This window comes from Alteromonas sp. AMM-1 (genome assembly GCF_047290655.1).
Taxonomy (GTDB): domain Bacteria; phylum Pseudomonadota; class Gammaproteobacteria; order Enterobacterales; family Alteromonadaceae; genus Alteromonas; species Alteromonas mangrovi.
Genome location: NZ_JBLBUE010000001.1, coordinates 57,672 through 115,342, shown reverse-complemented (window position 1 = coordinate 115,342; position 57,671 = coordinate 57,672). Strand labels below are relative to the sequence as shown.

45 protein-coding genes (2 of these 45 cut by a window edge) are annotated in these 57,671 nt (G+C 49.7%); 24 read left to right on the top strand and 21 right to left on the bottom strand.

All coding sequences use genetic code 11. From position 1 onward, the window contains the following. Positions 1–908, bottom strand: the beginning of a protein-coding gene (locus ACLR2L_RS00465) for a DUF3427 domain-containing protein (protein WP_413364723.1). It extends 2,233 nt beyond the left edge of the window; the window shows 908 of its 3,141 coding nt (coding positions 1–908); the start codon lies at positions 906–908; its stop codon lies off the left edge, out of view. 163 nt (positions 909–1,071) lie between these two features. Between ACLR2L_RS00465 and ACLR2L_RS00460 the strand changes: the two genes are divergently transcribed. From ACLR2L_RS00460 to ACLR2L_RS00445, 4 genes are all read left to right on the top strand, one after another. After that, the gene (locus ACLR2L_RS00460) at positions 1,072–2,766 is read left to right on the top strand and encodes a methyltransferase domain-containing protein (RefSeq protein WP_413364721.1); all 1,695 of its coding nucleotides are present in this window, start codon (positions 1,072–1,074) and stop codon (positions 2,764–2,766) included. A 192-nt stretch (positions 2,767–2,958) separates the two neighbouring features. Beyond that, positions 2,959–3,243, top strand: coding sequence for a transcriptional regulator (locus ACLR2L_RS00455; RefSeq protein ID WP_370243237.1), 285 nt, complete (start codon positions 2,959–2,961; stop codon positions 3,241–3,243). Beyond that, positions 3,240–4,508, top strand: coding sequence for a HipA domain-containing protein (locus ACLR2L_RS00450; RefSeq protein ID WP_155013290.1), 1,269 nt, complete (start codon positions 3,240–3,242; stop codon positions 4,506–4,508). The genes ACLR2L_RS00455 and ACLR2L_RS00450 overlap by 4 nt, the downstream gene beginning before the upstream one ends. A gap of 89 nt (positions 4,509–4,597) precedes the next feature. Further along, positions 4,598–5,026: a DUF3010 family protein gene (locus ACLR2L_RS00445; RefSeq protein ID WP_413364718.1), complete on the top strand. Its 429-nt coding sequence runs from the start codon at positions 4,598–4,600 to the stop codon at positions 5,024–5,026. 13 nt (positions 5,027–5,039) lie between these two features. Here ACLR2L_RS00445 and ACLR2L_RS00440 read toward each other — a convergent pair whose 3' ends face one another. Continuing rightward, a complete protein-coding gene (locus tag ACLR2L_RS00440; protein WP_413364716.1) occupies positions 5,040–6,353 on the bottom strand; it encodes a type II toxin-antitoxin system HipA family toxin in 1,314 nt (437 codons plus the stop codon). After that, positions 6,353–6,619, bottom strand: coding sequence for a helix-turn-helix domain-containing protein (locus ACLR2L_RS00435; RefSeq protein WP_413364713.1), 267 nt, complete (start codon positions 6,617–6,619; stop codon positions 6,353–6,355). The genes ACLR2L_RS00440 and ACLR2L_RS00435 overlap by 1 nt, the downstream gene beginning before the upstream one ends. A gap of 263 nt (positions 6,620–6,882) precedes the next feature. Between ACLR2L_RS00435 and ACLR2L_RS00430 the strand changes: the two genes are divergently transcribed. Both ACLR2L_RS00430 and ACLR2L_RS00425 read left to right on the top strand, forming a co-directional pair. Beyond that, positions 6,883–9,357 (top strand): glycoside hydrolase family 9 protein, encoded by a 2,475-nt coding sequence (locus ACLR2L_RS00430; RefSeq protein WP_413364711.1) that lies wholly within the window; start codon positions 6,883–6,885, stop codon positions 9,355–9,357. A 142-nt stretch (positions 9,358–9,499) separates the two neighbouring features. Next, positions 9,500–10,582, top strand: a complete 1,083-nt coding sequence (locus ACLR2L_RS00425; RefSeq protein ID WP_413364708.1) for a GDSL-type esterase/lipase family protein — start codon at positions 9,500–9,502, stop codon at positions 10,580–10,582. Here ACLR2L_RS00425 and ACLR2L_RS00420 read toward each other — a convergent pair. Next, positions 10,566–11,294: a CPBP family intramembrane glutamic endopeptidase gene (locus ACLR2L_RS00420; protein ID WP_413364706.1), complete on the bottom strand. Its 729-nt coding sequence runs from the start codon at positions 11,292–11,294 to the stop codon at positions 10,566–10,568. The genes ACLR2L_RS00425 and ACLR2L_RS00420 overlap by 17 nt on opposite strands. Positions 11,295–11,557: 263 nt before the next feature. Here ACLR2L_RS00420 and ACLR2L_RS00415 point away from each other — a divergent pair, with 263 nt between their 5' ends. From ACLR2L_RS00415 to ACLR2L_RS00400, 4 genes are all read left to right on the top strand, one after another. Continuing rightward, a complete protein-coding gene (locus ACLR2L_RS00415) occupies positions 11,558–12,085 on the top strand; it encodes a cupin domain-containing protein (protein ID WP_413364704.1) in 528 nt (175 codons plus the stop codon). 63 nt (positions 12,086–12,148) lie between these two features. Beyond that, positions 12,149–13,054: an AraC family transcriptional regulator gene (locus tag ACLR2L_RS00410; protein WP_140960758.1), complete on the top strand. Its 906-nt coding sequence runs from the start codon at positions 12,149–12,151 to the stop codon at positions 13,052–13,054. 114 nt (positions 13,055–13,168) lie between these two features. After that, a complete protein-coding gene (locus ACLR2L_RS00405) occupies positions 13,169–14,392 on the top strand; it encodes an MFS transporter (RefSeq protein WP_413364702.1) in 1,224 nt (407 codons plus the stop codon). A gap of 220 nt (positions 14,393–14,612) precedes the next feature. Next, positions 14,613–17,042 (top strand): PAS domain S-box protein, encoded by a 2,430-nt coding sequence (locus tag ACLR2L_RS00400; RefSeq protein ID WP_413364700.1) that lies wholly within the window; start codon positions 14,613–14,615, stop codon positions 17,040–17,042. 10 nt (positions 17,043–17,052) lie between these two features. On the opposite strand, the gene ACLR2L_RS00395 is transcribed toward ACLR2L_RS00400, so the two are convergent. Then, entirely contained in the window at positions 17,053–18,552 is a 1,500-nt protein-coding gene (locus ACLR2L_RS00395) for a tryptophan halogenase family protein (RefSeq protein WP_413364698.1), read from the bottom strand. A 106-nt stretch (positions 18,553–18,658) separates the two neighbouring features. Then, positions 18,659–21,538, bottom strand: a complete 2,880-nt coding sequence (locus tag ACLR2L_RS00390) for a TonB-dependent receptor (protein ID WP_413364696.1) — start codon at positions 21,536–21,538, stop codon at positions 18,659–18,661. A gap of 668 nt (positions 21,539–22,206) precedes the next feature. Between ACLR2L_RS00390 and ACLR2L_RS00385 the strand changes: the two genes are divergently transcribed. Beyond that, entirely contained in the window at positions 22,207–23,541 is a 1,335-nt protein-coding gene (locus tag ACLR2L_RS00385) for an MFS transporter (protein WP_413364694.1), read from the top strand. Here ACLR2L_RS00385 and ACLR2L_RS00380 read toward each other — a convergent pair. Continuing rightward, the gene (locus tag ACLR2L_RS00380) at positions 23,538–24,548 is read right to left on the bottom strand and encodes a LacI family DNA-binding transcriptional regulator (RefSeq protein WP_413364692.1); all 1,011 of its coding nucleotides are present in this window, start codon (positions 24,546–24,548) and stop codon (positions 23,538–23,540) included. The two genes, ACLR2L_RS00385 and ACLR2L_RS00380, sit on opposite strands and share 4 nt — an antisense overlap. Positions 24,549–24,874: 326 nt before the next feature. On the opposite strand from ACLR2L_RS00380, the gene ACLR2L_RS00375 reads away from it, so the two are divergent. After that, positions 24,875–27,310 (top strand): glycoside hydrolase family 2 TIM barrel-domain containing protein, encoded by a 2,436-nt coding sequence (locus ACLR2L_RS00375; protein ID WP_413364690.1) that lies wholly within the window; start codon positions 24,875–24,877, stop codon positions 27,308–27,310. Positions 27,311–27,389: 79 nt separating this feature from the next. Here the strand turns inward: ACLR2L_RS00375 and ACLR2L_RS00370 are convergent, their stop codons facing one another. After that, on the bottom strand, positions 27,390–27,809 hold the full coding sequence (locus ACLR2L_RS00370; protein WP_413364688.1) for a Dabb family protein: 420 nt from the start codon (positions 27,807–27,809) through the stop codon (positions 27,390–27,392). Between the two features lie 252 nt (positions 27,810–28,061). Here ACLR2L_RS00370 and ACLR2L_RS00365 point away from each other — a divergent pair, with 252 nt between their 5' ends. The 3 genes from ACLR2L_RS00365 to ACLR2L_RS00355 are packed head-to-tail and all read left to right on the top strand — an operon-like array spanning position 28,062 to position 31,317. Then, positions 28,062–28,655 carry a gluconate 2-dehydrogenase subunit 3 family protein gene (locus ACLR2L_RS00365; protein WP_413364686.1) on the top strand — a complete coding sequence of 198 codons (594 nt, stop codon included), beginning with the start codon at positions 28,062–28,064 and terminating at the stop codon, positions 28,653–28,655. A gap of 26 nt (positions 28,656–28,681) precedes the next feature. After that, entirely contained in the window at positions 28,682–30,409 is a 1,728-nt protein-coding gene (locus ACLR2L_RS00360; protein WP_413364684.1) for a GMC oxidoreductase, read from the top strand. Beyond that, positions 30,409–31,317 (top strand): sugar phosphate isomerase/epimerase family protein, encoded by a 909-nt coding sequence (locus ACLR2L_RS00355; RefSeq protein ID WP_413364682.1) that lies wholly within the window; start codon positions 30,409–30,411, stop codon positions 31,315–31,317. The genes ACLR2L_RS00360 and ACLR2L_RS00355 overlap by 1 nt, the downstream gene beginning before the upstream one ends. A 37-nt stretch (positions 31,318–31,354) precedes the next feature. On the opposite strand, the gene ACLR2L_RS00350 is transcribed toward ACLR2L_RS00355, so the two are convergent. Next, positions 31,355–31,867, bottom strand: a complete 513-nt coding sequence (locus tag ACLR2L_RS00350; protein ID WP_181405223.1) for an NUDIX hydrolase — start codon at positions 31,865–31,867, stop codon at positions 31,355–31,357. 13 nt (positions 31,868–31,880) lie between these two features. Beyond that, the gene (locus ACLR2L_RS00345) at positions 31,881–32,879 is read right to left on the bottom strand and encodes a LacI family DNA-binding transcriptional regulator (RefSeq protein WP_413364679.1); all 999 of its coding nucleotides are present in this window, start codon (positions 32,877–32,879) and stop codon (positions 31,881–31,883) included. A 280-nt stretch (positions 32,880–33,159) separates the two neighbouring features. Here ACLR2L_RS00345 and ACLR2L_RS00340 point away from each other — a divergent pair, with 280 nt between their 5' ends. The 7 genes from ACLR2L_RS00340 (at position 33,160) to ACLR2L_RS00310 (ending at position 42,548) form a co-directional block, all read left to right on the top strand. Next, positions 33,160–35,781, top strand: a complete 2,622-nt coding sequence (locus ACLR2L_RS00340; protein WP_413364677.1) for a TonB-dependent receptor plug domain-containing protein — start codon at positions 33,160–33,162, stop codon at positions 35,779–35,781. 73 nt (positions 35,782–35,854) lie between these two features. After that, positions 35,855–39,202, top strand: a complete 3,348-nt coding sequence (locus ACLR2L_RS00335) for a glycosyl hydrolase (RefSeq protein WP_413364675.1) — start codon at positions 35,855–35,857, stop codon at positions 39,200–39,202. Positions 39,203–39,275: 73 nt separating this feature from the next. Continuing rightward, on the top strand, positions 39,276–39,938 hold the full coding sequence (locus tag ACLR2L_RS00330; protein WP_413364672.1) for a glutathione S-transferase family protein: 663 nt from the start codon (positions 39,276–39,278) through the stop codon (positions 39,936–39,938). A 67-nt stretch (positions 39,939–40,005) separates the two neighbouring features. After that, positions 40,006–40,137, top strand: coding sequence for a hypothetical protein (locus ACLR2L_RS00325; RefSeq protein WP_413364670.1), 132 nt, complete (start codon positions 40,006–40,008; stop codon positions 40,135–40,137). Positions 40,138–40,259: 122 nt separating this feature from the next. Further along, on the top strand, positions 40,260–40,931 hold the full coding sequence (locus tag ACLR2L_RS00320) for a hypothetical protein (RefSeq protein WP_413364668.1): 672 nt from the start codon (positions 40,260–40,262) through the stop codon (positions 40,929–40,931). 106 nt (positions 40,932–41,037) lie between these two features. Beyond that, positions 41,038–42,078, top strand: a complete 1,041-nt coding sequence (locus ACLR2L_RS00315) for an FUSC family protein (RefSeq protein WP_413364666.1) — start codon at positions 41,038–41,040, stop codon at positions 42,076–42,078. Between the two features lie 200 nt (positions 42,079–42,278). Next, positions 42,279–42,548: a type II toxin-antitoxin system Phd/YefM family antitoxin gene (locus ACLR2L_RS00310; protein ID WP_413364664.1), complete on the top strand. Its 270-nt coding sequence runs from the start codon at positions 42,279–42,281 to the stop codon at positions 42,546–42,548. Between the two features lie 726 nt (positions 42,549–43,274). Here the strand turns inward: ACLR2L_RS00310 and ACLR2L_RS00305 are convergent. The 10 genes from ACLR2L_RS00305 to ACLR2L_RS00260 all read right to left on the bottom strand — a co-directional run bounded on the left by ACLR2L_RS00305 (position 43,275) and on the right by ACLR2L_RS00260 (position 55,073). Then, complete coding sequence (locus ACLR2L_RS00305) at positions 43,275–44,756, bottom strand: bifunctional GNAT family N-acetyltransferase/carbon-nitrogen hydrolase family protein (protein ID WP_219993922.1); 1,482 nt, start codon at positions 44,754–44,756, stop codon at positions 43,275–43,277. A gap of 241 nt (positions 44,757–44,997) precedes the next feature. After that, positions 44,998–47,238 (bottom strand): Orn/Lys/Arg decarboxylase N-terminal domain-containing protein, encoded by a 2,241-nt coding sequence (locus tag ACLR2L_RS00300; RefSeq protein ID WP_413364662.1) that lies wholly within the window; start codon positions 47,236–47,238, stop codon positions 44,998–45,000. Between the two features lie 332 nt (positions 47,239–47,570). Then, positions 47,571–48,047, bottom strand: a complete 477-nt coding sequence (locus tag ACLR2L_RS00295) for a hypothetical protein (RefSeq protein WP_413364660.1) — start codon at positions 48,045–48,047, stop codon at positions 47,571–47,573. A gap of 120 nt (positions 48,048–48,167) precedes the next feature. Further along, positions 48,168–49,064, bottom strand: coding sequence for an alpha/beta hydrolase (locus tag ACLR2L_RS00290; RefSeq protein ID WP_413364658.1), 897 nt, complete (start codon positions 49,062–49,064; stop codon positions 48,168–48,170). Positions 49,065–49,068: 4 nt separating this feature from the next. Beyond that, positions 49,069–49,893 (bottom strand): fumarylacetoacetate hydrolase family protein, encoded by an 825-nt coding sequence (locus ACLR2L_RS00285; RefSeq protein ID WP_413364656.1) that lies wholly within the window; start codon positions 49,891–49,893, stop codon positions 49,069–49,071. A 24-nt stretch (positions 49,894–49,917) separates the two neighbouring features. Beyond that, positions 49,918–50,820 carry a VOC family protein gene (locus tag ACLR2L_RS00280; protein WP_413364654.1) on the bottom strand — a complete coding sequence of 301 codons (903 nt, stop codon included), beginning with the start codon at positions 50,818–50,820 and terminating at the stop codon, positions 49,918–49,920. A gap of 2 nt (positions 50,821–50,822) precedes the next feature. Then, positions 50,823–51,248, bottom strand: a complete 426-nt coding sequence (locus tag ACLR2L_RS00275; protein ID WP_140960806.1) for a GlcG/HbpS family heme-binding protein — start codon at positions 51,246–51,248, stop codon at positions 50,823–50,825. Next, positions 51,245–52,825, bottom strand: a complete 1,581-nt coding sequence (locus ACLR2L_RS00270; protein ID WP_140960809.1) for a bifunctional 3-(3-hydroxy-phenyl)propionate/3-hydroxycinnamic acid hydroxylase — start codon at positions 52,823–52,825, stop codon at positions 51,245–51,247. The genes ACLR2L_RS00275 and ACLR2L_RS00270 overlap by 4 nt, the downstream gene beginning before the upstream one ends. 11 nt (positions 52,826–52,836) lie before the next feature. Further along, entirely contained in the window at positions 52,837–54,078 is a 1,242-nt protein-coding gene (locus ACLR2L_RS00265) for an amidohydrolase family protein (protein WP_140960811.1), read from the bottom strand. A 95-nt stretch (positions 54,079–54,173) separates the two neighbouring features. Beyond that, the gene (locus ACLR2L_RS00260; protein ID WP_413364651.1) at positions 54,174–55,073 is read right to left on the bottom strand and encodes a LysR family transcriptional regulator; all 900 of its coding nucleotides are present in this window, start codon (positions 55,071–55,073) and stop codon (positions 54,174–54,176) included. A gap of 123 nt (positions 55,074–55,196) precedes the next feature. On the opposite strand from ACLR2L_RS00260, the gene ACLR2L_RS00255 reads away from it, so the two are divergent. Continuing rightward, positions 55,197–56,513, top strand: a complete 1,317-nt coding sequence (locus ACLR2L_RS00255; RefSeq protein ID WP_413364649.1) for a family 1 glycosylhydrolase — start codon at positions 55,197–55,199, stop codon at positions 56,511–56,513. Between the two features lie 58 nt (positions 56,514–56,571). On the opposite strand, the gene ACLR2L_RS00250 is transcribed toward ACLR2L_RS00255, so the two are convergent. Then, positions 56,572–57,285, bottom strand: a complete 714-nt coding sequence (locus ACLR2L_RS00250; RefSeq protein ID WP_413364647.1) for a hypothetical protein — start codon at positions 57,283–57,285, stop codon at positions 56,572–56,574. Between the two features lie 105 nt (positions 57,286–57,390). On the opposite strand from ACLR2L_RS00250, the gene ACLR2L_RS00245 reads away from it, so the two are divergent. Further along, positions 57,391–57,671 carry the start of a hypothetical protein gene (locus tag ACLR2L_RS00245; RefSeq protein WP_413364645.1) on the top strand. It continues 424 nt past the right edge of the window, so the window shows 281 of its 705 coding nt (coding positions 1–281); it begins with the start codon at positions 57,391–57,393; the stop codon falls past the right edge of the window.

The window sequence follows — 57,671 nt, the reverse complement described above, 5'->3', positions numbered from 1 at the left end:
TGAGTTAGAGCGCTTTTAAGTTTTTCTCTGCTTTGTTCATCGCCATTAAAAAACTCGAAATCACTTGATGCCCAGTAAGTCTCGAATGTGCTTAATGACTTCTCGATAATATGGGGGATTTCTTGTGACGTTATTTTTAAGTTCCACTCCAATCCGTTGGTCAATGCTGAGTGCGATAGGTTAGAAGAACCAATATAACCTGTATGGTATCCGGTGTTGCGAATAAATAGATAGCTTTTGGCATGAAGCCGTTCACGCTCTGTGTTGTAGCTCAGTTTCACTTCTGTATTAGGTAAATCTGCCAGAAACTCAACTGCCTTAGCGTCAGTTGCGCCCATATATGAAGTAGTGATGATCTTAAGTTCGCGCCCACTTGAGGTAAATTCCTCAAGCTCTTTTCTAAATATGCGTATGCCTGCCCATTTGATGAATGATACTAACCAATAGATCTTGTCGGCAGATAAGATTTCACGTTTAAGTTCAGACTCAAGAGATAGACCGGCATTACTGCCGCAGAATAATTCACTTTGAGTAAGACCTGTAAGCGGAAATATTTCTTTTATATAGTTTTTTAGATCTGCGGAGACTGGGTTTTCCAATTCATATAAGGCAGTTAGAATTTTGCCCTGACTATTCAGAAGATTATCGTCGATAAAATCACTTTCTTGCAGTTGCTCTTTTAACCATAGAAGCAGCTGATTAGCTAATGCGATCTGTTGTTGGAGTCTATGATCGCCCGAAGGGATAGAGCCGATGGCATATTCGAGAATGTGAGTGAGAAAACGGGATAGCCAAATAGAAGCTTCGCTGCTATCTAGTACACGCTCTCCAACATAAAACCTTTCCCTGTCTAATCTTTGCTCGATAAGTTGAGTGATCAGTTGCTCGTAAATTCCGACTTGTTGCATAAATTCCTTTTATCTTGCTAGGTCGAGCCAGAAAATAAACACTACAAAAACTGACGTTTTCGATCAAACGTCCTTTGCATTTTAAACTCATTGTTTTTATTGTGTTGAATGTAGTGAAATTTATCCGGATTGTTTTGCTCAAACTAGCAAGGAAGCAGGCCCTTTGTCCGAAAACATCAAATACTATTCAACTCATGCCGAAAAACTCACTAATCAATATAACAGCGTAGAGTTTGAAAAAGTACATCGCGATTGGTTATCGGAAATTCCCGAAAAAGGATTTGTGCTGGATATTGGCGCTGGTTCGGGGCGCGATGCGCGTTTTCTTGCTGCCAAAGGGTTAAGTGTTGTTGCGGTTGAACCGGCCGATGGCATTCGTGAACGCGCCCAGCAATATGTGGTTGATCAGCCAATACATTGGCTGAACGACAAACTGCCAGAGCTTAATCAGGTGTTCAGCCTGCAAACCAAGTTTGATCTGATCTTGCTTAGTGCAGTCTGGATGCATATTGCGCCTTCTGAACGGGAGCGGTGTATCCGTAAACTTAGCACCCTGTTAAAGGCAAACGGGAAAATGGTTATTTCGTTGCGTCATGGTGCTAGCCACGATGAGCGAACCATGTATCCTGTTTCGGCAGACGAGCTGTCTGGTTTTGCACGTAAATTCGGCCTTTCATTTCGGCTGCTCAGTGAACAAGCCAATGCAGACGAATTGGGGCGTGATGATGTTTACTGGCAAACGGTAATACTTGCCCTACCGGATGATGGTTCGGGTGCATTTCCACTGCTTAGAAATATCATCGTAAACGACAGTAAATCTTCTACGTACAAAGTGGGCTTGTTGCGCGCCTTGTTGAGAATTGCGGAAGGTCATCCCGGGGCGGTTCTTGAACGCACAAAGGAACACGTAGTGTTGCCAGTTGGCCTAGTTTCGCTTTACTGGATTAAGCTATTTAAGCCCTTGGTCGATCACTTTCAAATTCCGCAAAGTAGCAATAAAACGAAAGGGTTGGGTTTTGTGAAAGAGGGCGGTTGGCAAGCACTTCGCTCTTTTGCTGCCAACGATTTTTATATCGGTGCTATGTATCACAATAACGATATTGCCAGCGCGGTTTATCAGACCCTGAAAGACGTTACGGTTACAATCAGGGATATGCCAGTGCGTTATATTACGCTTCCCGGCACTAAAGATGGCGTTTTTCATGTTGAGAGTAAACGCACCACTAAACCTACTGGCAGTGTAATTATTGATGCCGACTTTCTGGAGTCATTTGGACGCTTTTATATTCCGGTAAATATATGGGATTCGTTGGCCAGATTCAGTGTTTGGATTGAACCCTCACTGGTAAATGAATGGGCAGCATTGATGCGAACCTACACGGTGAGTAATGCGATGCCATTTTCTCAATCTGATCTGCTTAAAGCATTAACTTGGGAAGATCCGCGCAGAACAACAGCGCGAGTGAGAAACCGGGTTAATACTTTGCTTGAGAATGAAAGTGTCAGCTGTTGCTGGTCGGGGAAAAAGCTGGTGGCAGAGGGCTATGCTATCGATCATGCCATGCCATTTTCCCGCTGGCCGAATAATGACTTATGGAACTTGCTGCCAACCAAAACACTGCTAAACACCAAAAAATCAGATAAGTTGCCCAGTTCTGCCCGACTGCAACAGAACCGGCACATCATAACAGCCTGGTGGCAACAGGGCTGGGTTGATAGTGCGGATGAGTTTTTCATTCAGGCTAATCTTGCTCTGCCTAATCTACCTGCCAGTAACAGAAGCTTTTCTGATGTATTTGAAGCAATGTCCATTCAGCGGGACAGGCTAAAAGATTTTCAGCAGCTCGAAGAATGGTAATAAATATTTCAAAGTTAGCGTTTAGTTAACCTGAACATACATTATCCAGAAGTAAAATAACCGCGATCGCATAAATTTTGGATTATTTAGTCAGATGAATGTCAATTTAACCGCGAACGCATAAATAAGATTGAAATATCCTATCTGCTATCATAAAGTAACCGCGAACGCATAAATTTATTGGGTGCAAACGTGATATTTTCAATCAACAACACCAAGCAACTAGGTAAAGCTGCACAATTAACAAGAAAAGTGCAGGGGTTGGACCAATTTGCTGCGGCCTCGATGTCTGAGAATGGCATTACTTTTCTCAGTGAATTTGAAAACGGTAAACAAACTGTTGAACTTGGTCGTGTCCTTCGTGTGCTCTCAACGTTGGGTATAAAAGTCACCATTGATATACCAGTTGATGAAGCGTCGCTTACCCCCAAGCAACAGCAGCAATTAGCTAAAATAATAGATGAGGCCAACCTGTGAAGCGCGCTCTGGACGTGTACATTGATAAAACGCAGGTAGGTAAGTTAACCGATGAAAATAATATCTGGGCATTTGAATACACTACCGGCTGGCTGACAAGTCAGCATCGTCATCCGCTCTCTCCGCATATCACTTTAGAAGCAGGGAAGCAGATCGACGGCAGTTCATTTCGTCCCGTGCAGTGGTTCTTTGATAACTTACTGCCTGAAGAAAAAGCGCGGGAATTGTTGGCAAGACACGTAAAGGTGCCTGTTGAAGATGCGTTTCAGTTGCTTAAGGAAGCTGGTGCAGAATCCGCAGGCGCTATTACATTAATGCCTGAGGGCGAGGAAGTAGCGCCAGGCACTGTGCATAAGTTAACTTATGAGGAAGTCAATCAGCGCATACTTAACCTGCCGCAGGTACCACTTAATCGTGCTGAGCGAAAAAGAATGTCGGTGGCTGGTGCGCAGCACAAAATGCTGGTGATTTACCGACATGGTGAGCTGCTGGAGCCTTCAGGATTCTTTCCGTCTACTCATATACTCAAACCTCAACATTCTTCTCCGGAGGTTTACTACCATACTGTTAGAAACGAATGGTTTGTAATGACGTTGGCCGGTTTATGTGGGCTGGAAGTACCTCCAGTTGATATACGCTATCTTCCTGAGCCTGTATACCTTATAGAGCGATTTGATCGCGCAGGTGAGTATCCACACCAACATCGTCGCCATGTATTGGATGGCTGCCAATTACTGAATTTGGGTCCGCATATGAAATATCCCAACAGTAATGCCGGGAGTTTGAACAAGTTGGCTGAGCTCACGCGAATGAAGGCTCGAACCAAAATAGATATATTTCGATGGGCACTGTTTAATGCGCTGGTAGGTAACGGAGACGCTCACCTTAAAAATCTATCATTCTTTATCAACAAAGAGGATGTGGTAATGACGCCGCACTATGACTTATTGTCTACCGCGATTTATGAAGCGCCACATAAACATATGGACCATCAATTGTCTCAACAAATGGGTGACGCACAATATCTTGGCCAACTTACCGTACCAAACATCCTGGCTTTTGCCGAAGAATTGCAATTGCCAACTAAGTTAGCAAAACGTGAGCTGGACCGTCTTATTGGCAAAATTGAACAGGAAGCAATTCCTTTGATGCAACAGGTGCAAGATGCGCCAGCACACCCAGGCAAGGGCGGTGAAATTAGAATGATTAAAGAGATATATTACAACTGCATTAAAGAAATGGTGACCAGACTAACTAAAGCTTAAGGTAAAGCGATGGTGACCACAAAAACCAACCCGCAACCCCGCTAAATCCTATATACTCCAAGCTGTTTTTTAAAAGGTGGAGCTTTGCAATGCGTGTATGTGGTGTAGAACTGGCGGGGAATGATGCCAACATTGCCTTACTGAATTTGGAAAATGACCTGATTCAGCTTCCTGATTGCCGTACCCGTAAACTGAGCTTGCAAAAAGCCGCTACCGCCCATGAACTTAAATATTTCCAGAAGTCTTTCGCGCAGCTGGTGCAGGACTACAAAATAGAAACCATCGTTATTCGCCAGCGCCCTATGAAGGGCAAGTTTGCGGGTGGTGCTATTGGTTTTAAATTAGAAGCTGCGCTGGAGTTGCTAAACGGGGTGCAGGTTATTGTAATGCCGCCTACCGACATCAAAACGGCATTAAAAGACAGCCGTATGTACATCGAATTTAGCGAAACGGGTTTAAAAGGTTTCCAGAAATCAGCCTTTGAAACGGCATTTGCTTATGTGAGTCAACACCTGTAATAGCCAGGCGCTGCTATGCTTTCAGAAAGGTCGTGATTTTGCGCAAGCAGGTGAGTGTGCGTTCGGTAATGATCTCTCCCTCCGCCACGTCAAAAAGCGTATTTGCCTGCTTGAGGGTGGCATGTAGCGCTATTTCTAACTGGTTGTCTAAAGAGGTTAGAATGGCGATTGTTTGCTCTTCATCTATGCCTTGCTTTTTACCGTGCTCCAGCCAGTGTCGCGGCATAATGTCATGCCATTTGTAGTGCGTATTCTTGCTGTGAACTTTCATGGCCATCTTTATCTTTTTCGCCTGAATGTTACCCGCACCCAAATAAGGATAAGCGCTTAACACATCGTAGAAGGGCGCGAGTCGATAACCATCCTGATTGAGCGCTATGCTAACGTTCTTTGCATGCCCATCAATTGCCGCAAGTAACCAGAATACAATTTGCGCCCGCAAAAATTCGAGCCTGTCTTCATAGGCGTTTCGCGAGCCAGACAGCAACGCCATAATTTGCGCGGAACCCGGGCCACCGTTTTCTTCGTACTTTGAACCACTTATTTTCCCTAATGCCTGACACATGTCTTCCTGGGGAAGTCGGAAAATGGCGTCTTCCTCAACCCGGCGATCAAAGCGCTCCACTATTAGCACTTTCTGATCTTCAAATTGCGCAATGTCACAATGTGCTGTGTTTAAACCTAAGTTTTTCATTAGCGTTTGGCAAAACCACTCGTTGTCTACGCTCGAGGACAGGTCTATTCCTAAGCTTTCGTGACGAAGAATGGGTGGTTTGAATATATGCGTGGTTGGCGTTGCGCCCTGTGGACGGTACCAGTTGCCTTCCCACAGGGTGAGCGCGGTTTTTTCCTGGGCGCCAGCCAGAGAAATTCTGAAATCATCGTCTGAGTTCATCCCTAACATGTTTTCGATGCGGGTCTCTCTGATAATTTGTGCGATTTCGCCCTCACACAATGGTGTAAGTGAGAGCGCTGGCATGTCTCCTGTGGCAGGCGCTTGTGTGAATGTAAGCGCTCCAACGCAGTCTTTTCCCACCTTGGCGAGTAAGTCGAAGGGGTTGGTACTCTCTGCGCCCAAGCGGTCTTTTATATGCTCTCGGATGGCGGTTGTATCGGGCAGTAAATTGTCAAAATAAGCATGCACAGCATCCCCGGTTATCTCGGCTCTTTGCATAGGTAAGCTAAGAGATATAGCACGGCTGCCGTCTACCGCTAACCAATCAGGGGAGTATGTAAAACTCATGCGCCCCTTTTTTAAACGTAACTCGCCTACCGGAAATCCGTTCATGGAGCAGTAGAGTGTGCGGGTATGTGATTTTCGTCCCATTAGAATCTCAGTGATTTCCTGGCGAGGGGCGCGGCCGTTGCAGACACTTCATTATTGGGCTGATTACCGATATTGAATTCTAAGTCTAATGCCGCGCAGAGTTTGATGAGCATCTCGACAGAGACTTTTTCAGGCTTTGTTTCACAATTAGAAATATCCCTTTGATAAACGCCGATACGTTTAGCTAAGTTAGCTTGCGTCCAGCCTTTGGACTTTCTGCTGTCTTTGATAACGGCACTTAGATCTGTCGGGGTGTTAATCTTCACATCAATCTCTTATACACTTTATTGTATAAATTGAGTTTATACCGAAATCTGTATAAAGCAATTTTATTCAAAAATACGTATAAAATTAAAATATACTAAATATAGAATAAAACAGATTTATGCGTTGCTTGCAGCACATCAAAACGGTTGTCTCGCCTGAAATAACATCTCACCCAAAACAACAACCCCATAATTTAATATCATAATTTCTTTCGCAACTTGAGTTGATAACCTTCTGTTAACAAAACTACGGGAGTGTTTGTGTGATCAAGTCTGTTCTCTATTCTGCGATTGCCAGTGCGCTGGTAGCTGCGCCCCTTATTACCTCTGCTGCTGTGCCAGCACTTAACGATAAAGCCTATTTTTCTCAGCCTAGCCTCGACATTGTGGTGTTCAGCAACTGGTACAACGGGTTATTCGGCGATTCTAAAATCAGTGGGGTAGAGCTTATTCACTTTGGTGAGCGCATTGCTACCAACGGCGATGTGCGTTTGAGCGCTACGCCTGAGCAGTGGGATCCTATCCCTACTTTTGTAGAGCGCAAGGTTAACAGTAACACCCATACTATTAGCGCTACGTTGTCGTATCCGGAGCACGACTTTACTTACACTATAAGCGCCACCCCCATTGAAAATGGCGTGGAAATTACCCTGTCGTCGCCGCGTGCAGTGCCTGCTGAGCTGGTGGGTAAAGCGGGCTTTAATATGGAGCTTCTGCCGGCTAATTACATGGAAACCAGTTTTTTGGCCGATGGCAAACCCGGCACGTTTCCGCTGTATCCTACCGGGGTAAAAGAAGTGATTGGCCAACATGAACCGGTGCCACTCGCTTCCGCTAAGCAACTGGTGCTGGCCCCTGAAAGTGATACCAAGCGGGTTTCCATTGAATCGTCGGTGCCGCTAACGCTTTACGACGGCAGAGCAAAAGCACAGAACGGCTGGTACGTGGTGCGCGGCGTGTTACCAGCCAATAAACAAGGCGAGTTGCTCACCTGGCGCATTACCGCCAGTACTAACGATGCCTGGTTGCGCAATCCTATGATTGCCCATTCGCAGGTAGGGTATTTACCCGGTCAAACCAAACGCGCAGTGATTGAATTAGACAAACGCGCGCCGGTAAATGGTGTGGCAGAGCTGCTAAAAGTGAATGCCGATGGCACCAAAACGGTGGTGAAAAAGCAGTCGCCCGGGAAGGTGGAAAACTACACCCGTTACCAGTACGCCACGTTTGATTTTACCGATGTCACTGAGCCGGGTTTATACCAGTTGCGGTACAAGGGCACTACTACCGCGTCGTTCCCCATTGCTGAGCATGTGCTGGATGCCGCCTGGCACCCTACGTTGGATCACTATTTCCCGGTACAAATGGATCACGTGTTAATTAACGAGGCGTATCGCGTGTGGCACGGTGCTTCGCACCTGGATGACGCCCTGCAAGCGCCGGTGAATCACGAACATTTCGACCTCTACGCTCAGGGCCCCACCACCGATACCCAGTACAAACCCGGCGAACATATTCCCGGATTAAACGTGGGCGGCTGGTACGACGCGGGTGACTACGATATTCGTACCCAAACCCAGTACCGCACGGTGCGCTTTTTAGTGCAGGCGTTTGAGGAATTTGGCATCAGCCGCGACACCACGCTGGTGGATTACGACCGCAAATATGTAGATATTCACGTGCCCGATGGCAAACCTGATCTGCTGCAACAAATCGAGCATGGCACACTGGCATTGCTGGCGCAGTTCAAGGCGGTTGGGCATGCCATTCCGGGCATTATTGTGCCGGATATCAGCCAATACACCCACTTGGGTGATGGCTTAACCATGACCGACAACCTGATTTATAACGCGTCGATGGCAGATACCGAGTCCAACGGCATTGAAAGCGGTGTATTCGACGACCGCTGGGCGTTTACCTCTAAATCCACACCGCTTAACTACGGTTCAATGGCAGCGTTGGCGGCAGCCAGTCGTACGCTGCAAGGTTACAAACCGGCACTGGCAAAAGAGAGTCTGGATACGGCCATCGCCGCTTGGGCAACCGAAGCCGACAAGCAGCCCGATTTGTTCCGTGTAGGTAACACCACCGGCGGCGGTTTGGAAGAAGAAAAGCTCAAAGCCGCAGTGGAGTTGTTAATTACCACTGGCGACATCCAGTATCAGCAAGCGGTAAACGCCTTGTTGCCACACATTGAGGAGCATTTCGGTAGCAGTGCGGTACTGGCTATCCGCGCACTGCCGTTTATGAACAACGCCTATCAGCAACGCATTCGTGCGGCGGCTGAGGCCTACAAACCCAAGCTTGAGGTGGCAACCAGCAAAAATCCGTTTGGCGTGGTGATCACCGAATACGGCTGGGCGGGTAACGGCACGGTGCTCGACATGGCAGTCACCCAGTACTATTTGCATCAGGCGTACCCTGATTTGTTCAGCAGCGATTTGATTTACCGTTCACTGGATTATTTATACGGCACACACCCCGATTCCGACATCTCGTTTGTGTCGAACGTAGGCACAGTGTCGAAGAAGGTGGCTTACGGTATGAACCGGGCGGATTACTCATTTATTAGCGGCGCCATTGTGCCTGGGGTATTGATTCTGCAACCGGATTTGCCAGAAAACATGGAGAACTGGCCGTTCCTGTGGGGTGAAAACGAATACGTGATCGACCTGGGCGCGTCGTACCTGTTTACCGTGAACGCAGCGCTAAAACTGGCAGGCAGACATTCACAATAGGTACAAAACACCAAAAGGGCGCTGCATACGTAGCGCCTTTGGTGTACTTAAGTGAAGCCGCAGGATAAGATTTTTCGGCTATCGCAATATAGTGGCAAATAACGGCAACATGAATAAAAGTGAGCAAACAGTGAGTGCAAGGATGTTAAAAAGGGTAATTGCGTTTGGGCTGTTAGCCTGCCTGCAAGTAAGCGTTACGGCATATGCCAGCGTGGTACCGGCCAATGACGCGGGGTATGTGTATACCGGGCGTATCGATTTTGCTAACGCCAGTGCACCGTATTTAAGCTGGCCTGGTTCGTCGGTGAAGGCACGCTTCACGGGTGAGTCGCTGTCGGTAACGCTAAAAGACGATAACGGCAAGAATTACTTTAATGTAATTGTAGACGGCAACGACAGCTTTCCGTTTGTGATTGAGGCCAAGCAAGGCGAACACGAGTATTGGATCAGTAATACCCTTGGCGCGGGTGAACACTCGGTGGAAATTTACAAGCGCACCGAGGGCGAAGAAGGCGGCTCGCATTTTCTGGGTATTCGTATAGATGACGAGGCCACGTTATTAGCGCCTCCTACCAAACCCACGCGCCGCATCGAAATCTACGGTGATTCGATTTCAAGCGGTATGGGCAACGTAGCGCCTTATAACGCCGGAGACAGCCTGCCGCGCGATAAAAACCACTATGTTAGTTACGGAGCCATTGCGGCCAGAGCACTCGATGCTGAGTTGCACACCATCTCGCAAAGCGGCATTGGCATTATGGTGAGCTGGTTTAATTTTATCATGCCGCAGTTTTACGATCAGTTAAGCGCGGTGGGTAACAACGATTCCCAGTGGGACTTCAGTACCTGGACACCTCAGGTTGTAGTGATCAACCTGATGCAGAACGACAGCTGGCTGGTGCCCGATCCCAAGCGAATCTCGCCAAAGCCTACCAAGTCGCAAATCATTGCGGCGTATCAGGCGTTTGTGAGCACCATTCGCGCCAAATACCCCAATGCGCAGATCATTTGTGCGCTGGGCAGTATGGATGCCACTAAAGCCGGTTCGCCCTGGCCGGGCTATGTTGAAGCCGCGGTAGAAAACTTAACTAACCAGGGCGACGACAAGCTGTCTACGCTGGTATTTCCGTTTAACGGTTATGGTCAGCATCCCAGAGTAAATCAGCATCTGAGTAATGCAGCGTTGTTAACCCAGGCCATTAAACAGGTTACTGGCTGGCAGTAACGCGTTTGTACCGACGAACATACCATTCGGTGCCCGCAATACTCAGTAAAATAGTGGCCATCCTGCAAAGGTTGGCCATTTGGTTGCCAATAGCCGTGGAATCTACCTGCCAGAGCAACCAATAAGCATTCATAAGCGTATGCAGCGTGATCACGATCCACAGGTTATGGCCCCAGCGATAAAACAACCAGGCAAACCACAGGCCTCCAATGGCCGTAAACAGTGACGCGGTGGCTGCTTGCACAAGGGTTGCGCCCTGAAACCAGTGCCCTAAACCAAAAATAACCGCGCCTATTAATGCCGCAGACACAAAGCGCCAACCTGCCATTGCAATGAGTAAGCCCACCAGAAAGCCCCGAAAGAAGAGTTCCTCAAAGAAGCCGGGGATCAGGCTTTTGGTAACCAATGCCGTAATCGACGGCGCGGAAAACTCAAAAAACACAGCCAGCCCAACCCCCATTGGCAGTGAAAACAGCAGGCCAGCAGCAATGCCGGATAGTGGCTGGTTCATCAGCCCAATTGCACCTATGTAATGTTTGCGGTGTTTTAGCAAAACGCCTGCTATCAGCATGGCAACTAGCCAGCAAATATAAGGTACGGCGTAGCGAATTACGGTTGCCTCTACCTGCGGCTGTATTGCCTTGGTAGCGAAGATAGCTAAGGTAAATGCAGTTAAAATTACCGCTGTGCTGATTGCCTGGCTTTTTTCCATTTGATTGCTCCCATCCTGAATAATGAGTTCACAGCCTATCGCTATTTACACGCTGGCAAATGTGCCAAAAGTCACTCTGTGCCGATATTGAATTTACCCGGCGTGATTTGGCCGCGTTTGGCTAATCCAAGCCGGGTTAATAGAAATAGGCAAGTAGCCAAGACGATCGTTCTAACCCCCTACCTGTGTGCCGGATTAGTCTGTACACATACGAAATGGCGCAACCAGTATTCTTTAATACAGTGCCACTTACGGAGAGTATTGTGACTAAGCAAAATCGTGTGTTAGGCAGTGTGTTAGCGGGCGGTGTCGCTACCGCATTATCGGGCGCTGCTACGGCAGCTTCAGCGGAAGATATGCTTGCTTCTCAAATTCATTATCCCGTTAGCGCGCACCAATTTTTTACCGGCCCGGAAGCGTACTTTACCGGTAAGGTAGAAGTAGAAATGCTGTTTCCACCCAATGAAACAGCGGCTTACTCTGGCGCTTATGTAACCTTTGAAGCAGGGGCTCGCACCGCATGGCACTCGCATCCTGCCGGACAGCACATGATAGTGATGACCGGTATCGCCCGTACCGGTACGCGCGACGGTAAGGTACTGGAATTTGGTCCTGGCGAAGCACTGTGGTGCCCGCCGGATATCGATCACTGGCACGGTGCGACACCCGACGCCCGAATGAAGCACCTGGTACTCACCGGCGTGAAAAACGGTGAAAACGTTGTGTGGAAAGAAAAGGTCTCCGACGCCGAATACGGTGCGGATGTTAAGGCAGAAAAGCAGGCAGAATAGTCACCTGTTCACTACCCTTAGAACGAAAGGCTGTACTTAAGATAAAACGGGTAAGGTATCACAATGGTATTACAGAGTTTACAACAATCCATGGCCGCCACGCTTACTCGGCTGCAGGCCGATGAAGGGGATATCGGAACCGCTATCCCGGGGTTACTGTTGTTTCGCCGTAATCAACCATCTGATCCCGCTTTTTGCCTGGTAGAGCCCAGTATTGTGTTAGTGGCTCAGGGCCGAAAACAAATGGTGGCGGGCGGGGCTGCCTATCCCTATGACACCAGCACGTTTATCGTGAACTCGGTCGATTTACCTGCCAGTTCGCAAGTAATTGAAGCCAGCCCGGATGCCCCCTGCGTGGGATTGGTGCTAAAACTGGATTTCCGATTGCTGGCCGATCTGGTGTCTCAGGTAAATACGCCGGTAGTGGATGACGGCGCTGTGAAAGGTATAAGCGCAAGCTTAGGCACCATGACGCCAAAGTTGTTCTCGCCGCTTACTCGTTTAGTGGAGTTGTTGGAAGAGCCTGATGCTATTGACGTGATGGCGCCTATGCTGAAGCGTGAAATTCACTTTCGGCTGTTACAAAGCGACAAAGCCGCCATGCTGATGCACATAGCGTCATTCGACAGTCAGGCATTCCGGGTATCGAAAGCCATTAACTGGCTGAAACAGCATTTTAATTCCATGGTGCGGGTAGAAACACTGGCAAGCATGGCGAGTATGAGCCAGCCTACGTTTCATCTGCATTTCCGGCAGCTTACCGGTATGAGCCCGTTGCAGTATCAAAAATGGCTGCGGCTAAATGAAGCTAAACGCCTGATGATGAACAGTCAGTGCGATGCCTCTACTGCTGCCTTTGAGGTGGGATATGAAAGCCCGTCGCAATTCAGCCGGGAGTACCGTCGGATGTTTGGTGTGCCGCCTCGGGCCGATTTAGCTCAGGTACGAAAAAACAGCTCCCTCGTTTAACTCATATCCGTTAGTACACAGTTCAGTACCTCTATGTGTTGGAAGCAAGCGATGATCGTTTGCTTCAGCCTGTGGTGCTGCGAATCGGTCTTCATTCCACCCCAAGAGGTAATCATGCAATCACACCAACCAAGTCTCGACACGCCAGTAGATGAGCAGCCTGAAACACTGCAACCCGCCTATTGGAGCGGTGTATTTGCAATGTCGCTCTGCGTATTTGCTTTGATTGCCTCTGAGTTTATGCCGGTGAGTTTGCTTACCCCCATTGCCAGTGCTTTTACGGTATCTGAAGGTCTGGTTGGGCAAGGCATTGCGATTTCTGGCGCGTTGGCCGTGATAACCAGTTTATTTATTCCGGTGATTGCCGGTGGATTAGATCGCAAGTATCTATTGCTTGGCATGACAGCGCTAATGGGCGTGTCGGGCGCAGTAATTGCGCTGTCGGGTAACTATTTTACGTATATGCTGGGTCGGGCATTAATCGGCGTCGTGGTTGGCGGCTTTTGGTCGATGTCGGCGGCAGCCGCTATGCGTTTAGTGTCAGCGCACAAAGTACCCCGTGCGCTGGCCATTTTTAATGGTGGCAATGCACTGGCCTTGATTGTAGCGGCGCCGCTCGGCGCGTATTTGGGCGCAGTAATGGGCTGGCGGGGCGCGTTCTTTTGCCTGGTGCCCTTGTCTGTGATTGCGTTCGCCTGGCAGTGGCGAAGCTTACCGCTTATGCCAGCAGAGCCATCCGCCCATAAAGGCAATCCTGCACTCCAGGTTATTGGATTACTTTCCCGCCGCCACGTGTTTATTGGCTCGCTGGCTGTGGGCACGTTTTTCATGGGGCAATTTGTATTGTATACCTATCTTAGGCCATTTCTTGAATCTGCCCTGGGGGCAAGCGTTCAAACCATTTCTACCATTTTACTCATTATGGGGGCAGCCGGTTTTGTAGGCACGTCGTTGGTGAATCGCGTGCTGGCAAAAAGCGTGAATAACACGCTGGTTGTCATACCGGTGCTAATGGCTTTGGTGGCTGTACTGATTATTAGTATGCAGGGAGCGTTCATTCCTGTGGTGATACTGCTGGCGATATGGGGCTTTATTGCTACTGCCGCGCCTGTTGGCTGGTGGGCCTGGCTCACCCACAACCTACCCAACGATGCCGAAGCGGGTGGAGGCTTACTGGTGGCTGTTATTCAGCTGTCTATTGCGCTTGGCTCAACGCTGGGTGGGCTGTTGTTCGATATGAGTGGCTATGTGCCCACCTTTGCTGTGAGTGCGGCTATATTAACGGTGGCTGCTGCGTTAGCGTATGCAGCAGCTAGGAGTTTGAAGCGAGCAATTTAACCTCAACCACTGGCACAGGGTTGCCATACAACAATGTATAGACTAAACCTAATAAACAAAGGTAAGCCGTTGTGGTATGCATAATTGATATTATGAGACCAGCAACCTTCTGACCTTCAGTGGTTTACGTTATTCTGCGTGTCTAAGCTACAAGGACGGTTAGCGATGATCTATAAGCCCAGAGGCAGTCTTCGCGTACCTTTTTTAAGAGGTGCAGGTATTGAAATCGCATTCGTTAGATCATTTTAAAGCACTGGTTAGCTCTTCTTCTGATGCCATTATCAGTAAAACGCTGGATGGCACTGTAACCAGTTGGAATGCGGCTGCAGAACGCATTTTTGGTTATACCGAGGCCGAAATGCTTGGCCAGAAAATGCTGGTGCTGTTTCCACAAGCATTGCTTCACGAAGAAGATCGTATTTTGGATGCCATACGCAGTGGCAACACCATTGAGCATTTTCGTACCGCGCGCATTCACAAGTGCGGCAGAACAATCGACGTTTCCGTTACGATTTCACCTATTTACGATCACAAACACCGCATCATGGGTGCGTCTATCATTGCTCGCGATGTCACCGAGCACATGTCATTGCATCGCAAAGCCATTCATTTTGAATCCATAGTGCAAAATTCCGACGACGCTATTGTGGGTAAAACCCTGGATGGCATTGTGGAAAGCTGGAACAAAAGCGCCGAAAAAATCTTCGGATACACGGCCATTGAGATGATAGGCGAAAGCATTTTGAAGTTGTTCCCCGAGGACCGCCTGGCAGAAGAAAAAGTCATTATTAACAAAGTGGCGCAGGGTGAAACCGTTGATCATTTCAGAACACAACGGCTACATAAAAATGGTGATCTTATTGATTTGTCGGTAACTGTGTCACCTATAAAAAATCTGGAAGGCCGGGTGATTGGCGCTTCAAAAATTGCCCGTGATGTCACTCGGCAGGTACTGTCTGAGCACCAGTTACTGCAGTTTCAGGCCCTTATTGAATCGTCGGAAGACGCCATTATCAGTAAGAGCCTGGATGGTCGCATTACCACCTGGAACAAAGCAGCAGAGCGCCTGTTTGGATACACCGAAGCGGAAGCGGTAGGGCAAAATATTGTCATGTTATTTCCGGAGGAGCGATTGGCCGAAGAAGACAAACTAATGAAGAGTTTGTTGGCCGGCAAATCCATAAGGCACTTCAGAACCACGCGTCTTACCAAAAGCGGCAACCGCGTGTTTGTGTCGGTTACCTTGTCGCCCATTCGGGATAAAGCCAAAAACATCACCGGCGTATCGAAAATAGTGCGCGATGTGTCTTACGAAATTGAACAGGAAAAAGTGGTGTGGCGGCTTGCCAACTACGACAGCCTAACCAACTTATTTAACCGTACTGGCATGACCGCCTGTATAGAAGAACTGGTGCAGCTTTCCATTGTCAGACAGCGCAAGTTCGCATTGCTGTACCTCGATTTGGATGGGTTTAAGGCCTATAACGACAAATTCGGCCACGACTTCGGCGACCGTTTGCTTATTGCTGTGGCGGAAAAGCTGCGAAAAGCGGTGCGCAGTTCTGATGAAGTAGGCCGCCTGGGGGGCGATGAGTTTGTTGTATGCATGATGGGATTTGAAACCATTAAGCATATACAGGTCACCATAGAAAATATCATCGGTGCTATCCACAGTATAGACGTTATTGATGATGTGGACATTTCGCTAACGGCCAGTATCGGTATTGCGATTTTCCCCGAAGATGGACGAAGCTGCCAAACGTTGATCAGCCGGGCTGATCACGCCATGTACAGTGCAAAAAGTAAAGGCAAGGACACCTTTGAGTTTTACTCTGGTGTAATTGAAACGTCGATCCAGCAAGACAACTCGATGGTGAAAGAACTGCGTGATGCTATTGCTCACAATGCTCTGGAACTGCGGTTTCAGCCCCAGGTAAACGCCACCACACAGGAAGTGAAGAAAGTAGAAGTGCTGGTGCGCTGGAATCATCCCCAATTGGGGTTTGTCCCACCGGATACCTTTATTCCGCTAGCAGAAAAATATGGCCTGATCCGGGATTTGGATGCCTGGGTAATGGATACGGCGTTAGAGAAGCTGGTGAAGTGGACAGGATTGTTTGGCATGGACTTTCAGGTGTCGTTGAATAAATCGGCTTATGAGCTGGTGGACGCGGAATTATCCATAAGCCAAATCCGCAATAAATTACACGCCGTTGGCCTATGCGGCGAAAACATCATTATTGAGCTTACCGAACGCGCATTAATGGTTGATCCACAAAGCGCAGAGAAAGCCCTGAGGCAATTTACGGCGATGGGTATAGAGCTGGCCATCGATGACTTTGGCACGGGGTATTCTTCGTTGGCTTACCTTAAATACTTCCCGGTGAAATACCTCAAACTGGATAAAACCTTTGTACACGCGTTCCAGCACAACGAGACCGACAGAGTGTTGGTAGAAGGCGTACTGAATATCGCCAAACAACTGGGCATAGCGGTGGTGGCCGAAGGCGTGGAAACCGCAGAGCAGGTAGCCTTGCTGAATGAACTGAATTGCGAATACTATCAAGGCTACTACTTTGCCAAACCCCTCACAGCCGACGAGCTGGAGAGTTTTGTGTTAAGTAAGAAAAGACAAACTTCGCTCACCTGAAAAAGACGGCTTACGAAGCGAATTCATGTATATACGCACCATGAGTGAGTAGCTGATTCACTGAATGGCTAAACGACGTATCCATTCTGCTCAGTAGTTCAATGAGTTGATGGGGAGATACAGCGCTGACGGTTGGATCAATATTGCTTGGAAGCAGTCCCATACCTGTTGTTACCGCGTGCCAGCTGTGATCTGCAAATAAGTCGGATTGTGCATGCGACACCACACCGCGGGTTCGATACAGCGCGAGTTTATGGGTAAGGGATGTGGGAATGTCGCGTTGTTGCCAGCTTTGCCAGAACGGCGAGTCGCAGCGCTGGGATAAGCAATAGTGCAGCACAATAAAGTCGCGTATGTGCTGGTATTCCGCCAGCATCAGTTGATTGTACTCCTGAATGGTTGCCTCGCAGGGCGGGCTCGAAGGCAGCAGTTTGGCCAGGTTCAATATCCCCCGCATGATTAAATAAATACCGGTGGATTCCAGTGGCTCCAGAAAACCGGCAGACAAACCAATTGCTACACAATTACTGCGCCAGAACTGATTGAGATGACCGGTTTTAAAGGTCAGAAGCCTGGGTTCGTTCAGCAGTGGCTTGGTTAACTGGGTTTGCAGGTAACGCTTAGCCTCGTCGGGGCTGGTGTACTGGCTACAAAACACCAGGCCGTTGCCTGTGCGGTGCTGTAGCGGAATTTGCCAGCGCCAGCCCATGGGTTCTGCTATGGCTTTAGTGTAGGGAACGGGCTCGTCGGTATTTTCTGTTTGCACAACCCAGGCACGATCTACCGGCAGGTAACGCTGCCAATCGATAAATTCGGTATTCAGTGCCTGGCCCATAAGCCGTGCCTGTGTGCCCGTACAATCAATAAAAAAATCACCGTCAATGTGCTCGCCGCTGCGGGTAATTAACCGCTCAATGGCACTATGGTTGGCGCTGGTCTGGATCTGTTCGATATGCGCTTGTTTATGCACAACGCCTTTACTCACAGCGAAGTCGCGTAAGAACACCGCCACGCGCTGCGCGTCGAAATGGTAGGCGTAGCCCATATGGCTTAAGTTGTTGGGTTGCTGTGGGTTAGGCATGTAAAACTTATTTTCCTGTGCCATGCGCGCCGACGCCGAGAAGTCGGTATAGGTGTGGGGCAGGCCATGGCGATGGGCGTGCAGCCATTGCTGAAAAAATGGTTTTCCATCGATGCGCGCACCAACATGTCCGAATGGGTGCCAGTAGCTGTGTCCTGGCGTTTGCCAGTTACTAAACTGGATTCCCAGTTTAAAGGTGGCTTGCGTGGCTTTTACAAATGCCTGTTCATCAATGCCAAGCAGTTTTACGAAATCAACAAAGCTGGGTACGGTGGCCTCGCCAACCCCCACGCCAGGCTGCTCTGGCGACTCTATCAACGTAATGCTGGCATCTGTTCCCGCGAGCAGTTTGCCCAGCAGGGCGGCGGTCATCCAGCCGGCAGTGCCTCCGCCCGCAATAACATAGTGTTTAATAGCTGAGGATTGCACTGGCCCTCCGGATTGTTCTCAAAGTGTAACGTAGAAAGCCACCAACCCTTGTTTATTCATAAACAAGTGCTGGTGGCTATGTCCGAACAACGTTCGTTTGCCTTGATTAGAACGTGGCTCTGACACCCAGGTAGTAACGGGTACCGGTCATCTCAACCAGGCTTACACGGTCGCGCTGACCATAGTATTGCAAGCGTGTTTCGTTGGTCAGGTTCACCGCTTCCAGCGATACCGTAAAGGTTTCGTTGATGTCGTAAGACGCACTGGCATCCAGTTGTCCGTAGGCATCATTGTATTCAGGCTGAATACCATCTCCTGAACGGCTGCTCAGAAACGCATCACGCCAGTTGTAAGCTACCCGCGCCTGGAATGCGTCTTTGTCGTAAAACGCGATCAGGTTGTACGAGTTTTTTGCAAAGCCCTCCAAGCCACTGCCCGGTTCAACTACCGACGGTAAATTAATCGGTAAGGCGCTGTCGTCTTTACTGTGTGCATAGGTGTAGTTTGCCTGAACACCAAAGCCTGGCAGGAAGTCGAAGTTGTGCAGTACACCCACTTCTAATCCGGCAACTGAGCCGCCGTCGCGGTTTTCTTTACGCGTGGAGTTGTAGGTTACTGTTTGGCCCAGATTGGCGTAGGCCGCTGCCAGTTCAGGTGAAATATTGCCGTCCCAGGGACCTACGGTGGTAATGGTAGAAATAAAGTTCGAAATATCCTTGTAGAAGAACGCCAGTGAATAGGCGTTGCCATTGTCGGCGTAGTATTCTACCGAGGCATCCAATTGGTTTACCTCATAGGATTTCAGGTACGGGTTGCCGCCTGAAATAGTCACCGTTGGGCTATCTACCCCCGCTGTTTCCTGCACGTTTACACCGGCATCAGCCAGCGAAGGGCGCGTAATAGTTTGTGCTGCCGCCAAACGCACTATGTAGCCATTCTCTAAATCCAGCATAAAGTTGGCGCTGGGCAGAAAGTGTGATTCCGAGGTATCCACAGTGGAAGACTTAGCCGACGTGGTTGCTGTGTTATCAACCGATTCCGGCAGATTAGACGATGCCTCATTGATCATCAGCATATCAATGGTAGAGGCTGTGCCACGAGCAGTATTGTCGATATCAATGTAGCGCGCACCCAGATTGCCGCGCCAGGTGTAATCGCCCAATTCGCCTTCAAAGTTAAAGCGCGAATATAAGGCAAGCATGGTTTCATCGTTTTCGTAGCTGCCACCCGGGCTCGGATAGACGGTATCCCAACCCGCGTTAACGATATCACCGCGCCAGCCATCACCGTTGGCTACGGCCTGCTCTAAGTACGCCTGCGTGGCTGCCCGATAGGCCTGATGATTGGCAATCTGAACCCATTGACGTGGGAAGCCATTGCCTGTGCCATCCATAAAGTTGTTTGCGCTGAGCTCCAGAACATTGGCCGGCAATACACCCACTGCCGCGTTGTCACCCCAGGTGCTGCCATCGCCAATCCACATGCCCGAGCCATTCCAGGTTTCGCCGCCACTGGTTGGGTCAAATTCTGTTCCGAATCGCGAAAATGCAATGTTGCGTTTGGTATAGGCCGCGCCAACTTTTACCGACGTCAGTGGGCCCGCGTCGATGTCGTACAAGGCATCCAGTTTTACTTCTTTTACGGTGTCTTCTGCTTCTTCAGCAGCGTAGCGTTGCCATGCTGCACGTACCTTGGAGATATCCGTAATATCCAGTGCACCGGTGGTTGTCAGGCTTGGAATGTCATTGTGATAATCAATCAGAATTTCACTGGGTTGGCGCACACCATCTGTATCGAACATGGTGTAGTGCAAGGCCGTAGTATCATCGCCTTCAAAGCTGGTTTCCGCCTTAGAGTATGACGCATCGAATTCCACTACCAGACGGTCACCAGTGTACACACCGTTGTAGCCAAACGCTGTAGTGGTGGATTCCTGTAATCCGTATACCACGTTCATTTCTAAATCGGTATCGGCAATGGTGGCTTCCAACAGGGTGCCTTCATCGCTGATCACTGCACGGGTGTAGCGTGGGGTTTGGTTTGGTACCTGTAAGCCAGATCCCAGGTATTCGCGATTGAGTTTGGTGTATAAGCCGTCAAGCGTCGACTCAAAGTTGTCGTTGGGTGCCCACTGCAACGCAATATTAGCGCCGAAGCGCTCACGGTCTTCGTCTATCATATTAAAAATGGAGCGTCCCGGCCCACGACTGCCTGCCAGCGTGGTGGGATTGCCGTTTTCATCAACAACATCAGCGGCATCCATCGGGAAGCCAAATCCACTGCCGTTTCCGGCGTATTGGTTCCAGTGAGAAGTGCGGTATGCGTCAATGCGATTCGCATTTTCTTTGTAAGATACGCCAACTAATACGCCCCAGGTGTCGTCATCAAACGTATTGCTAATAATGCCCGCCAATTCAGGCGTGGCCTCTTCTACCAGGCTGTGATAGTTAGTTTTGGCGGTAGCTGATGCGTGAAAGCCGGGTTGCTTAAGTGGTGTGGCGGTTTTGATATTTACATACGCACCGATACTGCCCGCCGACAAATCGGCGGTGGGGGATTTCATTACATCAGCGCCACTGATGAGTTGCGACGGCAGCACCTGAAAGTCGAAGCTGCGACTACCGGTGGTAGTTGCCAACGTGCGATCGTTCAGTTTCACCACGTTGAACTCCGGGCCAAAGCTTCTCACACTGATTTGTGAGCCTTCGCCGTTAACACGGGAAATGGAAACACCGGTAATACGCTGCAACGATTCTGCTACGTTTTGATCGGGAAATTTACCAATGTCTTCAGCTACGATGCTGTCCTGAATAACATCTGACGTTTGCTTTTGAAAGGCGGCCTGACGCAAGCTACCCTGAATGCCGCGAACCTGAATAACTTCTACGTTTTCGTCGTCCGGTTCGGTTTGTGCTAAAGCCGGATTGCTAAGTGCGCAAGTGGTTAATGCTGTGAGTACGGCAAGAGAAACTTTACTCTTAATCATGTTGATCTCTTTTTACGGTTTTCCAATCGTTGCTAATGTTGGCAAGGGGCCTATTAGCGCTGAGTGTGTCCAATCTCAGTGGAAATATGGGTAGTTCACCTTGTTCTTAAACGCTGTCCAGGTGTTGTTTACCGTGTAATTTCCCGCGTTCCATCCTGCGTGAAATAGCTGTTTTGTTACTGCCAATTAACAAATTCGCCCAAGATGTTAATAAATTTATAACACGTTAGGAAAACGTTTTCCATGGTATTTCCTAAATTTTCCTTGAGGTTATTTAGTTCTCCGAAAAGTAAACAAGTGAAAAATCCGCTGCGATTTTTAACAAAAGCAATGCTGTGTATGTCAGGTTTCTGAGTTTTTTAAGCAAGGTGATCTTTCGGATTTTCTTGTTTATGTTGTTGTTTTTACGGGTTTGTATTGATGCTTTGGTGTTCCGGGTGGTAGCGCGTGAAATGACGGATATGTGAGTGGCACAACGAAGTGTCACTCCTCTGAATCGCATTGTTTTCAGCGACCGGTTAAATGAAAAGATTTGGGTAATCGCTTTCCCTTTTGTGTGCGGTGTTTAGAAAATATCAACAGCATAACCTCGAAGATAACCCTGTTTGTTGATATTCTGCGGCTATTAACTAATGGTCAATCAAGGCAATTCACGAGGACGGTATGCAGTGACAAAGTACAACGTTGCCCTGGGCTGTGGGTACTTTGCCATTTTCTTTGTGAGCCATGGCATTGGCACACTGGCTATTCCGTACTATCAAATGACGTTGGGGGTTGATCCACTATTGCTTGGGTTGGTGTTAACCATTCCGGTATTTGTGTCTGCGTTAATCAGCCCTTGGGTGGCGAATGTTATTGATGCCATTGCGCCACTGAAACACAGTCAGCGCATGTTGCTGATTGGCTCAGGCTGGATTTGTGCTGCGGCCTATGCCGCAATGTGGGCTGTGCCTGTGCATTGGAGCGTCGACCAAAGTATTGCGTATTTGCTGGCGTGTTCACTGGTATTCTATTTCTTTGCTACCTTCATGACGGTGATCATGCGGTGTCAGGCGATGGAGGCCACCTCCGATACGCACGGCATTACCTCGGTGATGGGATTCACTTCCGTATTTGAAAAACTCGGTTCCATTCTGTATTTCTGGTTGTTTCCGTTGGCGCAATCCAAGTTGTTTAGCTCGCTGGCTGTGGGTATGAAAACCATTGGCTTGTGGGTGGCAGTGCTGCTGATTGGTGTGCTTTCTACTCTGGCAGGGATATGGGGAAAGTCGCGTAATGTTTCAGCGATTGCTTCCCAGGTCTTCAGTACCGAAAAATCGGTACCGTTTAACCCACAACTGTTGAAGCAAATAAATCTGCTGTTTGTGGTTACCGTGCTGCAATTTGGGCTAATTGGTGCCTGTATCAATGTCGATTTTTATTTGCTGGTGTACTTTGTTGAGGGCGGTGACATTGCCCAGGGGGCGTTCTGGAAGGGCTATTTGTCTACAGCCTATGCGGTGATGGGGCTCATTACGATTCCTGTAATTGTGAAAGCAGGGAATAGGTTTGGTAAGAAACAAACCCTGTTTGCTATTTACCTCATCAACTGTATCAATGCCATGTTTAAATGGGTGTTGTATCAGCCCGATATGGATTATTGGCTGGTGTTGGATGCTGTACTTGGTGCGTGGATCTGGACCGCGCATACAACGCTGATCCCTGCTTTGCTGGCCGATGTGTGTTACGAAAACCAACAGAAAACCGGTGTGTTAAGCGACAGCTTCGTCGTTGGGCGGCACAATCGGTTTTTAAATTTCGGGTTAGTACTATCCTTTGTGTTATCGGGCTGGATGCTCAATGTTATCGGGTTCAACGCCGATACACCTGGTGCACAACCTTCAGGCGTTATCTACGCTATGCAGGCAATTTTGGTGGGCGGCAGTTTGCTTGTCAGTGTGTGTGCCATGGCAGTACTGTCGCGTTTTACCTTTCAGCGAAGCAACAGTACCGCGTTGCGTTAATTCGACGGCGCGTTGGCGACACTTTCTCGTTCTATCATTGACGAGGTAAACAAATGGGTTTTGTTTTCCGGTGTGGCCGCATCTTTTGCCAAATCAATGGCCAGCTTCACGGCATACTCAGCCATTTCTTCAATAGGATACTTTATGGTGGTAATGGTTGGCAGGCAGGCTTTGCACATTGCAGAGTCGTCAAATCCCACAACCGACACCTGCTCGGGTACCTTGTAGCCATTTTTTACCAGTTCGTGAATGACGCCTACCGCCATTAAATCGTTATAGGCAATTACCGCAGTAAAGTGTTCATCGCGCTGGATAAGTTCCTGGGCACAGGCTTTGCCCCCTTCCAGGTTGGCGGTTGATTCAACCAACAGATTGTCGTTAAACGTTAGGCCCTGCATCATGAAGCCCTGGCGCACCCCCAATAACCGCAACTGTGGATCGCGATTCTGATAAATGCTGGTGGCAACGGCAATGGCCTCGTGGCCTTTGCTGGCAAGTAAATCAACTATTTGTGCGGTAGAGGCTACGTTGTCGAACCACACACAACGACTGGCAATTTTCGGAATGTAGCGGTTAATGATCACCAGGCCTTTGTAGCGTTCACTGAGCTCAATGAGTTGTTTGTCGGTTAGATAGTCGCTATGCAGAATAATGGATTCGCAGCCTTTAGCGTGCAGGCTTTCAATCGCGGCAATTTCAGATTCTTCCTCGTACAGCGAGTTACAGATCAGCAGGCTGTACCCCACCGCGCGGGCAGAGACTTCTGCGCCTGCAGCCAGGTTGCCAAAAAACTCCATGGATATTTTAGGGGTAATGAGTCCCACATTGGTGGTGTGGCGATTAACCAGGGATTGTGCCGACGCGTTAGGCTTATACCCTAATTCCTGAATAATCTTCTGCACTCTGGCTCTGCAGGCATCACCCACCTTGCCTCTGCCATTTACCACACGGGAGACGGTGGCGGGAGACACGCCAGCCGCGCGGGCTACATCATTAATTTTTACCACTGTGAATCCTTTGCCTTTGCTGAATCACGCCATAGTAAATGCCATTTACTGCGCAAGTCAAAATGCTTTCCCTGATATTTCCCTCACACATCGATGTGCAAGTAAGCGGTTTGGGAAATTATTTCCCTTTAGTGCGGGTATGGGTAGCGTCTTCACATTTTTATTTCTAGCGTTGTTAATTAATTTAACTTCATGTTTATTCATTGTTTTATCGTAAATTTAACTGCTTCAATTTCAGTTAATGCCTATGCCTGCATCATCTCCGACTTGAGTTATTGTTAATATTCATTAAATAATAGGGAAAACGTTTACTTTGAATTAACGCAATGAAAACACAACATACGTTATGGTTGGTGGCGATCACACTACTGGTGTTGTTCGGGTTTACCCAATGCCGAACAACTGAGCAGACAGCCACACAAGCAAATGCTGAGTCACTGAATATGTACTCCGATTGGCATTTTATGCTTGATGATAATCCTGAATTTAAACAGGCTGACTTTAACGACAATACCTGGCGGCGTGTCACGCTGCCGCATGATTGGTCCATAGAAGATATACCTGGTACCCAAAGCCCTTTTAGTGCTGCAGCGAAAGATGCCTACAACACCGGTTATGCGGTGGGGGGCACTGGCTGGTATCGCAAGCACTTGCCCGGTATTGACTCTGGCAAACAGTATCTGCTTGAGTTTGATGGCGTGTACATGAATGCCACTGTGTACGTTAACGGGCAGGAAGCAGCCCAACATTATTACGGTTATACCGGTTTTCAGGTCGACATTACGCCTTTCTTGCATCCGGGGCAGGGCAATGTCGTAGCCGTGCGGGTTCACAATAATGAGCAAAACAGCCGTTGGTATAGCGGGTCTGGATTGTACCGGCAAGTTACCTTACATACCCTGTCGGCAAGCCATATTGCTCGCTGGGGCACATCGGTTATTACCCAGGCTGGTAACCAAAGCGATAGCGCAGTACTGGTTGTTAATACGGCACTGCAACGGGATGAGATTGATAAAGCTGGCGGGCTGACACTGGAACAAGCCGTTAAGCTAAACGGAAAGACGCTGCTAACCCAACGTGTGCCGGTAAGCAGCGACAATATTTCGCAAACTATCAACATTAATCAGCCGCACTGGTGGGAGCCTGCATCGCCAGTGTTATACACACTCTCTCAGCGGCTGCTAAAAGACGGCGAGGTTATCGACAACATGGATACCCGGTTTGGTATTCGCACCGTAGCGCTATCACCCGAGCAGGGATTTTTGCTCAACAACAAGCCGGTATTACTAAAGGGCATGAATATTCACCACGACAACTACCTGCTCGGCGCGGCAGCGCATCCTAAAGCCGAGCGGCGTAAGGTACTAAGCATTCTTAATGCGGGATACAATGCGGTTAGAAGCGCCCACAACCCGCCTTCCAGCGCCTTTTTGGCGGCTGCGGATGAGTTGGGATTGCTGGTGATCAGTGAAGCGTTTGACGCATGGAATAAACGCAAGTGGGAGAATAAGAATGACTATTCTTTTGTATTTTCCAGTAACTGGCAGGGCGACTTAACGGATTTTATTGCCCGCGACATTAATCATCCCAGCGTCGTCATGTGGAGCCTGGGTAACGAAATCCCGGAGCAGGGGGATGCACTGGGAGCACAAACAGCAAAACAACTAACGGATTTTGTACGTAAGCTGGATGCCAGCAGGCCGCTTACCGTTGGGGCGAATATGTCGGGTGAGCATGCACGGGCTTATCTGTCGGCTTTTGATGTATCGGGTTACAACTATGAACCGGGCAACTACGTGCACGACTTCAACGCGGGTATCTCGGCGGTAATGTATGGCTCAGAAACCTATTCAAAAGACGCCTTTGCCTACTGGCAATATGTTGAAGATTATCCTTATGTGATTGGCGACTTCGTATGGACAGGCTGGGATTACGTTGGGGAAGCCTCTATTGGCTGGACCGGATATGCCCCGGAGTGGGCTGGGCTGGCGCCGTTTCCCTGGACGCTGGCGTACACCGGTGAGATAGACGTACTGGGCAATTGGCGACCGGCTGCGTTCTATCGGCAGGTATTATGGCATACCGGGCAACACGGCATTTCTGCTTTTGTGCAATCGCCTTCGCCATCATTGTCACCCACACCAAACCCAACATGGTATGACTACTGGACTTTCCCGGACATTCACCCAAGCTGGAGCTGGCCGGGGCAGGAAGGCAAATCCCTCGAGGTCACCGTGTACAGCGTGTATCCGGGCGTTGAGTTGTGGCTGAACAACACCCTGATTGGTACTGCTCAAGCGGGTAAGCAAAACCAGTATATTGCAAAATTTACTGTGAACTATGTGCATGGAACACTGGTTGCAAAAGGGCTGGATATAAGTGGAAATGTGCAGGAAGCATGGCAACTTACCACCGCAGGACCGGCGACCGCGATTGCGATTAGTCGTGAAGATCAGCAACTGCGTGCCGACGGCCTGGACATTAACTATCTGCCCATACAGTTACTGGACGAAGCGGGCAATTCAATTTACCACTGGGAGCAGGATCAGGCGTTAACCGTAAAAGTGGAGGGCGCAGCAACATTAATGGCACTGGGCAATGCGCGGCCCGATTCGGCAGAGAGCTTTAAGCAACCATTTCGCCATACGTTTCGCGGTAAGCTTATGGCAGTGGTGCAATCTACCGGCACTGAAGGGGATGTCGTTGTAACGGTATCGGGGCAGGGGCTGAAACCGGCGTCAATCCGCTTTAACGCGCAGTAATGCACACTCAATGTATGCCCGGTAAATTACCACCGGGCACATCGAACAAAAACGCATTCCACTGGGGCTGGAAACGCAGTTATGCCGATACCGAATCGTACACCACCACTTTGCTCCACAGATGCGAGCACTGCTCAACAAACTTCACATGCAGCGGATGGGTCTGGTAGGCGTCCTGATCCTCTGTTGTATTAAACAACATCAACTCCGATACCTGATAGCTGCTGTCAATTACGTCGCGTTCTAACGTTGAGGCTGGCACGCCAACGTGCAGTCCCTGGATTTGAGGAATGGCTTTCAGGCTATTCAGTCCGGCAATCAGGGCGTCGCGGTCGGCTGCGGAATCGGGATTTTTTAACCAAAAATACACCATGTGAACTACCGGCCCTAAGGTATTGCAGCCGGTGCCTGATGCGAACGCTGATGTGCTGGTAAGTGTGGCTGCGGCGGCCAGCGTACCTGCGGCTGAAATAAATTGGCGGCGATGTTGATCGGTCATGGTGTACTCCTTGTTGAGTAGCAAAATAAAAGCATCATCCTACGGTATAAAAATACCGCTATGCAATGAGATTATCTGGCAAATTTTAGTAATAACCAAAGCAAAAATAACAATAAAAATGAACCGGTTCATTTATGTAATGTCTCATGCTCACTGGATTTAATGCGTTTGCTTAATAAGTCATAGTGTTATCTGTTTATAGTATGTTAAGTTAATTAACAAATCGAATGAAATCTGCCGTCAGAGGATCATATGCAGAGTCAGAACCCATCCCGCCGTACCATGTTAAAGCGCATGCTATTGGGCTTAGGTTTATGTGTTTCCGAAGGGGTATTGCTAAACAATGCTGTAGCGGCTGCGATGTCGTATGACGCTACTACGTCGCAAACCGGCTTGTTTACCCCACAGGAGCGCGCGGTACTTAAGGCCATTTGTGAGTGTGTGATCCCGCGAACAGACACGCCGGGAGCTGTGGATGTGGGCTGCACTGAATTTGTAGAACATCAGTTGTTGGTGGTGTTCTCTGCAGGCACCCAACAAGCCTGCAAGTCGGTATTACAATCCATTTATCAACGCTCGGCAATCGACACGGGTAAGTCTTTTGAATTGCTAACCACAGAAACACAAATCGCCCTGCTGGAGAAGCTTGAAGCGATGCAGCAACCGTTCTCGCAGGAACAATACGGGCCATTTAAGCAACTCAAAAGCCTGATTGTGTTTGGTTACTACACATCCATGCCAGGCGCTACTCAGGAACTCACCTATCAGGCCGTGCCTGGACGCTTTGTGGGCTCAGTGCCCTATGCCGATATTGGCAGTGCGTACAGTTCCAAAGATTACTATTAAGCCAATGTCGCAGCAGGATTTTTAACATGACACAACATCGCTACGTAAATGAATCTGCGGAAGTATACGACGCCATTGTAGTGGGCTCTGGTATCACCGGCGGCTGGGCCGCCAAAGAATTGTGCGAAAAGGGCCTGAAAACACTGATGGTTGAGCGCGGCCGGGTGGTAGAGCACAGAAAAGACTACACCACTGAGGCCAAGCCGGTTTGGGAATACCCTAACCGAATGAAAGTGGCCAAGAAACTGATTGATGAGGAATACGCCATTCAACAGCAATGCTATGCGTTTCACGATGGCACTAAACACTTTTTTTCCAGCGACAAAGACTATCCTTACCACACCGAACCAGACGCGCCTTTTAGCTGGATCCGCGCCAACCAGTTGGGCGGTAAATCGCTGTTGTGGCACCGTCAGTCTTATCGCATGAGCACATTTGATTTTGAGGCAAATGCCAAAGATGGTCACGGCAACGACTGGCCCATTCGTTATGAAGACTTAGCACCCTGGTATGATTACGTGGAGCGTTTTGTGGGGATCAGCGGCAATGCCGATGGGCTGCCACAACTACCCGATGGTATCTTTCAACCGCCATTTGAAATGACCGCGCCGGAGCGAGATTTTACCGCGTTAATGAAAGACAAGCACCCCGACAAACCGGTGATCATGAGTCGCTGTGCTCACTTAACCGCACCGCAGAAGATCCAGGTGGACTTAGGCCGTATGCAGTGTATGGCGCGCAACGAATGCCAGAAAGGCTGTTCGTTTGGGGCCTATTTCTCTACCCAGAGTGCTACGCTGCCAGCCGCAGCCCGTACCGGTAATTTATACATTGCGCCAAACAGCGTGGTGGAGAGCGTAATTTACAGTGAACAAACCCAAAAAGCGGTGGGCGTGCGGGTAATCGACAACGACACCCTTGAGCAGCGCGAGTACTTTGGAAAAATGGTATTTTTGTGCGCTTCTACACTGGGCAGCACGCAAATTATGCTCAACAGCACCAGCAAACGTTTCCCAACGGGTATTGCCAATAGCTCGGGAGTGTTGGGACATTACCTGATGGATCACAATTACAATGCCTATGTTACCGCGTCTATAGAGGGTTACGAAGACGAGTATTACATAGGTCGTCGGCCCTCGTCGTTGTACATTCCCAACTTCCATTTTGAACCCAAGCGCTACCACAAAGCCTTTAAGCGCGGCTATGCGCTGGCAGGTAGTGCGGCACGCGCCGACTGGCAAGGACTTGGTGCATCTGATGGCTTTGGTACGAGCTTTAAGAACATGCTGCACAACCCAGGTAAGTGGGGGATTGGTTTAGGGGCGCAGGGTGAAATGCTGCCAAACCGCGACAACCAGGTGCAATTACACCCCACCAAAAAAGACAAGTGGGGCATGCCGCAACTCAGCATCAACTGTAAGTGGTCGGAAAATGAAACCCTGATGATGGAGCACGCCGCCGAGGTCTCGGTGAAGATGTTCCAGGATGCGGGCTTTGGCGATATTCATGCTAATGTGAATTACGCGCCGCCGGGACTGGCCATTCACGAAGTGGGGTCGGCCAGAATGGGGCGCGATCCCAAAGACTCTGTATTGAATGGCTATAACCAGGCCCACGATGTGCCTAATTTGTTTGTAACCGATGGCGCGAGCTATTGTTCTACCGGTGTAGGGAATCCATCGATTACCTTTATGGCCTTAACCGCTCGCGCCGTAGATTATGCGGTGAAGGAATTTAACGCAGGAAGATTATAATGATAAAACAACTAGCAATGCCTTTTGCGCCCTTGTTGGTGGCGCTGACGATGGCCCTGGTATTAACAGGCTGTGGAGACTCTGAAACAGAAACGGCACCCGTTGCGACGGCTGATGTGACGTATCCGGATTTTGATAAACCGGTTATCAGCATACAATTGTGGTCGGTTAAAGACGACGTAAAAGCTGATTTTGTGGGTACACTGCAAGCGCTGGCTAACATGGGATTCGACGGTGTGGAATTTGCCGGTGATTTTGGCCCGTATCAGCACAATCCAACCGGATTAAAAGCCAAGCTGGCCGAGCTGGGGCTGGCAGTAAGTGGCGCGCACGTTGGCTTTGATGCGTTGCGAGGCGACAACCTGGTGGCAACCGCCTTGTTTCATCAACAGTTGGGTACGCCCTATGTGATTGTGCCTTGGGATGATCGTGCGTTTGCTGCAGAAACTGTAGATTTGGTTGCGCAAGAATTAACTGCGATTGCTGAGCGGCTGGCGCCCTATGGTTTACGTGTGGGTTATCACAACCATGCGCAGGAAATGGCAGACTTTGGCGATATTACCTTCTGGCAGCACATTGCCAGTAATACCCCCGATTCAGTGGTGTTGCAGCAGGATGTGGGTTGGACACTGGTAGCAGAAAAAGATCCGGTTGCCATGGTTAAAGCCTATCCGGGCCGAACCCTGACAGCGCATTTCAAAGCACCTGAATATGACACACCCAAAGGCACGCCAATTGTGGGTAAGGACGGCATCAACTGGTTACCCATTTATCAGGCCACGGCAGCCATTGGCGGCGCACAGTGGATTGTGCTGGAACAGGAACAATATCCTGACGGATTAACGCCGTTAGAAGCCGTAGCCGCGACCAAACAAGGCTTCGATGCGATTATCACCGCGGGTAACTAACACTAACTGAGCCGATTGGTATGGTTAATTGGTATGGTTAAGTGGATTGCTGTTTGGCAATCCACCCACCTACCAGATTGCGAATAGACGGGAACGCAATATCCTCCAACCGGATATCGGCAGGTAACGCCCATATCAATTCACTGATTTCATCTTCGGCTACGGTTATGTCCGGCTGTTGGCTAAGCGTAGCCTCAAACGCACAATCACAGGTTTTATAGGTAATTCCGTTGTACTGGTAGGTGTTAGGGCGCGAACACACATAGCGCCAGTGGCTAATATCCAGCGCTAATTCTTCCTGTAATTCCCGGCTTAGCGCTTCTTCGAGGGATTCATTGTGATCCACAAAGCCGCCGGGTAAATCCAGCATGTCTTTACCCGGGTTACGCGCTCTGCGGGTGAGTAGCAGCTTGCCTTGCCACTGAACCAGCGCGGCAACCGCAGTAGCGGTATTGTGAAAGTACTCAAAATGACAGGACTCACACACAAAACGATGTCCGTTGGCAGAGCTGATAGTGGTGGCGGCGCAGTGGGGGCAGTGGGTAAACACAGCAGACTCCGGGTTAACTAAGATTTACAGGGCCTACGCTGTCGCGAATGATGAATTCGTAGGGCAATACATGTTCGCGGATCGCGGGTGGGTGTCCGTTTATTTGATCAATCAGTAAGCTGGCAGCACGTTCGCCCATTTTTTCAGCTGGCTGTGCAATGGTGGTTAACGTAGGCGTTACGTAACGCGCCACTTCCATATCGTCAAAGCCGATTACCGACATGTCTTCGGGTACCCGTAAGCCACGATCGGCAAAACCTTTAATGGCGGCAATGGCCATTTCATCGCTCATACAGAATACCGCAGTAGGGCGGTTGGGCAATTGGCAAAACTGCTCGGCAGCACTGATCCCCGACCAAAAGTTAAAATCGCCTTCAATCACCAACGCCGGGTCAAATTCAATACCCGCTGCCTGTAATGCCCGGCAATATCCCTTTTGGCGATCAGCAGTATGCGGGTTGTCTTTTAAGCCGGTTACCAGGCCAATGCGCCGGTGACCCAGTTTTACCAGGTACGACACGGCTTTTTCGGCAGCGGCCGCATTGTCTATGCGTACACTTACACCAGGGGTGTTTTCACAGCTGCTGGCCGTTACCGACAATACGCCATCTCTCGCTAACAGCGGTTCACAGGAGCGGCTGGGACGCAGGTTGATTACGCCGTCAGCAAGGCGGGTTTCTACCATGCGAACAAACGCTTCTTCGCGTTCAAAGGTGTCTTTAGTATCACCCAACAGCACATTAAATCCGGCCTGTTGAGCGACGTTTTCAATGCCACTGATGAGTTGGGCAAAAAACAGATTAGCGATGTTAGGTACCATAACCACAATGGTACTTGCACGACTGCTGCGAAAACGCCGGGCAAGTAAGTTGGGTTTATACTTGAGCTTTTTGATGGCCGCTTCTATTTTCAGGCGGTTTTTGGCTGACACTTTTTCTGGCGTACTCAGCGCCTTGGATACGGTACCCGTAGAAAGGCCCGCTTCTTTTGCGACGTCTCTGATAGTAGCCATGTTGTCCTCTTAAACTGGTAACGGATACAAGGTAAACCAATTGCTCCGGCGAGTCACTCTTTGCTCTCCACTTCTAAAAGGCCAATCGTATGACGACTATTTTTCAAACTTATCTCCCAACTTCAATCAAACTCGCTCTTTTAAAATCAGCGCTTGCAGGCGATGTATAAATCAAAACTATGGAAATGCGAAAATTTAATATTTTACTTTTGTTGATGAAATGTAAATTCTTAGTGCGGTAAGTGTGAACCAAAAGCTTGCCGTACTGAAGGACACTATAATGAAACCAAAGCACATACCCTTGAAAAAACTGGCCCTGGCGGTTTGTACCGGCCTTGGCTATTTAGCATCGTCTGCTGCCATTGCTCAGGAAGCACAACAAACCGAGCAGGAAGTAGAAGTTATCTCTGTAACCGGTACCCTGATTGAAGGGGTGAATCCGGTTGGTTCAAACGTGATTGGTCTGAACCAGGAAAAAATTATTGAGCAGGGCGTTACGTCTGCTACTGACGTGCTGCGTCGCATTCCACAAATGGATGCGTTTAACGAAGTACCTGAAAATACCCTGAGTTCATCTATTCCGTTTGAGCCACCGCAAATTCGCGGTATTGGTGGTTTAAGTGGTATGGCAACACTGGTGTTATTAAACGGTAACCGTTTAGTACCGGTGGGCCCGCTTAACTGGGTTGACTCGTCGATGATCCCTGCCAGCTTACTTGAGCGTGTGGAAGTTATTCCGGATGGTGGCTCGTCGATTTATGGTTCTGATGCGGTTGCCGGTGTAATCAACTTTATTCCTAAGAAAGACATGGAAGGCGGCGAGATCAGCGTACAGTACGGCATGGGTCACGGCGATTACGACCGCATTGATGTGTCGGGCGGCTTTGGTCACAGCTGGGACAGTGGAAACCTGGTAGCGGCGTTTTCTTATGGCGACCGCAGTGCCATGTTTGGTAAAGACCTCAGCTACATAAAAGAAGATTTAACCGCTCAGGGCGGCGCAGATTATCGCGCAACCGGCTGTAACCCAGGCAACATTCTGCTGAACAATACCTTGTACGGCTTACCGGGTGTGGATGCTGCCAATCCAAACTATTGCTCAAGCTACGATAATCAGTCGTATTATCCGGAAGAAGAGCGTTACTCGTTGTTCACTAACCTGAATCAGGAACTGGCGAAAGGGTTAACCCTGGACGTGCTGGCTTACTATTCTCGTCGTGATGCTGTGGACTATGACCCGGCTGACATTCGTACCTCTGCTACCATTACCTCAGACAACCCCTATTTTGTGGCTGTGGGTGATGAAACCTCTAACACCGTTGCATTCAGCTACGAAGACGTGTGGGGCAAAGCGGGTAAAAATCCTTCTGTGTATGAACAGTGGCAGGTAACACCCACCCTGACGTATCAGTTAACCGATAGTTGGAAGTTAAAAGGTACGCTGAACTACGGTAAGAGTGAATCAACTTACAACGATTATCAGATTAACTCTGAAGCACAGGCTGCGGCACTGGCTGCCACAACCGCTGGCCAGGCGCTAAATCCCTACGATGTAAGTCAAACCAGTGCATCGGTACTGGCGTCTATTGCCGACTGGCAGGAATACACGCTGTCTAAGCAGGATCTGGCGGAAGTAAAACTGATTGCTAACGGTGAACTGTTCGACATTACCGGCGGCACAATGCGTGCTGCGGTAGGTACCGAATACCGTGAAGAGTCGTTCTATCAGGTTGTAGATACCGGTATGATTGGTTCACCGACTACGTCGTCGGTTCGCGATATCGACCGCAACGTGAAGTCAGTGTTCGGTGAATTGTATATTCCGTTGGTGGGCGACAACAACACCCTGCCACTGGTGCAGCATTTGGATGTGTCGCTATCGGCACGTCATGACCGTTACAACGATGTGGGTTCATCCACCAACCCGAAAGTAGCGGTAACCTGGAACCCAAGCGAAGATGTTACCGTACGCGGGACCTGGGGAACTTCGTTCCATGCACCGGCACTGGCTGACTTAGCGGCACCATTGCAATATGAACTATTCTTACCGTTCAGCCCGTTCCGTGCGTCAGACAGCCCTTTTGTACCGGACTTCTTTAAGCCAACTTTCCTGGTTGGCGGCGCGTCTGAAGGCATCAAACCTGAAAACGCAGAGACCATGTCTTTGGGTACCGACTGGTATGCTACCGACGAATTAAGAGTGTCGTTAACTTACTGGAGCGTGAAGTACGAAGACCGTTTGGATCAAAACGCAGGCTTCTTCTTCGGCCCGTCGTATTACGACGAAGAAGTAAACCAGGATTACTTTATTCTGGGTCCAACATCGGCTGAAGAAGTCATTGCGAAATTTGGCGATTTACCCGTAGCGGGCTTCGATAGTCTGGAAACCATGTTTGCCATCTTCGGCACACCGTATGTGGTATCTGACCAGCGTAAAGCTAACATGGGTGCTTATGAGGTTGACGGTCTGGATTACTCTATCCAGTACTTTACCGACGTAGCACTGGGTGAGTTGGATGTAAATTTAAGTGGTACTTACATTCTGAACCGCGATAAGGAAAACGTAAAAGGCGCAGGCTTCAACGACACCCTTAAACAAGGTGACTTCAACAGCCCGATTTCCGCCTTTAACAGTGTAGCAACGGTGGGATTACGCAATGGTGACTGGTATGTATCAGGTACCTTGTTCTATCGCGGCGGTGCAGACGTGGGTGACGAATCAATCGATTCATTTACCACGCTGTCGCTGTTCACCAGTTATGATATTAATGAAGATACCCAGGTGTCATTCAACATTGATAACGCGCTGGATCAGGACCCGCCATTCCGTTTAATTGACGAAGGTGTGGCCTATAAGAGCATGGGCCGCTTTATGTCGGTTAGCTTAAGAACTAAGTTCTAAGCGCCTTGCACTTACAAAGGCTGGCCAGGTGGCTGGCCTTTTTGTTTTTCTTTTTCCATGTAAAGGATGCTGTATGCGATTTTCTCTTTTGCCGGTAAGCCGGGCTATTCGCACACTGCTGGTGGGCAGTGCTATGACGTCATTGTCTGTGGTAGCGGGCTCAATGAGCGACGCTGAGTTCCAGCAGCCACCTCAATATGCCAAGCCACTTGTATGGTGGCATTGGATGAGCGGCAATGTTACCGAAGACGGTATTGCCAAAGATTTGGCCTGGATGAACCGCGTAGGCATTGGCGGTGTGCAAAACTTTGATGCGCACCTGATGACCCCCAAAATCGTGGATGCGCCAGTGCAATATATGAGCGACGACTGGCAACAAAAGTTTCAGTTCGCACTGACTCAGGCACAGCAATACGATTTTGAATTTGGTATTGCGGCGTCGCCGGGCTGGAGTGAAACCGGTGGTCCCTGGGTTGCGCCGAAAGACGGCATGAAGAAAATCAGCTGGAGTGAAACGTACGTAACGGGCGGCAGTACGAAGCCTATTAAGCTGGCCCCGCCACCACAAACCACCGGCGTATTTCAGGACTACGCCCAGGGCACAGAGATGTTCCAGGATGACAGTCACGCCAAAGCTCACGTGCCGCACTATTACGAAGATATCGCTGTGTACGCGATACCGCTTTCTGCCACACCCGTAGAGATTAAAAGCGTAGCAACCAGTTACGGAGAGCCGCTGTCGCTGGCGTTAATGCAGGATGGTTCTTACACCACCGGTTCTGCCACTGTATCTGGCCCACATGAAGCGCTGACGATTACCTTCGATCTTGGTGAACTGCGCACGTTGCAAAGCGCGTCGTTCGCCATGCCGATTCCCGGTATGTTCCTGCCTGCCGCGTTTGCGCCAGTAGTACAGGCCAGCGCTGATGGTAAGCACTTTACTGACGTCGCTGACTTTGTGGTAGAAACCAGCGTACAGAAAACCGTGTCTTTCGCGCCGGTACAGGCCCGGTACATGCGTTTAGTGATGCGCGCCAACCCCAATGGCAAGTTTGAATTGCCATCGTCTTCTGCGCCGGGTGCGGCACCTCTACCGGGTTTCAAACTACCAACGGGAGAGCCTCAGGCATCACCAGTAAACCTGCTGGAAGTGGCCTTTTATGAACAGCCTCGTGTACACCGTTTTGAAGACAAAGCCGGTTTTGGCATCGTTGAGGATTACTATCCACTGTCGTATCAACACAATGGTGAAGGTGTACCTGCCAACGACATTATTGATGTAACCGACGCCTTACAAGCAGACGGTACCCTTGCCTGGACCCCGATTGAAGGTAACTGGAAAATCCTGCGGGTAGGCTATTCGCTCACCGGTAAAGAAAACCACCCCGCCACGCCGGAATCTACCGGACTGGAGGTGGATAAGTACGATCCTATTGCCGTGCGTAATTACATTGAGTATTACCTGCAGAGCTACGCCAAAGCCAGCGGCAGCAACAAGCTGGGGGAGGGCGTAAAAGCCCTGCTGAACGACAGTATTGAGGTGGGTCCCTCTAACTGGACGCCGGCTATGTTTACAGAGTTTAAACAACGCCGCGGTTATGATTTACGCCCCTGGTTACCTGCGCTCACCGGTGTGGTGGTGAACAACGCCCAGGACAGCGACAAGTTTTTGTATGACTTCCGCCTGACGCTGGCTGAAATGATTGCCGACAATCACTACGGCGTGATCAGCAAGGTACTCGATGAGTACAACATGATTCACTACTCCGAAGCGTTGGAAAACGGCCGTCCATCATTGGGTGATGGCATGCGGATGCGTCGTACTGCCGATATTCCAATGGCCGCGATGTGGTCGTTCGATACCAACAATAAAATTGGCCCTGCGCCGCAGTACTGGTCGGATATTCGAGAAGCGGCGTCGGTTGCGCACATATACGGGCAAAACAAGGTGGCCGCTGAGTCACTCACGGCTGCTGCATCGCCCTGGGCTTTCTCTCCACGCGATCTTCAGCCTATGCTAGACATGGAGTTTGCGCTGGGTGTGAACCGACCGATTATTCATACGTCGGTGCATCAACCGCTGGACAACGGCCCGGGCCTGAGCCTGTTTATTTTTGGTCAGTACTTCAACCGGTTAGAAACCTGGGCAGAATTTGCCAAGCCTTGGGTGACCTACATCAGCCGCAACACCTACATGTTGCAACAAGGGCGCTTTTACGCTGATGTAGCGTATTTCTATGGTGAAGAAACGCCACTTACCGCACTGCACAACGACAAGCCGTCGCAAGACGTGCCGCGTGAAAACGGCTTCGACTACGTGAATGCCGATATCATTCGCGATTTACTGCGTGTAGATAACGGTCAGTTAGTAACGCCAAGCGGCCAGCGCTATCAGGTGCTGTACTTAGGCGGTACTAGTGAGTACATGAGCTTGTCGGTACTAAAGAAACTGGCTGTTCTGGTAAAAGACGGTGCGACGGTAATTGGACACAAACCGTTAGCGTCGCCTTCATTGCAGGATGATCAGGCTGAATTTACTGCTCTGGCCAATGCACTGTGGTCGGGCAATAGTGGCAAAGGACGGGTAATCGAAGCGGATGACATCACCACTGGCCTCAAAGAAGCCGGTGTTAAAGCCGATTTTGCTTACAACGCCAAACGCGATGACACTGAGCTGTTCTTTGTGCACCGTCATACCGACAGCGAAGAAATTTATTTCTATACCCATCGCCAAAACCGCAACGAGCCGGTCACGCTGCGCTTTGCGGTGAGTGATAAAACGCCGTATCACTACAATGCGGTAACCGGTGAGATTACCGCTGTTGATTACAAGCAAAAGCGCGGTGTGACTGAAATCAAACGCGAGCTTGCTCCGTTTGAGTCAGGCTACATCGTATTTGCCAGCGATAAGCGGGTAACTGCGAAAAAGCCAGTCAAAGCCCGCACGTTTGCCTCTCTGGACAACAACTGGACGGTAACCTTCCAGCCCGGACGTGGTGCACCATTGGAGCCAGTAACCATGCAGGCTGGCAACTGGGCCAACAGTAACGACGAGCGCATTAAGTATTTCTCGGGAACCGCCACTTACCAGCAAACAGTTGAACTAAAGCGGTTACCCAAGGGCAAGTCGCTGGTATTGGATTTGGGTGATGTACGGGAGCTGGTGGAAGTGAGCGTTAACGGCAAGGTAGTGGATACCTTGTGGAAAGCGCCGTATCAAATTGATGTTACGGACTTTCTGACGTCAGGCAATAACACCATTGCCCTGAAAGTAACCAATCTATGGGTTAACCGTCTGATTGGTGATGCTCAGCCCGACACTAAAGACACCTTCACGTTTACCACCGTGCCTACCTATGTACCGGATGCACCGTTGCGTGAATCTGGCTTGTTAGGGCCGGTTGCGATTCTGACGAAATAAGTACTACAACATGAGGGGCAATATGCCCCTCTATATGTCCTTCCGACTTCACAGTCTAAATTCGGAGTTAACCATGCACACCGTAACCGAAGCCCTAACCGAATCCGTGACCGAATCCGTAACCCTGTATGCCTCGCCCGGTGCTTGTTCACTGGTCACTATGATTGCTCTGGAGCATGCCAGGGTACCCTATACATTGCGCAATGTGATACTGGCCAACGGGGAGCACAAGCGCCCGGAATATCTGGCAATCAATCCCAAAGGCAAAGTACCTGCGCTGAATCTGAACGGGCGGGTGATCACGGAAACGCCGGCCATTCTCATCGCCCTGAATAGCGCCTGGCCGCAAGCGCGACTGTTCCCTGAAAGCGTAGACAGTATTCAACGCTTCAGTGATTTAAGCTATTTAGCTTCGGGCGTACACCCACTGGTAACCCGCTATTGTCGACCCGATCTTATCGCTGGCGATGCGCTCGTGACGGAAGTGAAAGCGCGAGCTGAGACCGCACTGGCGGGGATATTCAGTCAACTGGATGCAACGCTCACTCATCAGCCCTACTGGTATGGCGATAGCTGGTCTGCCATGGATGCATACTGGTTCTGGGTCATTCGTCGGCTGACGGGAGCGGGTTTTGCGCTGAATACCTATCAGCATGTCACAATGTATTTTGAACACATGCACACACTTGACGCGGTTGAACTCGCACTCAAGCATTCCACAGTCCGTCATCCCTGAGTCGCGTAGCGATGTCACAATAGCCGTCATCCCTGAATCGCGAAGCGATGTCAGGGATCTCGCTTAAATGCGTACGAGGTTAAAACACTCCTCAACCGCCTTGCCGGAATCGCAACAGCACGTCGTCCCTGAATCGCAAAGCGATGTCACAATAGCCGTCATCCCTGAATCGCGAAGCGATGTCAGGGATCTCGCTTAAAGGCGCACGAGGTTAAAATATTCCTCAACCCGCCTTGCCTGAATCGCGAAGCGATATCAGGGAGCTCATTTAACACGCAATCGTGCTATCATCGGGGTAATTCGCCATTACTTCATTTCGATATGCTCTACCACATCCTGGGCGCGCTCAGTGCCGTTCTGTTTATTTTAACCTGGCTGGGATTGTGGGCACAGATCAGGCGTATTCATCTTCATCGTCAAAGCAATGCGCAGGGTACGCAAAGTTTGTCGCTTAACCAGTTTGGCTCCAGCTTTTTTGCTTTCTACGCAAATTTTATGTTTGGCATAGCCGTAGAACCATTCAATCATTATTTAGTATGGACTCGCTGTGGCGCGCTAGTACTTACACTGGTTATCCTTTGGCGCATCTGGCAGGAGCGGCGTACATCAACCACATTGATAACGCTGGTTCTCGCAGGTTGTGCACTGACCGGCGGGTTTATTTCCATGGGCTTTCGCCCTTTTCCTGCCTTTGCTCAACTCGGGACCAACGGGTTAATGCTGTTGGTGACCGCCATTTTGATTCAGGGAACATTGCATCAATGGCTGATTTTGCGTCGTTATGGCGAGATAGGTGCGCTGTCTTTCGGTTTGTTTCGAAGCATATTAATTAAAGATGTCAGTACCTTGTTATTTGGCTTAACTATGCCGCTCAATCAGAGTTGGCCGTTGCTGGTATTAAATGGCGCCAGCGTGATTATGCGTGGCAGTGTGTTGTTGCAGATGGAGCTGATAAAGCGTAAGAACGCCTCGACCCTGAGGGCTCGTGGATAGTGTTCACCTTGCTGTACGCTAATTAACTCAAAGCACCCCGGGTATGCAGCGGGAATGAATATAACGGTGACTGAATGTCGTTATTACCTGGTATGGAGAATTCACAGTGGCTCGTATAGCTAAACAAGTACAAAGCGGATTTATGCATGGCATTAAGTCACTTTTTGCCATTCAATCCGTTCCACGCCCACTCTCACTGATCGTCATTTGCTCCTTCTTCATGGCTATGCCACTTATGGCTGGTGTGCTTGCTGGCTACCCTGAGCTTGGGCTGACGACTTGTGTTGGTTCATTATTGGGGCTATATGGGGCGTCTTTTACGCCTGGTTATCGGGCCAGCGCACTTCTAAAAATGCTGCTGCCATTTGCAGGTGCTTATATTCTGGGCCTGGTTACTCAGCAAAACTTAGCGGCATCGGCCTTTTTCCTTGGGCTGGTTGCTGTCATTGCCATCTACCTTGCTCTGTACAAAAGAATGCGTCCTCCAGCGGGGTTCTTTTTTATTATGGTGTGCTGCCTTAGCAAAACTCACCCTGTTGCACTGAGTGATATTCCCGTTATCGCCGGTGCATTTCTGGCGGGCAGCCTAATGGTAACGGTTGCGGTTTACTTGCACGACCTGATAACCGTAAAGGACAAACCGCAAATAGAAGCAGGTCCTTCACAACCGTTTTGGCAGCTTGCAATAGCCGTGAAAGCGCTGGTCGTTGGGGGAACCGTGGGGGGAAGTTATTATTTTGCCAGTGTGGGTGGCATTGATAATCCCTACTGGGTGTCCATTACCGTTGCTGCCATATTACAGGGGCAGCGAATGACTGATTTCTGGCAACGGTCATTGCACCGCGCGACGGGCACTGCACTGGGGATGTTGCTGGCAACGGGCATTTTTGCCTTTTCTCCTTCGCCATTAGTGCTGATTATTTTGCTGTTTGTGCTCGCGTTCACCATTGAAATGCTGATCGCTAAAAATTATGCGCTAGCCTGTATTTTTATCACGCCCTTAACCGTTATCCTTGCTCATACCGCTTCCATCGAGTCTGGTGCAGATATGTTGATACTGGCCCGCATGATTGATGTGTTAATAGGGGCGGGGTTTGCTCTCGTGGCAGGGGGCGTATTAAAGGCTTTACCGGTAGAAAACCGTTGATGCCCCAGCTCTGTATGTTTACTTGACTTGGACAATTCTCCGCCAGACAGTCGCATGACTTTCGTTTGCTGTTTACCAACTTATTGCACCTCACCCCGTCGCCCCATAATCGCATCGCGATACCAAGGGGCTCGCGAACTGGATGTTTATTTAGTGGTGCTATAAACTGGTATTTTAAATAGGTGCTAAAGAGTGGCTTTATGACGATAAAGTTTTCGGAAGATGTTATCCCGCTGTCTGATTTGAAAGTTAACCCCGGTAAAGTTGTTAAGCACGCAAAAGACTCTCACAGACCCGTGCTGGTGACTAGCCGAGGCCGCGGTGTTGCCGTGGTTCAAGGAATCGAGGACTATGAAAAGGCAATTGAAGAGCTTGCGTTTGTAAAAGCCATTGCTGCTGGCATGCTGGACGTAAAAGAAGGAAATGTTCTCAATATTAGCGACGTTAAGGCAAAATTTGGGATTGAGTAGTGAGAGTCGACTTTTCTGCATCGGCGGTGATGGACCTTGAAGATATCATTGCATATTACGTCGAACAACATGTGCCAGAGATTGGCAAACAATATGTTTCTGAAATCGTCAGGCACATAGAAACGCTGCCTGTAATACCAATTCGCATAGAAGTTTGCTCACTCAGCAGCACTGGCAGGCTTTTTAGCTAGGCTTGGTTGCACAGGTTTGGTGGTTCCAAATCAAGCAAGCGTAACAACGCTAAAAAGTCTGCCAGTTCGCCCTTAGGGAGTTGCCCGAAGGGAGTGGCCAAAACGACTTACATCTGTGTTGCGCCCTCTGGACATAGAATGACTATGCCTCAGAGTGCGCGTCGTGATCTAAGTCGTTTTCGACTAGCCCTCAGGGATCACTCTGAGAGGGCAAACTTCTATGCGAATTGGTATAAACCTATGATAGGCAGAATTGTGCCGGAATTTGAGCAGTCTCACATACGGGAACTAATTCACCCGCCATTCAGGATTGTTTATATGTTAACGCCAGACGCTCTGGTGGTGATCAGAGTTTGGCGTTCCGAAAGGTTGCTAAAACTGCCTTAAATGCCAGCGTGTGCTAAATGCTGTGAAAACGGCTTATGTGGCGCTGACTTGGACAGGCAGAAAGCCAGTAATTCTCTCTGGCTTGCCGTAACCTGAAATCCACAAAGCGGTGCCTGCAATTCCTGTAATTGCAGCACCGCCTCTGAACTTATAAATCTTTAACCAGTTTCAACTGATACAAATCGTGGCGACGGTCGCGCATGGTATGCACTGCGCCATGGTTATGCAGTTGTTTTAGCAGGTCTAAATTTACGTCCACAATTAAGGTCATTTCTGAATTGGGGGTGGCTTCGGCTTTTATGCCCGTTGTGGGGAACGAAAAGTCTGACGGCGTGAATAAAGCCGACTGGGCATATTGAATGTCCATGTGATTCACTCTTGCCAGATTACCCACAGCGCCGGCAATGGCCACATAACACTCATTTTCGATTGCGCGTGCCATAGCGCAATGACGAACGCGGGTATAGCCGTTTTGCGTGTCGGTTAAGAAGGGAACAAACAATATATTCATGCCCTGATCAGCGAGTAAGCGGCTGTATTCAGGGAATTCAACATCGTAACAAATCACTATGCCTATTTTGCCGCAATCCGTATCGAACACCCGAATATCGTTACCGCCCGACATCGCCCAGTTGCGCACTTCAGAAGGCGTGGGGTGAATCTTATCATAGCGCTCACAACTGCCGTCCCGACGGCAAAGATACCCGGAGTTATACAGTTTGTTGTTATCAATTAGCGGCATGCTGCCGGTGATGATATTGATGTTGTAGGTAATGGCAAACTCAATAAATTTATCGCGGATGGCATCTGAGTGTTTAGCCAGTTGTCGAATCGATTCGGTAAAGTTCAGGTGATTAAACTCTGCCATCAGTGGGGCCTGGAAAAGCTCCGGGAACAAAATGAAATCGCTTTTGTAATCAGACACTGCGTCTACATAGAATTCCATTTGTTCGAACAACTCTTCAATGGTATCCATGGGGCGCATTTTCCACTGCACTAATCCCAACCTCACTTCTGAGCGTTCCGCATTTATCAGCTTTACCGATTTGGTGTAAAAAATATTCGCCCACTCAATTAGTGTGGCGTATTCCAACGACTCAGTATCGTCTGTGAGATACCCTTTGAGCAGTTTGCGCACGTGAAAATCGTTGGCGAGCTGAAAGCTCAGTACCGGGTCGTAAAACTCTTTTGCTTTCACTTTTTCGATGTATTGTTTGGCAGACATTTTGTCTGAATACTGAACGTATCCAGGCATGCGTCCACCCGCTATGATTGAACGCAGGTTCAGGTTCTCACACAGCTCTTTACGGGCATCATAAAGTCGTCTGGCTAAGCGTAAACCACGGTACTCCGGGTGAATAAATACTTCGATTCCATATAACACATCGCCTTTGGGATCATGCGTGGTGAACCGGTAGTCTGCTGTAATGTCATCATAGCTGTGATCATCGCCAAATTTTTGGTAATCAATAATCAGTGATAGCGCGCAGCCCACGACTTTTCCGTCTACACAAACACAGATTTGCCCTTCCGGAAATTTGGTTAATAACGTTGTGAGGATCTTGTCGTTCCAGGCGGCAAGGGTAGAGTTTACGTACACCTCTTTACAAGCTTCCCGCAGCTCAGTCATGTCTTTAAACGTTAAATGGCGCACTTCTACATGATTAGCATCCACAATGGCCTCCGGTTTATGAAATAGGTAAAGTTAGCCTTCTTATACAGCCTGAAGCTTACAGCATTAAAGTCAAGCATAACCGCTGTTATTCTCACGCTTTACATCCAGTAACCCAAAAAAAAGCTGCTAACCGTTAACCGGAAGCAGCTTTAGTATCGTTAAGACGTAGCGGGGTTTTGCCCCCAAACAAACGGCGTTATTCGCGCACGCAATCAATGCTGTAATGGGTTTTGCCGTCTTTCACTTCTTTTACCAGGCCGTGAATATAGGTCTCGAAGCCTGGGAATCTTTCATTAAAGTGGCTGGCGAAACGCAGGTATTCCACGCAGGTTTTATTGAAGCGTTCACCCGGTATCAATAGCGGAATACCCGGTGGGTAAGGCGTTACCAGCATGGCGGTAATACGGCCTTCCAGTTCTTCAATAGGTACCCGGTCAACTTCCCGGTGCGCCATTTTTGACCACGCATCGCCTGGGCGCATAGCCGGAGTAAGGTCGCTCATATACATGTCGGTAGTGAGTCGGGCAATGTTGTACTGAGCGTACATCTGGTGGATTTGATGACACAAATCGCGCAGTCCCATACCTTCATAACGGCGGTTGTTTTCTAAAAACTCCGGCATACAACGCCACAATTGCATGTTGGTGTCGTAACAATCCTTAAACTGCTGTAATTCGGTTACCAGGGTGTTCCAGCGGCCTTTGGTGATACCAATGGTAAACATGATAAAGAACGAATACAGACCGGTTTTTTCTACCACAATACCGTGTTCACTCAGGTACTTGGTTAAGATACAGGCCGGTATGCCTACTTCGGCAAACTGTCCGTCAACGTCGAGCCCTGGCGTTAAAATAGTGGCTTTGATTGGATCCAGCATATTGAAACCATCAGCCAGGTTACCAAAGCCGTGCCAGCGTTCATTTGCACGTAATGTCCAGTCTTCATAAGGGCCCATGCCTTCTTCGGCTAACTCGTCGGGGCCCCACACTTTAAACCACCAGTCTTCACCCCAGGCTTCATCGACGTTGCGCATTGCACGTCTGAATTCCATGGCCTCGGCAATAGATTCCTGAACTAATGCGGTTCCTCCTGGTGGCTCCATCATGGCGGCGGCCACATCACATGAAGCAATAATCGAATACTGCGGCGATGTGGAGGTGTGCATCAGATAGGCTTCGTTGAATAATTCTTTATCCAGAGAATAGTTCTCGGCATCCTGCACCAGAATTTGTGATGCTTGTGAGATGCCCGCCAGTAACTTGTGAGTACTTTGGGTAGAAAATACCAGCGATTCTTTACAGCGCTGTCTGTCCTGTCCCATGGCATGAAAATCGCCGTAGAAATCGTGGAATGATGCATGTGGTAACCAGGCTTCATCGAACAGCAGTCCGTCTATCTTGCCGTCCAGTTCCTGCTTGATTTCCTCTACGTTGTACATCACGCCGTCGTAGGTGCTCTGTGTAATAGTTAGCAGGCGTGGCTTGGCGTTTTTATCGGTAATAAAGGGGTTGGCAGCAATTTTCTTCTGGATGTTTTCCCAATCAAATTCACTGCGCGGAATGGGGCCAATGATGCCGTAGTTGTTGCGGGTTGGCATTAAAAATACCGGGATAGCTCCCGTCATAATAATGGAGTGCAACACTGATTTATGGCAGTTGCGGTCAACAATAACCACATCGCCAGGCACCACGGTGGAGTTCCACACAATCTTGTTCGACGTAGAGGTACCGTTGGTGACGAAAAATAAGTGGTCTGCGTGAAATATTCGCGCAGCATTGGCTTCACTCTCTGCTACCGGTCCGGTGTGGTCGAGCAACTGGCCTAATTCTTCTACCGAGCTGCACACATCGGCTCGTAGCATGTTCTCACCAAAAAACTGATGGAACATATGCCCAACCGGGCTTTTCAGGAAAGCTACGCCGCCAGAGTGTCCGGGGCAGTGCCAGGAATACGAACCATCGGCTGCGTAGTCTACCAGCGCGCGGAAGAAGGGTGGCGGCAGTGCGCGAATATACGCTTTGGCTTCTCTCACTACGTAGCGGGCAATAAACTCTGGCGTGTCTTCAAACATGTGAATAAAGCCATGCAATTCACGCAGTATGTCGTTGGGAATATGACTGGACGTACGGGTCTCGCCATACAGGAATATGGGTATGTACTGGTTTCGGTGGCGTAACTCTCCAACGAAGGCACGCAGCTGCGCCAGCGTGTCTTCCGCCCGTTCATCACTGAATTCTTCGTCATCAATACTTAAAATGAAGCAGGATGCCCGACTCTGTTGCTGAACAAACGACGTGAGGTCGCCGTAACTGGTTACCCCCAGTACTTCCATTCCTTCGTCTTCTATGGGTTGTACCAATGAACGGATACCAAGACCTGAGGTGTTTTCTGACCGAAAATCTTCATCAATGATGATGATGGGAAATTTAAAACGCATTACGAATCCCGTTTTAGTGTGATTAAGCAGGGGTGCCTGAATGTAAACTTCCACGCATGCCCTGATATGACGTAAAGGAAGCTATAGCCAACCTTATGTATAGGAAGTATATACCACTTTGCCAATACTTTTTTAACAGTACCATCTTGCCCGGCGATATTCATCCATCGATTGTTGGAAGGGTAAAATAATGCGATATAGGTAAGCGAGGGAGCGTGCTTATCTGCTTACCACTTCCATGCAAATTGGCATGAGTAAGCGTTGTAGCAAAACTTAAAGGTGAGGGAGTATTACCCGTAAGACGAACAGGGGCATGGTTAGCCCCTTTCCAATCAGGCAGCGTAATCGCGCAAAGCAAACTGCAGGGCAATGTACGACACCATGCCGCCGAGCAGGCCGCCCCATACCGTTTTCAGGATAAGTGCCTGAGTAAACGACACACTGCCAATGGCTGCCGACAACAGAACAAACAGCAGCAAAGACACTACACCACTGGCCAAGGCAAATAAGAGTGCCCGTACAAAAGGATGAGCGGGTAACTTCGAGGCTGATTGCGCGCTGCTCTCAATGCTTACCTGGCCGGCTTTAATGCGTTTACGGGTTAAAAACGACGGAAAAAATGCCCCCATCAGGCCAATGGCGAGCCCCTGAGGTACTGAGTCGATCAACAAACCGCCTTCGCCGGTCATGCCGATATGCGATTGACCAGAGAATATCAAAAACACAAATAGCACACTGAATATAGCGTTGATCACGGCACCGATGAGTGTTTCGGTGCGCACATAGCGTTGTAGGGTGGGTGAGTTCATAGCTTGCTCCATGTAATTATGTTGTTAACAGTAAGCGAGCAGATAGCACAGCAACACCGGAATTTATGCATACCTGCCATAACGATTTTCGATAGCCATCAGACTATGAACAACGCAGTGTTAGCGGTGAGCGTTAAGAATATCGTGGATGAAGCCAACGATTTCATCAGCCAGGCGAGTGTCACTGGTGCCGAGGTGTCCGGCAATCGAATAATGGTTGTGACCAGACAACACTAATACGCGATCTAGGCGCTGATTATGGATGAATCGCTGTTCAACCAGACCCAGCCACTCCTGTTGGAAGCGCGAAGGGTCATATTCGCTGCAAGCTATAAATAGCGGTAGTGGGCACTTACTTATTGTTGGCATGGCCATACGCGTTTCGTAAAGCGCGTGGTCGCCATAGTAGATCGTGTCGCGGTCATCCAGTGGGGTGGCACCGTACAAGCCAGAGAGGAACAGCAAGCCTTTCACTGTATCCTGTGCTTGGTATTGCTGATGGTAAGTGGCAACGTGATTGGCTCCGGCCGACGTACCCATTAGAAATATTGCATCCGGGTTTCCGCCGTAGTCAGCAATGTGCTGCTTCAGCCATGTCACTACAGCAGCCAAGTCATCAGCGCCAGCGGGCCAGGTATGCTCAGGCGCAAGACGGTAGTTAATCACTACGCCCAGCATGTCATATTCGGCTGCCATGCGGCCAACGCAGGCATTATACCAGCGGGTGGTATCGCCTTTGTCGCCTTTCAGAAAGCCACCGCCATGCACAAATACCAGCACCGGGCGCGACGAGGTTTTACGCGCGGCCAGGTCGTTGTGCAAAGCAGTTGGGCCATAAATGTCCAGTCTGTGCCGAGGGTGTTCGCCGTAGACAACATCGGTAGCGAGCGCCGGTTGGCGTGCAACCAACGCGGTTTGCTCTTCTGCAAATACGGCTAGCATGCCTTCCATCATGGCGGGCCCCATTTCGGTGCCAAGGGCCGCTATGCCATTACGCGCTGACGCAGACTGTTTCATGGTGTTACTCCGCTACAATAGTGTTGCTAAGCGTGCCCATTGGGCCAATCTCTACGGTTACCGTGTCACCGGGTTTCATCCACAGCGGCGGTGTGCGTTTCGCACCTACACCACCGGGCGTACCACTGGCAATCACATCGCCGGGCTTAAGCGGGGTAAAGCTGGAGATATAGGCGATAACCGTGGCGATGGGGAAAATCATATCACCAATAGGCTGCTGCTGAACGACTTGATCGTTTAGCTTAGTGGTGACATTCACCTCAGACAGATCACCCGCTTCGTCAGGTGTGATCATATACGGGCCGAACGGGCCGGTAGTCGGGAAGTTTTTACCCGGTGTAAACTGGCGGCTGTGCCATTGCCAGTCGCGTACAGAAGCATCGTTAAAACAAGCGTAGCCAGCTACATGTGACATGGCGTCGGCTTCGCTGATGTAGCGCCCACCTTTGCCAATGATAACCGCCAGCTCGCCTTCGTAATCCAAATCGGTAGACACTTTGGGCATAACGATAGGCTGATTATGCGCGCCTAAGGAGTCGGCAAAGCGCACGAAAATAGACGGATATTCCGTTGCCGCGCGACCGGTTTCCTGACGGTGTGTTTCGTAGTTGTGACCTACGCAAAATACCTTGCCCGGATTGGGAATAACCGGTGCCAGGGTAACGCTTTCAAGAGCAAGCTGTTCGTCGCTGCTCAGCGTAGCCAGGGTACCGGCATCCAATGCCGCTTTTAAGTCAGCAACCTGACTGGTTAACACTTCAATGCTGTCACCGTGCAAACGGCCAAATCCGGCGCTGCCATCACTAAGGGTAAAACTAACGTATTTCATATTGATTGCTCACTTACTTACTGTTCAGGCTGGCTGCCAGGTACGTTTAAAGGGGAAGTTCGCTTCGGCTACTTTTAAGCCAGCAAAGTCTTTGTCGGACATGCCCCATTGATCAATGCGGTTTTCCGGCCAGGTCCAGTCTTCTGGTGCACCGGCCTGATAGTCTTCAGGTACAATTTCTACTGCTGTTGAAAATTCAACAACGGCGCCAAATGGCGCAATAAAGTAGGCAAATACGTTGTCGCCGGGGCCATGGCGACCCGGTCCCCAGGCTGGGGCGTATTTGTGATCACGCAGGCGGCCTACGCCGCGCATCACTGCGTCCATATCGCTCATTTCAAAGGCAATATGGTTAAGTGAGTTGAAGCCTGCACGCGCAAATGCGGTGCTGTGGTGCGAGGCATTACAGCGCACAAATACCATGCCTTTGGTACGGTCTGACACGGTAAAATTTAAAATATCTTCTACCGCCAAACCTGATTGTTCGGCATCCACTGAGTTACACACCACATGGGTGAGTTTTACCGGCAATTCCGGATCGTCGATGGGGGCTACTTCTTCACTGCCGGCTAAAAAGCGGAACAGTTCGCCTTCTGGCAATTCCACAATGATGCCCTGACCGCCGCCCAAGTCGGCTGACGTTTCAGCGATCACATTGAGATTTTTGGCCCGTGCGTTGCGTTCGATGCGGTCAATATCGTTTGGTTCGCACACAAAGGTAACGCTGCGCACGAACGACTCGCTGCCTTCTTCCAATGCAACGAGGTACGGGAAGCTGCCCGAACCGCGAATATAATGGGTTTTGGCTTTGGCGTCCGGGCGGTTATCCGCCGGACTGGCTGCCAGTTTGGTATGCCATATGTTTACCATAAAGTCCGCGGCTTCAGCGGCGTTTGGCAGAACCATTTCAATACTGCGTAATCGCATGGTTACTTATCCTCGCTAAATTGCAGCGCTGCGATACCCGCTATTGCGCATTGTTCGTCTACATCACCGGTGTCACCGCTAATGCCAATGGCGCCAAGCAGTGTGCCATCGGGGGCTTTAATTAAGTTGCCGCCAGGCGAAAGAGCGATTTCGATACCTGGGATTGCGGTCAGGCTGGCGAAGAAAATGGGGTTGTTTTTGGCTTTCTCGGCGATGCCGCGTGTGTTAAAGCCCATGCCCAGTGCGCCTTTTGCTTTGGCATGTGCAATGTCACCCCGGTATAAACTGGCACCGTCCTGACGTTTAAATACTACGGTATGACCGCCCGCATCCAGAATGCTTACGGCCAAAGGTGATACGCCATGTTCGGTAGCGTAGGCGAGGGTGGCATTTGCCACACACTCGGCTTGTTGTAAGGTCAGAGTCATTGCACTGCTTCCTGTTGTTCATGGTATGCCGATGCGCCAAACAACTGATTGGCCAGTCTGTTCAGCAAGTCGCTGACAGTGGTTTCAGTGGCTGTGCCGTACACATAGTGATCGGGGCGAAGTAACACGGCGTCAGCACCTGCATCTGCTAACCACTGGCTTAAGGCATCGCACTTAATGGTGGAAAGCAGCGTTGCCTGAACATCGAGTTGTTGTTGCAGGCCGGTTAGCACTTTTTGGGTTGTGGCCGACAAAGCATTGCTATTTACCAACAACTGCCACTGACCACTGGTCACGTCGTCCAGCAACTTGTGCTCGCCATTAACGTCAACCCAGGGTTGAATAAAGCGTGCACCGGCCTTTGCCGTGCCGTCTGCTACCAGGCCGTTGCGTACCGGCGGAATAAGGTCGGCAGCAGTGGTGGGCAATTCATTGCGCTTTACCTTCTCGCGAATAGTGGCATCGCGCTGTGCGGCTTGTGCCGGGTCGAGCATACAAATGTAGCGGCCCGCATCCACGGCGGCGTTGATAACGGCTCGCACATGCGGATCCCGTTCGGTTTGATAGGTATCGAGTAAGCTATCCGGGGATAAACCCTTTAATACCAAATCCAGTTTCCAGCTCAGGTTTACCGCATCGCGGAAGCCATGACACATACCCTGTCCAAAAAATGGTGGAGTCTGGTGAGCGGCATCACCGGCTAAAAATACATTACCTACCCGCCATTGTTCGGCTACTAAGCCGTGGAATCGGTAGGTTGCTGCGCGCACAATCGTGTGGGGCACGTCTTTAAGCCAGGGTTTGAGCAATGCTGCTACGTTTTCCGGTTGCATCATTACATCGTCATCTTCACCGGGCTTAAGCATTAATTCCCAGCGACGGTGATTTCCCCGTCCTGGCACTACCGTAGCCGGGCGGTTGGGATCGCACATCATCACAGAAAGCTGCTGAATATCGCAGTCGTCTGGCAAATTGGCGATGGGGGGAAATGTTACCGGGCCGTCTACTTCGGCATCGACTACTAACCAGGGTTCTTCAAACTGTAAGTCGTCAAGTTTTACACCCAGGGCTTTGCGAACCTGGCTACGCGCACCATCACAGGCGATCACGTATTTCGCGCCAGCTGTGTATTTGTTGCCGTCGCACACCAGCGTAAGTGTAACGCTGGACTGTGTGCTGTGCAGATCAATCAACTCGGTACCCAGTTCAACTTTCACATTGTCGAATCGGTCCAGTGCATTGCGCAGGTGATCCTCCAATTCGGGTTGATAGAAAAAGTAGTCGTTTGACCAACCAAAAGGACGCGGCTTGCCCGATGTACCCATGTAACGCAATACGCCGTGGTCGGCCCCTACGTGCAGGTGGCCTTCGGTATCCCGCATATCGGGCAAAATGGTGTTGTGCAGGCCAATGTCCTGGAACAGGCGCACCATTTCGTGATCCAAATGTACGGCCCGGGGCAGCGGATAAGGGTTGGCTTCGCGTTCTACTACCAACACACTCCAGCCTTGCTGACCCAGAAAATTGGCCGCAAGCGCCCCTACCGGCCCGCAGCCGATAATTGCTATATCATACATAGTGACAGCTCCTAAGCGGCGGTGGTCAGTAATGACAACGGCAGTTTGTAGGCGTCACCGTCTTTCATGATCAGACTGATATTGGCTTTGTTTTGCAGTATCGTTACGTCTTCTGTTGGATCGCCGTCAATCAGCAGTAAATCGGCCAGATAACCGGTTTTAACTAAGCCTAACTCGTTGCCCATACCCATGATTTCACCACCGAGTTGCGTGGCTGCATGCAGCACTTCTTCCGGTGTGTAGTTGAAATGTCGCACCCACAGTTCCAAATCACGCGCATTGCGACCATTGGGGTTGAATGGGAAGCCATAGTCACCGCCGGGTAGCAGCTTCATGCCACCCGCTTTGAGTTTTTCTACCAGTTTGATTTGGTGGGCCAGTACGTCTGCCGCATCTTCCTTCATGTAAGTCATGTCCATGTGCGGAGGTGGTGTGGCATCCAATGTGGCCTGAACAATACCAATAGTAGGCGCAACAAACATGTTGTCTTTGTTGGCCAGCAGCATGTCGATGGCTTCGTCATCGGCGTACGTGCAGTGATAAAGCACGCGGAATCCGGCACGCACGCCAAGCTTAACCGCTGCGGCAGCGTGTGCATGGCCGGTTAACCATACGTCGCTGGCTTTAGCTTGTTCGCCGGCGGCCAGGATTTCTTCTTCTGAATACAGTAATTCGTGAGACGCACCGGGTTTTAGGGCGTTTTCACCAGAAATAAGAAACTTAACGGCTTTTGCACCAATATCGGCGCACTCTTTTACGAAGGCTTTCACGCCTTCCGGGCCGTGGGCATGCTGATCAGCTTTACCCGGATCCAGCGCTGAATCATTTGGCGGCTCTCGCTCAACTGACGATGGAATTAATCTTGGACCCGGTAATCCGCCACTGGTGAGGTGCTCGTTCAAACTGATTTCGAGTTTTTTGCTGAGCGCACCGGCGGAGTAAGCGCTGGTAAAACCGTGATCAAGCAGAATACGCGCATTGCGTGCAGCAGTGAGTGCCAGTTCTTCGGGGGGTAAGTACATACCCGGCACAAATTTCTCTACTGACGTTGGCCATGTCAGGTGAGCATGCGCTTCCACCATGCCGGGCATCAGCACACGGCCGTCGGCATTGATGATCCTGTCACCGCTGTTAGCGGCGATGTCGGTGTCACTGACTTCAGTTATACGGTTGCCTTCAACGGCTACCGAACCGGAAAATGGTTTGCGGCCAGTACCGTCGAAAATACGGGCATTTTTTATGATAGTTCGCATGTAGGTTGTCCCTGTTTACGTCTGGGCTATCGCTATTTTTGGCCGCAGGATATATTTGATCAAATATTTATTTTTTTGTTAAGCATAGGTAAAAGCTATGGATTGGCGTAACTTACCACATAGTCTACAAATGCCTGGGCAATAGGTGATAGTTGCCGCTCTGCCATCCACAATAAACCCACCTTGCGCTGGAAGTTAATTCCTTCAATGCCTACCGCACGCAACGAGCCCGCTTTGATTTCGGTGCTTACCAATTCGTTTGGCAATATGGTGATGTACTGGCTGTTTTTCACAATTGCTTTGGTTGAAAGAATGGAGTCAGACAGAATGACGTTAGCGGGCAAGCGTGCGCCACTGTTAATAAACAGCGCATCAATTTGTTTGCGGAATCCGCCCACGGCATCGGGCAGTACCCAATGACTGTTGCTTAGCTCGCTCAACTTTACTGTGTCACCGATGTGCTCATTACCTGGCCCAACAATCACCGAGAAAGGATCGGTTAATACCGGTTGTTCATGAAACTCTTCGTTTGTCTCGCGCATACCCGATGTAACAATGGCCAGGTCAATTTCGTAGCTGCGCAACATGTTTTGAACAACGGTGTCAGGCCGCTCCAGAATACGCAACTTGAAGCGCGGGTGCTCGGCAGAAAAGCCGCCGATAACACGCCCCATGGTGGTAGACAGCGCACCCGGTGTGCCGCCTATGGTAAGCGGACCGCCAATGTCTTCGGCCAGAAGCTGGATTTCTTCCTGGGCGCTGAGTAGCAGGCTTTCAACTGCACGGGCTTTCATTTCCAGGGCAATACCCGCCTGGGTTAATTCGATGCCCTGACGATTACGGGTGAACAGCGTGGTTTGCAGCACCCGCTCAAGCTGGTTAATGGCCACCGACACAGACGGCTGTGACAAGTGCTCGGCTCTGGCCGCGCCGCTGATGGTTCCTTCACGGCAAACAGCCAAAAACAAACGTAAGGTGCGTGGGTCGATTCTCATTGCCTGAATTCTCTTTGTATAGTCTGAAACTATATTAACAATAAAAATTATTATTTTATTTGTCACGTTATTCACGATATTTTTACAATCAGGCTATAAAAACTTAATGAATTCGAGTGCTGTATGATTAATCGACGTCAATTTCTGGCCATGGCCACTGCTACCGTTAGTGCACCGTTATTTGCAAAAGCGGCTACGTCTTCAGGTGAAGCAGGGCAGCCATTTCCGGATGATTTTTTCTGGGGTGCGGCCAGTGCAGGCCATCAGGTAGAAGGCAACAACGTGAATTCCGACATTTGGTTGCTCGAACACGTACAGCCAACGTTATTCCGCGAGCCATCCGGCGATGCCTGCAACAGCTTTATGTTGTGGGAAAAAGATCTCGATTTGTGTAAGGCATTGGGATTCAGTGCTTACCGCTTTTCAATTGAGTGGGCACGTATTCAGCCCGAGCCAGGCCTGTATTCACAGGCCATGATTGATCATTACAAGCGCATTATTGAAGGCTGCCACAAGCGCAATATGGTGCCGTTGGTGAGCTTTAATCACTTTGCCAGCCCGGTGTGGTTTGCCGCAAAAGGCGGCTGGACTAATCCTCAGGCTCCGTCGCTATTTGCTGAGTATTGCTCAAAGGCCGCTGTGCAACTGGCGGATGGCATTGGCTACGCGGTAACCTTTAATGAACCGAATCTTCTGCGTTTGCTGAAAGTACTGGGGGTACCAGATTTTGTGTGGGACATGCAGGACAAAATGCTGACTGCCGCGGCTAAAGCCACTAACAGCGAGTATTTTTGTGGTTTGAACTCAGCCCGATTGGGTGATTTGGATGTGATCAATGAACAATTACTCATTGGTCATAAGCTGGCGCGTGAAGCCATTAAAGCCCAGCGCAGCAACCTCGATGTAGGCTTTACCCTGGCGATGCTGGACGATCAGTCCAAAGGCGGCGATGCCATGCGCGATAAAATGTGTGATTACAATTACGGTGCCTGGTTAGCGGTAGAAGAAACCGACTTTATTGGCGTGCAAAATTACGAACGGGTTGAATGGGGGCCAGACGGTAAGTTGCCGATTCCGGCTGATGCACAGTTAAATCACTCCGGACATTGGGTTGAGCCCACGTCGCTGGCCAATTGCGTGCAATACACTTACAACAAAACTAAGAAGCCGATTGTGGTAACCGAGCATGGTATAGGTACCGAAGACGACAATCAGCGCAGCTGGTTTATTCGTGAGTCACTGCGCAATCTGCAACAAACCATTGAAGGCGGTGTGCCGGTGAAAGGCTATATTCACTGGACACTACTGGACAATTACGAATGGATCAGCGGTTACAACGAGCACTTTGGCTTGCATACCGTTGACCGCACCACCTTTGAGCGCAAGGCCAAGCCCAGCGCCCACGAATATGCGGCTATTGTGAAACGCAACCGCGTATAATAGTGGCGGCGGGGAAAAGTGCCCTTTCCCCGTCGCTACGCCCTTTGGGTGTTCTGGCCTAGAACCGTTGAGTGTAGCTGATCCCCATCATGCATTCAGACAGCGTGTCATCTTCATACCCATCCTTAGCTGGCTCAAAATCATCGTAATTAACTGCGAAAGTTATTTCGGAGCGACGCGATAAATTCCATATTCCGCCCACCGAGGCATTCATAGAATTGTCCTGGTCGAAGTCGTTTAACTCTCGGTATTCGCCTTGGGCAAATAGCGTAAGTTTAGGATGCACCTGATATAACACGCCCACATCGGCACGTATTTCACTGCGATTATCGCGCTCGTCTTCCAGCCACACTGCGTAATGGGTGCCAAACGTAAGCGCCAGTTCAGTCGACACCCGGTATTTACCGCTTATGCCTGCACCTACTGCATAGCTATCACCAAAGTCTTTGGACTCGTAAAAGCCCATTAACCCGCCTTCAGCCGCAAGTTCCAGATTGGGCATGCTGGCGCTATCAAAGGCGTTGAAGCGGTAGCGGACGCCCAGCGGACCAATAGTGACATCATCTGTTACACCATAGGCAAACGCAATTAACGGGGTTGTGATACTCTCACCATTGTGAGATTCGCCATAGCCAACACCAGCTATCACCACAGCCTCTTCGTCTTGCAATACTAAAGAGCGGGTTACCGGGTTGGGATCGCTATAGACTTGCTCAGCCATTGCGCAGGGAGCAAGCAACAAAAAGCAGCAACTTAATACAGAATATTTCATTGGGTTTTCCTTAGGGGTTTCTCGGTACATTGTAAGTTGGAACCATTCTGTATGAGGCGCGGTCAAGCTAAGGTGAAATAGAACGTGTTAAAGGACAACCTCGGTTTGGAAACTAACCCATATCAAACACAGTTAACCCGATTGCGAGCTGGTGGCTTTGCCGCCTTTGTGTGCGCGCTTTGTTATGTGGTTGGTATTGTAATGATTCTGGCTGTTATGCCCGATATCAATAACGATGGCGATGAGCGTTTAAAAGCGATAATGGATCACAGCCGGTTAATTCAGTTGTGGTATCTGATTATTTTTGTACTGTTCGGCCTGGCGTTATTGGTGCTGAACCGCAGTTTATACCAGCCCGCTTATCAGCAATCAGGGCACTTCCAGCT

Coding starts and splice junctions, on each gene's coding strand:
- ACLR2L_RS00290 (WP_413364658.1), bottom strand. CDS start 49,064: ATGAAACAGTCTGCGTCAGCGCGTAATGGCATAGCGGCCCTTGGCACC.
- ACLR2L_RS00280 (WP_413364654.1), bottom strand. CDS start 50,820: ATGCGATTACGCAGTATTGAAATGGTTCTGCCAAACGCCGCTGAAGCC.
- ACLR2L_RS00295 (WP_413364660.1), bottom strand. CDS start 48,047: ATGAACTCACCCACCCTACAACGCTATGTGCGCACCGAAACACTCATC.
- ACLR2L_RS00335 (WP_413364675.1), top strand. CDS start 35,855: ATGCGATTTTCTCTTTTGCCGGTAAGCCGGGCTATTCGCACACTGCTG.
- ACLR2L_RS00325 (WP_413364670.1), top strand. CDS start 40,006: ATGCGTACGAGGTTAAAACACTCCTCAACCGCCTTGCCGGAATCGCAA.
- ACLR2L_RS00260 (WP_413364651.1), bottom strand. CDS start 55,073: ATGAGAATCGACCCACGCACCTTACGTTTGTTTTTGGCTGTTTGCCGT.
- ACLR2L_RS00285 (WP_413364656.1), bottom strand. CDS start 49,893: ATGAAATACGTTAGTTTTACCCTTAGTGATGGCAGCGCCGGATTTGGC.
- ACLR2L_RS00375 (WP_413364690.1), top strand. CDS start 24,875: ATGAAAACACAACATACGTTATGGTTGGTGGCGATCACACTACTGGTG.
- ACLR2L_RS00270 (WP_140960809.1), bottom strand. CDS start 52,825: ATGTATGATATAGCAATTATCGGCTGCGGGCCGGTAGGGGCGCTTGCG.
- ACLR2L_RS00390 (WP_413364696.1), bottom strand. CDS start 21,538: ATGATTAAGAGTAAAGTTTCTCTTGCCGTACTCACAGCATTAACCACT.
- ACLR2L_RS00360 (WP_413364684.1), top strand. CDS start 28,682: ATGACACAACATCGCTACGTAAATGAATCTGCGGAAGTATACGACGCC.
- ACLR2L_RS00345 (WP_413364679.1), bottom strand. CDS start 32,879: ATGGCTACTATCAGAGACGTCGCAAAAGAAGCGGGCCTTTCTACGGGT.
- ACLR2L_RS00305 (WP_219993922.1), bottom strand. CDS start 44,756: ATGACTGAGCTGCGGGAAGCTTGTAAAGAGGTGTACGTAAACTCTACC.
- ACLR2L_RS00425 (WP_413364708.1), top strand. CDS start 9,500: ATGTTAAAAAGGGTAATTGCGTTTGGGCTGTTAGCCTGCCTGCAAGTA.
- ACLR2L_RS00365 (WP_413364686.1), top strand. CDS start 28,062: ATGCAGAGTCAGAACCCATCCCGCCGTACCATGTTAAAGCGCATGCTA.
- ACLR2L_RS00265 (WP_140960811.1), bottom strand. CDS start 54,078: ATGCGAACTATCATAAAAAATGCCCGTATTTTCGACGGTACTGGCCGC.
- ACLR2L_RS00275 (WP_140960806.1), bottom strand. CDS start 51,248: ATGACTCTGACCTTACAACAAGCCGAGTGTGTGGCAAATGCCACCCTC.
- ACLR2L_RS00340 (WP_413364677.1), top strand. CDS start 33,160: ATGAAACCAAAGCACATACCCTTGAAAAAACTGGCCCTGGCGGTTTGT.
- ACLR2L_RS00310 (WP_413364664.1), top strand. CDS start 42,279: ATGACGATAAAGTTTTCGGAAGATGTTATCCCGCTGTCTGATTTGAAA.
- ACLR2L_RS00250 (WP_413364647.1), bottom strand. CDS start 57,285: ATGAAATATTCTGTATTAAGTTGCTGCTTTTTGTTGCTTGCTCCCTGC.
- ACLR2L_RS00320 (WP_413364668.1), top strand. CDS start 40,260: ATGCTCTACCACATCCTGGGCGCGCTCAGTGCCGTTCTGTTTATTTTA.
- ACLR2L_RS00255 (WP_413364649.1), top strand. CDS start 55,197: ATGATTAATCGACGTCAATTTCTGGCCATGGCCACTGCTACCGTTAGT.
- ACLR2L_RS00300 (WP_413364662.1), bottom strand. CDS start 47,238: ATGCGTTTTAAATTTCCCATCATCATCATTGATGAAGATTTTCGGTCA.
- ACLR2L_RS00410 (WP_140960758.1), top strand. CDS start 12,149: ATGGTATTACAGAGTTTACAACAATCCATGGCCGCCACGCTTACTCGG.
- ACLR2L_RS00440 (WP_413364716.1), bottom strand. CDS start 6,353: ATGGGACGAAAATCACATACCCGCACACTCTACTGCTCCATGAACGGA.
- ACLR2L_RS00420 (WP_413364706.1), bottom strand. CDS start 11,294: ATGGAAAAAAGCCAGGCAATCAGCACAGCGGTAATTTTAACTGCATTT.
- ACLR2L_RS00355 (WP_413364682.1), top strand. CDS start 30,409: ATGATAAAACAACTAGCAATGCCTTTTGCGCCCTTGTTGGTGGCGCTG.
- ACLR2L_RS00370 (WP_413364688.1), bottom strand. CDS start 27,809: ATGACCGATCAACATCGCCGCCAATTTATTTCAGCCGCAGGTACGCTG.
- ACLR2L_RS00330 (WP_413364672.1), top strand. CDS start 39,276: ATGCACACCGTAACCGAAGCCCTAACCGAATCCGTGACCGAATCCGTA.
- ACLR2L_RS00405 (WP_413364702.1), top strand. CDS start 13,169: ATGCAATCACACCAACCAAGTCTCGACACGCCAGTAGATGAGCAGCCT.
- ACLR2L_RS00445 (WP_413364718.1), top strand. CDS start 4,598: ATGCGTGTATGTGGTGTAGAACTGGCGGGGAATGATGCCAACATTGCC.